Genomic DNA, 56,535 nt, shown 5'->3' on the forward strand with positions numbered 1-56,535 from the left:
CATGATGGGCGGCATGGTCGAGGCGCAACGGCTGCGGGATGCGGCTTTTGCCCGTACGGTCATTGAAGCACTGGACACCCATGGCAGCCCGGTTGTGTTGATCACTGGCAATGGCCATGCGCGGATGGATTGGGGCGTGCCCGTTTACCTGTCGCGCGTGCGGTCGGACCTTGACGTGACCAGCATCGGACAGGGAGAGCGGCAGGAACCGCCCGAGGGTGTTTATTCCTGGACCCTGAACGGCGCTGCCAGCCCTGACCGTGGGGACCCCTGCGCGGTCTTCAATCAATAGCCCCAACCTGTCCGGGGCTCCGCCCATTCGAACCTCAAACACCGCCCCACGGTGTTTACCGCTGACGTGGACGGGTTCGAATTCCTTGTTTCAAAAAAATCCCGGGGGTGAGGCCGCTAGGCCGAGGGGGCTGGCCCCCTTGGGCGCAAGGGCTGGTTCTCGGTGCCACGTCCGCCTATTGTCGCCCTGACCACAGCCAGCCGGACGCGCCAACATGCTGCAAGACAAACGAATTCTGCTGATCCTGACGGGTGGGATCGCTGCCTACAAGGGGCTCGACCTGATCCGGCGCCTGCGGGAACGAGGTGCGGCTGTGACTCCTGTTCTGACCCGCGCGGCAGAGCAGTTTGTGACACCTCTGTCCGTATCCGCACTGGCGGGAGAGAAGGTTTATCGCGACCTTTTTGACCTGACAGATGAGGCGGAGATGGGGCACATCCAGCTCTCCCGGTCCGCCGACCTGATCCTCGTGGCCCCCGCGACCGCGGATATCATCGCAAAGATGGCCCAGGGACGTGCGGATGATCTGGCCTCTACCCTATTGCTGGCGACGGACACGCCGGTGATGATCGCGCCTGCGATGAATGTGCGGATGTGGGATCATCCGGCCTCGCAGCGCAATCTGACACAGATTGCGGAAGACGGCGTTGCCATCGTGGGGCCCAATGATGGCGATATGGCCTGTGGCGAATTCGGGCCGGGGCGCATGTCTGAACCTTTGGAGATTGTGGCGGCAGTCGAGGCGCATTTCGGGCCCAAGCCCCTCTCAGGCAAACATGTTCTTGTGACGTCTGGCCCCACCCATGAGCCGATTGATCCCGTGCGCTATATCGCCAATCGCTCTTCGGGCGCGCAGGGCACAGCCCTGGCGCGCGCCCTCATCGCGGCGGGTGCGCGGGTGACATTTGTAACTGGGCCTGCGGATGCTGCCCCACCTGCCGGTGCTGAAGTGGTACCCGTTCAAACAGCGCAGCAGATGCACGACGCGGTACATGCTGCGCTGCCTGCCGATGCCGCTGTTTTTGCGGCTGCCGTTGCGGACTGGCGGGTGGCATCGGCAAGTGATCGCAAGTTGAAGAAGTCGAAAGACGGTTTGCCCGTGTTGGAATTTGCGGAGAACCCCGACATTCTTGCAGGCGTGGCGCAGATGACGGGTGGTCGTCCCGGCCTTGTGATCGGGTTTGCGGCAGAAACCGATGATGTCGAGGCGCACGCCACGGCCAAGCGCGCGCGCAAGGGCTGTGACTGGATTGTCGCCAATGATGTATCGCCTGAAACCGGTATCATGGGCGGGTCCGAGAATGCGGTGATCCTGATCTCTGACGATGGTGCAGAGCCGTGGCCGCGCATGTCGAAGGACGAGGTGGCAGCGCGCCTTGCTCAGCGGATCGCGGAGGCGCTGACCTGATCGCGTCTGGTCAGGGCGGGATTTGAGTTTATTTGGCAAGGTGAAGATGAGCAGTGTGCCCCTGAAAATCATGCGTGTCGCGGGATCGGATCGCGAGATTGCCTTGCCTGCCTATGAAACCGACGGTGCGGCGGGTGCTGATCTGCGTGCGAATTTTCCGGATCGTGCGGGCATTATTCTTTCGCCTTCCGAACGCGCGTTGATCCCCACAGGTTTCGCCATGGCCATCCCGCAGGGCTTTGAAGTGCAGGTAAGGCCCCGCTCTGGCCTCGCGCTCAAGCATGGCATTGCACTGGTGAACAGCCCCGGCACCATCGACAGCGATTATCGCGGTGAGGTGGGGGTGATTGTGCTGAACACTTCTGGCCAGCCCTTCGAGGTAACGCATGGAATGCGGATCGCCCAGATGGTTCTGGCCCCTGTGGTGCAGGCGACCTTCGACGTGGTCGATATGCTTGATGACACGGCTCGGGGCGCGGGCGGCTTTGGTTCGACGGGGCGCGGCTGATGCTTTTGGTTTTTCTGATGGCCGGTGTGCTTTGGGGTATTGGCGCGATGATGAAGACGCCGCATTCGGCGCGCTGGCTGATGATCGGGCTGCTTTATGTGGTGGTGCTCGCGATCCAGGTGGCGCTGCCTGCGGGCAACCCGTTGCGCATGGCCACTGGGGAAAGCCCGGCCCCGTGGTTGATCCTGGGTGGGTTCGCATTGATCGCAATCGGATACCGCGCCGTCTTGCGCAAGCTGCGTGGCCGCGCGCAAGAGGAAGAGGCCAAGGCCACGCCCGTTGTGGCCCATGAGGGACCGTTCACCGACACGGAGTTGAACCGCTATGCCCGCCACATCGTCCTGCGCGAAGTGGGTGGCCTGGGCCAAAAGCGCCTGAAAGATGGCAAGGTGCTGGTTGTGGGGGCAGGTGGTCTTGGAGCGCCGGTCCTTCAATACCTCGCCGCGGCTGGGGTCGGCACCATTGGCGTCGTTGATGATGACACGGTCGAAAACACCAACCTGCAACGCCAGACCATCCACACAGACGACCGCATCGGCATGCCCAAGGTGTTTTCCGCCAAGGCGGCGATGGAGGCCCAGAACCCCTTTGTCACCGTGCGCCCCTACCAGCGCCGCCTGACGGACGACATCGTGGACGAGTTGGTTGCTGAATATGACGTTATCATCGACGGTACCGACAATTTCGACACGCGGTATCGGGTCAACGCTGCCGCCGTGCGCGCAGGTGTCCCGCTGATCTCGGGTGCGCTGACGCAGTGGGAAGGGCAGGTGAGCGTCTTTGATCCCGCGCAGAACGCCCCCTGCTACCGCTGCATCTTCCCCGAAGCTCCGGCTGCTGAACTGGCTCCGAACTGTGCGGAGGCGGGTGTGATCGGCCCGCTCCCCGGCGTTGTCGGGTCCATGATGGCGGTTGAGGCGGTCAAGCTACTGACGGGGGCCGGCACGCCCCTGCGCGGCGAGATGGTCATTTATGATGCGCTTTACAGCGAAAGCCGCAAGATTGCGCTCGCCCGCCGCCCTGACTGTGAAACCTGCGGTCGGAAGGTGGTGGCGGGCTGACCCCGGCCCTACATTCTAGCCAAAGGAGATTTGTCCATGACCAACGTGCTGCTCGCCGATTGGGACACGCCGTTCCAGATCGCCCCCTTTGATACCATTTCAGACGATGATTTTGCGCCTGCGCTGGACGTCGCCCTCGAAAACCACAAGGCGGAGATTGATGCCATTGCGGGCAGTGCTGACGCGCCCAGCTTTGCCAACACGATCGAAGCACTTGAGGCGTCGGGCAAGGATCTGGACAAGGTGCTTGGCACCTTTTTCACGGTCGTGGGTGCCGACAGCAATCCAAAGCGCGAAGAGTTGCAGCGCGACTTTTCCCCCAAGCTGGCCGCGCATTTTGCAGAAATCTCCAGCAACAAGGCTCTGTTTGCGCGCATCAAGGCCGTTTGGGACGCGCGCGATATGCTGGAGTTGACCGATGAACAGCAGCGCGTCCTGATGCTGACCCATCGCAACTATGTCCGGTCCGGTGCCGCTCTGGATGGCGCGGAAGATGCCCGCATGAAAGAGATCAAGGGGCGGCTAGCCGAGTTGGGCACTGCCTTTACCCAGAACCTACTGGCGGATGAGCGTGATTGGTACGTGAAGCTGAGCGAGAGCGACATGGCGGGGCTGCCCGCCTTTGTCGTGGATGCTGTCCGTGCCGCCGGTGAGGAGAAAGAGGCGGGCAGCCCCGTTGTGACCTTGTCGCGGTCGATCATCGTGCCGTTTTTGCAATTCTCCACCCGGCGGGATCTGCGCAAGAAGGCCTATCGCGCGTGGACGGCGCGGGGTGCCAACGGGGACAAGAACGACAACCGTGCCATCGCTGCCGAAATCCTGAAACTGCGGGAAGAGCGGGCGAAACTGCTTGGCTACCAGAACTTTGCGAACTTCAAGCTGGAAACAGAGATGGCAAAAACGCCTGAGGCGGTGCGCGATTTGCTGATGGCCGTTTGGGAGCCCGCCAAAGGCCAAGCCAATGCCGACGCATGGGTGCTGGAACAGATGCTAAAGGCCGATGGCATCGACTGTCCGCTGGAGCCTTGGGACTGGTGGTTCTATGCCGAACGGCGGCGCAAGGACCTGCACGATCTGGATGAGGCCGAGGTGAAGCCGTATTTCCAGCTCGACCGGATGATTGATGCATCCTTTGACTGTGCAAGCCGGCTGTTTGGGCTTGAATTCACGCCGCTAGACATCCCGCTCTACCACCCTGACTGCCGCGCGTGGGAGGTCACGCGGGGCGGGGCGCATGTCGCGGTGTTCATCGGGGATTACTTCGCCCGCGGATCGAAGCGGTCGGGCGCGTGGTGTTCGGCCATGCGAGCGCAAGCCAAGTTTCCGCAGGCGCAAACCCCCATCGTCATCAATGTCTGCAACTTCGCCAAGGGTGATCCGGCGCTTCTGTCCTATGACGACGCGCGCACGCTGTTTCACGAGTTTGGACACGCGTTGCACCAGATGCTGTCCGATGTGACCTACGAGTCGATCAGTGGCACCTCTGTCGCCCGCGATTTTGTGGAACTGCCCAGCCAGCTTTATGAACACTGGCTTGAGGTGCCGCAGGTGCTGCACGAATTCGCCACCCACGCCGAGACGGGCGAGGCGATGCCGCAGGCGCTGCTCGACAATGTGCTGGCGGCGGCGACCTACAACATGGGGTTCCAGACGGTCGAATATGTCGCCTCTGCCCTCGTTGATCTGGAATTCCACGACGGCCCGGCCCCAGCCGATCCGATGCAGAAACAGGCCGAAGTCCTGGAAGGGCTGGAGATGCCGCACGCCATCGGGATGCGCCACGCCACGCCGCATTTCGCGCATGTGTTTGCCGGTGACGGCTATTCGTCGGGTTATTACAGCTACATGTGGTCCGAGGTGATGGATGCCGACGCATTCGCCGTGTTCGAAGAGGCGGACGGGCCGTTTGATCCGGAAAAGGCGGCAGCACTGGAAGAGCACATTCTCAGCACTGGTGGGTCCGTGGATGCCGCGGAGCTTTACAAGGCGTTCCGTGGTCGCTTGCCCGGTGTCGACGCGCTGCTCAAGGGGCGGGGGCTGGCGGCCTAACCCGTCTTTCGCAAGACGGCTGCAAAGAACGGCCCGCCTGCTGGGCTGATCTTGTCCACTGCCCAGCCACTGGCTGTCGCCATGTGTTCCATCTCATGCGGTTCGGGGTGAAACCATGGGATCCAGTCACCGACGGATCCTTCGTATTCGAACCGCATAGAAATCTCGCCACGCGGGCGGCCTGCGTTGAGATTGCGTTGGTGATAGGCCAGGTGGTGTGGCTGGTCCGTGTTCGCGATGTCCAGCCCGGTGACAAGCAATGTGCCACCCGGTTCCGTGGCCTGCGCCAGATGCCGCAGCAGCGCTTTCGCTCCCTCTTGCGTGCCACCAATGCCGATATTGTTGCCAAAGACTACGATGGTCTTGAAGCGGGCGCGCAGCAGCGGCAGGCCCGCGTCCATGACGTCGCCCAAGGTCACGTTCTGACAGCCCCGTGCGCGCGCAACCTCGACCGCACCGGGCGACAGGTCGATGCCGGCCGCCTCAACCCCCTGCTGCTGCAACCACAGAAGCGTGCGACCGGCGCCGCACCCGACATCAAGCACGGGCCCTTCGACCATCTCAAGCAAGGCAGCTTCGTGGGCAAAGGGGTCCGGCATGAAGTACAGCGCGGGGTCGTGCCGGTCGACGTGGTCGTCGTCCCGCCGGATTGTGAGCATCCGACCGATGTGACCGGCCTGCCTGTCGCACAGCGCGCTGCCAAAGATATCCATGTGCGGAACGTAAGGATGCCGTGCCGCAACGAACAGGTTGCCGGGCAGTTATCCGCAGCAATCCGCCAAGGGGTCAGTACCCAGCGGTACGGTCCACCAGATGCAAGAACGGCTCTCCGGCTTCGCCGCGTCGGATGTTCTCGGCGATGGTCTTGCTGGAATAGGCCGCGCGCGTCTCTGACGCGATATGCGGTGTGACAGTTACGCGCGGGTGGGACCAGTAGGGGTGATCGGACGGCAGGGGTTCGATGCGGAACACGTCGAGCGTCGCGTGGTCAATATGACCGTTGTCGAGCGCGTCCAGCAGTGCCTCGTCATCAACCAGCGGCCCGCGCCCGGGGTTCAGAATACGCGCGCCCTTTGGCATCAGGGCCAGCGCGGGCGCATTCAATGTATTTTCGGTGGCCGGCGTCTTGGGCAACAGCAGCACGCAATAGTCGGCGACGGCCAGCGCATCCTCCAGCCCTGCGTCTCCCGACAGGCAGGTGATGCCCGCGATGTCTTTCGGTGATCTGCTCCATCCCGTGACCTGAAACCCCAGACCAGCAAGCGCGGTCGCGCAGGCAGCGCCAAGTTCACCAAGCCCCAGCACAGTCACGCGCGTGTCAAAGGACAGGGGCGGCGCAACAGGGTCCCATGTTCCCGCAGGGGCGTTGATGTGCGCGTCCATGCCTAGATGCAGGCGCAGGATATGCCCTGTCACCCACTCGACCATCCCTTGCGTCAGCGCAGGGTCCACCATGCGGCACAGCGGCAGATGCAGGGTCGGATTGCCCACGATGGCCTCAACCCCCGCCCAGAGGTTCAGCACCGCCTTGGCGCGGGTGAAGGTGGTGAAATCCTGCACTTCGGAATTGGGCGCGTAGACGATGTAGTCCACCTGATCTGCCGGGATGTCGGTTGCGATGTGGGCCTCTATGCCAAGAGCGGCAATCTCCTTGCGCAAGGGCGGTTCGTACTCCGCCCAACGGCTCTCTGTCGCGGCGAAAAGGACATTGACGGTCATGTGTCAAACGCTCCGCCCAGGTCGGCCATTCCCTTGATCTCAATCGGGTTGCCCGAGGGATCCATGAAGAACATGGTCGATTGCTCGCCCGGTTCGCCCTCGAACCTGATCTGCGGCTCCAGCACAAATTCCACGCCCTCAGCCACCAGCTTGTAGGCCAGCGCCCGCCAGTCCGCCATGGGCAGCATCGCACCAAAGTGGGGCATCGGTACATCGCAATTCCCGACCTTGCCCGTGGGCGCGCTGTCAAAGGGTTTCCCCAGATGGCAACTGAGCTGATGCCCGAAGAAATCGAAGTCCACCCAGGTGTCGGTGCTGCGCCCCTCTGTACAGCCCAGCAGGCCACCATAGAACGCGCGGGTTTCGTCCAGATCAGTCACGTTGAAGGCAAAGTGAAACAAGGCCATGGGGCACCTCCGGTCGTTGTCTGAGGGTGGTGTAGCGCCCCTATCCGCGAATGGGAAACGGCAGATTGTGATGTCATCGACATGGATTGGCGATGGATGTGATCAGGCGTGGTCACCCATGTAGCGCGCCAAACGCGCCTGCACGGTGCCATCGTCACTCAACAAGTTCCGCATCCAACTCTGCGTCTCGTGGATGACGATGTTCATCTCCCATACGCATCCAACGACCTCAGACTTACCGTCGCTGAAATCAGTTGGCCGCTCCCAACGCGCACGCATCTGATGGATGTTCGCCAGCACACTGCCCCATTGCCAGTAAAACACCGGTGAAACGACTGCCGTTTCCGCAAAGTGGACGATTTGAAAGCCAACACCATGGTTGCCATTTTCATCTTCAAGCGCCCCGGGCAGCGGCAGGCGGTGGTGCGCCTCCTTCGCAGCGGCATCCATCACATCCTGCGACAGCGCGCGTCCTTGTGCGAGGATCGCATATCGCTTCAGGCGCCAGCCGTCCCGCTGCATCGCGGGCATAGACAGCACCTCGCGCGCCTCATATTGGGTGAGGTGGGACATCAATACCCCTGCCGCGGCCTGTGCACATGCGCGCTTTGCGCCAGGCCAAAGGCCAGCATAAGCACCAGCATCGCTGACCCGCCAAAGCTGACCAGCGGCAGCGGCACACCCACGACCGGGGCGAGGCCCATCACCATCGACATATTCACTGCAAAGAACAAAAAGAAGTTGAGCGCGATGCCCAGCGTCAGAAGCGACGCAAACCGATCCTTGTTCGCCAGTGCCGACACCACGCAAAACACGATGATCAGCGCATAGAGCGTGAGCAGCGAAAACGCCCCGATGAACCCGAACTCCTCGGCCAGCGTGGTAAAGATGAAGTCGGTGTGCTTTTCGGGCAGGAAGTTTAGACGGCTTTGCGTGCCTTGCATGAACCCGCGCCCCGTCCAGCCGCCCGACCCAAGTGCGATCTTCGATTGCGTAATGTGATAGCCCGCCCCCAGCGGGTCCGAAGCGGGGTCTAGAAACGTGTCGATCCGGCGATACTGGTAGTCCTTGAGCAACTGCCACTCGGTTCCGCGCGACTGGAATACGGCTGTGATCAGGCCGACGCCAGCGCCAATGACTGCCGCGAAGTAGGCCCAGTGCACACCCGCCAGAAACATGATCCCGCCCCCTGCGGCGAGCAGCAGGATCGACGTGCCCAGATCCGGCTGTCGCAGCACCATCGCCACGGGCAACAGGATCAATAGCACCGGGATCAGTACCCAGAACGGGCGCGACTTCTTATGGCTCGGCAACCAGTCGTAATAGGCAGCCAGGATCATCACCAACGTGATCTTGGCCAGTTCGGATGGCTGAAGGCGCATGAAGCCAAGGTCGATCCACCGCTGCGCGCCCTTGCCGACAGAGCCGAAGAATTCCACGCCCAACAGCAACAAAAGCGTCCCGGCAAAGGCGACCCCTGCCATGTTGCGCCAGAACCAGATCGGCACCATGGCGACGATCAGCATCAGGACAAAGCCCATGACAAACCGCTTCATCTGCGGTTCGGCCCACGGGCTGAAAGACCCGCCGGCCACGGAATAGAGCATCAGGAAGCCGACGCAGGCCACAGCCGCCAGCAGCAAGGCAAGCGGCCAGTTCAGATACAGGATCTTGCGCGGTCCCGACGGGACATGTTTGACCGTGTACTCAAGATAACTCATGCTTGATCACGCCCCGCGAAATTGGCGACAGGCTGGATGCCACGCAGCACCTGTTGCTGCTGCTTGATGCGGTCGCGGTCCTTGGTCGGGTAGGCTTCAAGCGGCGGCTCGCCACCGTAAAGCGCTTGCAGGGTCACATCGCGGGCAATGGGGGCGGCTGCCTTGGACCCGCCGCCGCCATGTTCGACGATGACGGCCACCGCGATCTTGGGATCGTCATAAGGCGCGAAGTTAACGAACAGCGCGTGATCCCGACGCTCCCACGGCAAGTCCTCGTTTCGGACCACACCGGCGCGTCGTTCGGCGGCGGTGATGTTGCGGACCTGGCTGGTGCCCGTCTTGCCCGCCATGCGCACGGCATCCTCGATGATACGGCTGCCATAGGCCGTGCCGCGCCGGTCATTGACGGTGGCGTACATGGCCCGGCGCATCTTGCGCAGGTTGTTTTCATTCATACCCAGGCTCGGTCCCGCGCCCGAAGGCTGTTCGATCCCGTCGATGGTCTTGATCAGCCGGGGTTTCACGGCCGTGCCAGACGCCAGCCGCGCCGTCATCACCGCGAGTTGCAGGGGCGAGGACAGCAAGAACCCTTGCCCGATCGAGGCGTTGACCGTGTCGCCCACCACCCAGCTTTGCCCGTGCACCCGGCTTTTCCAGTCCATGGTTGGCATCAGCCCCTGAGCGACCGCAGACATCGGAATGTCGTGCCGTTCGCCCAGGCCAAAACGGCGGGCCATCGCGCTGATCTTTTCGATCCCGACCTTCACGGCCAGATCGTAGTAGTAGATGTCGCAGGACTGCTTGAGCGAGTTTTGCAAATCGACCCAGCCATGGCCTGCGCGTTTCCAGCAGTGGAAGCGACGGCCTGCGACCTCAAGATGGCCGGGGCAATAGACTGTCTCGTCAGGGCCGATCAGCCCTTCTTCCAGGGCGGCCATGGCGGTGACCATCTTGAAGGTTGAGCCGGGGGGATATGTGCCCTGCACCGCCTTGGAGGCGAGCGGGCGGTACTTGTTCTCGGTCAACATGTTGTAATCACGGCTGGAAATGCCGCGCACAAACAGGTTGGGGTCGTATGTGGGCGCCGAACAGATGGACAGAAGGTCGCCGTTTTCCACATCCATGACGATGGCACTGGCGCTTTCGCCATTCAACCGCGCCTGCACATAGCTTTGCAGTTTGCTGTCGATGGTCAGTTGCAGGTCTGACCCCGGCGTGCCCTCCCGCCGATCCAACTCGCGCATGACGCGGCCCGCGGCGTTCACCTCGACCCGGCGGGCACCGGCCTTGCCGCGCAGGTTTTCCTCGATCTTGGCTTCAACCCCCACCTTGCCGATCTGGAAGCGCGGGATGCGCAGCAACTGGTCCGGATCCTCGATCCGCTGCAAATCAAAGTCGCTGACCGGGCCGACATAGCCGAGCACATGGGCATAGTCCGAACCTAAGGGGTAGACGCGGCTCAGGCCCACTTCCGGCGTGACGCCGGGCAGGGCGGGCGCGTTGACCGATACGCGGCTCAGGTCCTCCCAGCTGACTTCTTCCGCGACGGTGATCGGCAGGAAAGGGGCAGAGCGTTTCATTTCGGCGAGGGCGCGCTGCACTTCGTCCGGGTCGAGGGTGACGAGCTTGCCGAGCGCTTCGACAGAAGCTTCAATATCCCCCGCATCCTCGCGCACCATCACGATGCGGTAGCTGGGCACGTTGCGGGCGAGTGCGACACCGTTGCGGTCAAAAATCTCGCCGCGGGCGGGCGGGATCAGGCGGATGTTTATCCGGTTTTCCTCCGCCAGCAGGCGGAACTGGTCTGCCTGATCGACCTGCAGGAACTGCATCCGCGCCCCAAGCGCACCGACAAAGGCGAGTTGCACCCCACCCAAGATCGCGGCGCGGCGGGTGAGCAAACGGTGGTTTGCTTCGACATCAACGCGGGGTCGCTTCATGATCGCACTCCTTTGCCGTCAATATCGCCCGGCGTGGGCTTGCGCACGCCCATCAGTGCGTGGGTGATCACCACGACAAATGGGTAGGCTGCGGCCGTCACCACAATCTGGATCAGTGCCGGGCCAAGCGGCGGAATTTCGACCAGGAGAACGGCGAGGATAATGCGGTAGGCCAGCCCGACGCCCACGATCCACAGCGCCGCCGACATCATCTCGGCCGCGAGGCTGGCGTCGCGGAGCGATCGTGACTGCCCCTTCATCTGCTCGCAGGCGATGAGGGCCAGCAGCGCCCAGAGGCCGGGGGGGCGTTGCAGGAGCAGGTCTGCCATCAGGAATAATATGGCGAGCAGTCCGGCGGGCACGTAATCGGGGCGGCGCACGGACCAGGCGAGAGCGAAGAGCAGCAGGAAATCTGGCCAGATCAGCCCGCCTGTCGCCGTTTGCAGGGGCAAAAGGTGCAGGAATAGGATCAGCAGCACCAGCATCGAGAAAGCGATGCGCATGGTCCAGAGGCGGGTGGAGGGGGCGACGTCGCTCATTCCGGCACTTCCGTATCCAGCAGGAGGGCCGCGCCGCCGGGGGCGAGAATGGTGCTGTCGTCGGTCACGGGCTCGGTGCCGTAGTGGCGTAGGACGCGCAGGAATTCGAGCCGTTCGTAGTCAGCCGCCAGCCGCACCCTAAGCCGCCCGCCCGGGTCGGCGGCGACCTGCCCGATCAGGAGGCCTGCGGGGAATACGCCTCCGTCGCCGGAGCTGATCACCCGGTCGCCGGGGCGCACGAGGTCGGGGTTTTCTAGGAAGTCGATGGGGGGTGCTGCCGAGTTGTCCCCCGCCACGATGGCCCGCTGGCCCGAGGGTTGGATGATCGCAGGCACGCGGCTGGAGGCGTCAGTGACCATGATCACCCGCGCCGTGTTCTGGGCCACGCCCGAGATACGCCCCACAAGGCCGATGCCATCCATGGTGGCCCAGCCTTCGACAATCCCGTCGCGGGCGCCGACATTCAGCAGGACCGACTGGCGGAAGGGGGAGCCTGAATCGGCCAGCACCACGCCGGTGATGTAGGTCAGGCGCGGGTCGAGGCGGACGTTGTTGAGATCGAGGAGGCGCGCGTTTTCCTGTTCGAGTTGGAGGGCTGCTTCCTTCCAGGCCTGCATCTGGCGCAGCTCGCGCCGGAGTTCGGTGTTTTGCTCGGCGATGCGGCGGTAGCTTTGGAAATCGCGGAAGAGATTTATGGTGCCTGTGACCGGTGCCATGGCCCAATCCATGTTGGGGACGATCCGGTCCGTGACCTGCGCCCGGAACCGTTCGACCCTTGGGCTGTCGATGCGCCACAAGAGGAACGTGCCGGCCAGCGCCAGCACCAGGACAGCCAGAATAAGCCGCCGCAGCGGGCCGCCGTAATCTACCTGTCCGCGGTCCTTGGCCAAGGCGGTGTCACCTCAAGATATGGTCCGTTCACTGGATGGTCCGACATTTGCCCCGACAGGGCAAGAGACCTGGTGTCCCACGCTGGGACATTTTGAATATCGCGCCAAAACAGGCCCTTAGCCGGTTACCAGAGTCTTAACGACACCGGTTTAGCTGTCGTAGTCGATGGCGTGGCGCAGTTGTTTTTCGTATTCCAGCGCCTTGCCGGTGCCAAGGGCCACGCAGTTCAAGCTTTCGTCAGCAATCGACACGGCAAGGCCGGTCTGTTCGCGCAGCGCCAGATCGAGATCACCCAGCAGCGCGCCGCCCCCCGTGAGCATCACGCCCCGGTCCACGATGTCCGCCGCCAGATCGGGCGGCGTGGTTTCGAGCGCGGTCATCACCGCCTCGCAGATTTGCTGGACGGGTTCGGCCAGTGCTTCTGCGATCTGGGCCTGCGTCACTTCAATCTCTTTCGGCACGCCGTTCAGCAGGTCGCGGCCCCGGATTTGCATGGAACTGCCGCGTCCGTCGTCGGGCATGCGAGCCGTGCCGATGGAGGTCTTGATCCGCTCTGCCGTCGTCTCGCCCACAAGCAGGTTCTGCTGGCGGCGCAGGTAGGAAATGATCGCCTCGTCCATGCGGTCGCCGCCGACGCGGACGGAGCGGGCGTAGACGATGTCGCCGAGCGACAGCACGGCCACTTCGGTCGTCCCGCCGCCGATGTCCACGACCATGTTGCCGGTGGGATCGGTGATGGGCATGCCTGCGCCGATGGCGGCGGCGATGGGTTCCGCGATCAGGCCCGCGCGGCGTGCCCCTGCGGACAGCACCGATTGGCGGATCGCGCGTTTTTCAACGGGGGTCGCGCCGTGGGGGACGCAGACGATGATCTTGGGCTTCGAGAAGGTCGAGCGTTTGTGCACCTTGCGAATGAAGTGCTTGATCATCTCTTCGGCGGTGTCGAAGTCGGCGATCACACCTTCGCGCATGGGGCGGATGGCCTCGATAGACCCGGGCGTACGGCCCAGCATCAGCTTGGCGTCTTCGCCCACGGCGAGCACCTTTTTCACGCCGTCCTTGACGTGGTAGGCCACGACCGAGGGTTCCGACAGGATCACGCCGCGCCCCTTGACGTAGACCAGCGTGTTGGCGGTGCCGAGGTCGATCGCCATGTCGGACGAAAACAGACCGCCGAGATTTCCGAATACTGACATTTACGTGCCCCAAAAGCTTATTGGCGCCCCGACTCGGGGGCGCGTGCAACCCGGGGACTTATAGGGATGGGCGGGCGTGGATTAAAGGCCGTTTTGGGAGCAGCGCGGGGCGTCAGCGGTTTATGTCCGGTGGTCATGCCGATGGTTCAGAGCGGTCCCGGGCCAATCCTGCCGACGATGACATCCTGTTCGAATCCTGTTCCCTTGAGGTCGGATACCAGCGCTGCGCTGAAAAAGACGGAGTTGATGATCTTGTCGTCCCACCAGACGGCAAGCCCGTCGTCGGGCTGTGTCAGTGGTGTGAGGTCGTGCCACGTCTCTTTCTCGCGGTAGACAGAGAATTCCGGGTATGACGCATAGCGGTTTTTGCTGAGTTTCGATGTCCGGATGTCCAGTGTCGGACGGAATGTGCCGGGGGCGAGCAGATAGGCGCGTGCATCATATGTGTTCAGTCCGTCAACGTCGTAGATGTCGACGGGCAGAAGGGCGGCTTCGCCCAGATTGTGCTGGCGGAAGATGTTCGCGATGTCCTCGCGCACATAGAAGGCGTCCCTCCGCCCGGCGGTGAAGACGGTCGGGATCGGGTCCGGCAAGCGCACGCCAGGCTGGACGTAGAGATTGCGCGGAAGCTGGTCGCGTGCAGTGACATCCCCTTTTCTGAACGCCTTCCAGATTGGTGCAACCCGGTCTACTTCGGCTTTTTGCGCGGCATCCCATGTGCCCCCGACGTTGAACGCCTTGAACTCGTGCAGCGCGTTGAGCCGCGGGTGCGGTGCGTCGAATCCGCGTTCAGTGACGCAGAAAACGCCGGGTGCATCCGGCGCTGCAACCGGGATGTGGTCGCGCGTGGGGTCGGGGATGTGTTTTGGCTTGGGTGGTTTGGGAAACGTCGGCATCGGCTTTTTATTGGCGGGGCGTTTGAAGAAGCCGGTGTTCATTTTGTCATCCCTTCGCATCGCTGAGACCTGCGCTGTTGCGTAGGATAGCTCGCCATTGCGGCGAAAGGATGGCTGTGCGTGCGTCAGCGGTGCTGAAATCCGCGGGATGCGTGGGGATTGGAGCGGCGGGGACACCTCGCAAAGGTGCGCAGTGAATGCGCACCCTACGGTTCCATCGTGTTGGCATTCGTCAGGCGGGCGTGTCGCCCGCCCGACTTTAGCTGACGTCTTTGTAGCTGACCTCGCGCCGGTCCGAGCCTGCCTTTTCCCGCCGCACCAGCAGGCGGTTGAGGGCGTGGACATAGGCCTTGGCCGAGGCGACGACCGTGTCGGTGTCTGCCGACTGGCCGGTGACGATGCGCCCGGCTTCTTCCATACGCACCGATACGGTGGCTTGCGCGTCCGTGCCTTCGGTCACCGCGTGGACCTGGTAGAGTTGCAGGCGCGCCTCGTGCGGGAAGAGCGCCTTGACCGCGTTGAACGTCGCATCGACCGGGCCGTCGCCGGTTTGCGTCGTCATGTGCTGGGTGCCGTCGATGGTCATCACCAGATCGGCCACTTGCGGGCCTTCGGTGCCGCAGCGCACGGCCAGCTTTTCGACTTTCAGCCGTTCGTCTTCGGGGTCGGAGGACGTGCGCATGAGGGCGATCAGGTCGTCGTCGAAGATTTCCTTTTTACGGTCGGCGAGCGCTTTGAACCGGACAAAGACGTCCTTGAGCTGGTTGTCGCCCACCTCGAACCCCAGTTGTTCGAGCTTGTCGCGCAGGGCGGCGCGGCCCGAGTGCTTGCCCATGACGAGGTTGGTTTCGGACAGGCCGACGTCTTCGGGGCGCATGATCTCGAACGTTTCGGCGTTTTTGAGCATGCCGTCCTGGTGGATGCCGGATTCGTGGGCGAAGGCGTTTTTGCCGACGATGGCCTTGTTGAACTGGACGGGGAAGCCCGAGACCGCCGCGACGCGGCGCGAGATGTTCATGATCTTGGTTGAATCGATGCCAGTCTGGAAGGGCATGATGTCGTTGCGGACCTTGAGGGCCATGACCACTTCTTCCAGCGCGGTGTTGCCGGCCCGTTCGCCCAGACCGTTGATCGTGCATTCGATCTGGCGTGCGCCTGCGTCCACGGCCGCCAGCGAGTTGGCTGTCGCCATGCCCAGGTCGTTGTGGCAGTGGGTCGAGAAGGTGATGGTGTCCGCACCGGGCACGTTTTCGATGAGCTTGCGGATCAGGTCGGCGCTTTCGCGCGGGGCGGTGTAGCCGACGGTGTCGGGGATGTTGATCGTCGTGGCGCCCGCCTTGATCGCGATTTCGACGACCCGGTAGAGGTAGTCAAGCTCGGTGCGCGTGGCGTCCATGGGCGACCATTGCACGTTGTCGCAGAGGTTGCGGGCGTGGCTGACCGTTTGTTCGATCCGCTCGGCCATTTCGTCCTGTGTCAGGTTCGGGATGGCGCGGTGCAGGGGCGAGGTGCCGATGAAGGTGTGGATGCGCGGTTTCTGCGCGTGTTTCACCGCTTCCCAGCAGCGGTCGATGTCGGGCAGTTGCGCGCGGGCGAGGCCGCAGATGACCGCGTTTTGGGTCTGTTTGGCGATTTCGGAGACGGCGTTGAAGTCGCCCTCGGACGCGATGGGAAAGCCCGCCTCGATGATGTCGACGCCCATGTCGTCGAGCAGGTTCGCGATCTCCAGCTTTTCGGCGTGGGTCATGGTGGCGCCGGGGGATTGTTCGCCGTCGCGGAGGGTCGTGTCGAAGATGACAACTTTGTCTTGGGTCATTGGTATCTCTTTTCTGTCCTAATCCTCAGGCGCGGGAGGCATCCTCTGAGCGGTCGCGCCGTTGGGCACGCTCAGAGGCGGGTTAGGAGCAGGAGGCCACGCAGAAGCGCGCCGGTGCGGCGTGCGACAGGGATATGCGTGGCGTGTGTCATGCGGGTAGTTATACGCGCTGGGTTTGAAATGGGAAGTGGGGAATTCTGGTGGCGGATCGGCCCTGCGGGGCGAGTTTATTTGGCAAGATGAAGTTGATGGATCGGGTTTGACTGCTAGCTCCTGCGTCCATGGAGAAGGTTTTGATACTTGGTGCGTCTGGTGGGATCGGGTCGGCTTTGGTGGCTGTCTTTGAGGCGCGGGGGGCTGAGGTGGATCGGCTGTCGCGGTCTGTTGATGGGTTTGATGTGACCGATGTTGCATCGGTCGAGTGGCACTTGGCGGGGCGTGGGCCTTATGACCGGGTCGTTGTGGCGACGGGGGCGTTGGAGATTGATGGGGCTGCGCCGGAGAAGACGGTGAAGGGGTTGGACCCGGCGGCCATGATGGACCAGTTTGCGTTGAATGCGGTTGGGCCTGCTTTGGTTTTGTCCCACGCGCATCGCTTGCTGGACCGGGAAGCGCCGGGGGTGTTTGCTGTGCTCTCGGCGCGTGTTGGGTCGATTGGGGACAACCGGATTGGTGGGTGGGTGTCCTATCGCGCCGCCAAGGCCGCGGTGAACCAGGTGGTGCGGACGGCGTCGATTGAGTTGGCGCGGACGCATAAGCGGGCTGCTGTGGTGGCGTTGCATCCGGGGACTGTGGCGACGGCGTTTACCGAGAAGTATCTCGGGCGGCATCCGTCCGTGCCACCCGCGCAGGCGGCTGCTGAGTTGATCGCTGTCATGGACGGGGTGGGGCCGGAGCAGACCGGCAAGTTCTTTGACTATTCAGGGGCGGAGGTGCCGTGGTGAGCCGGTTGATTTTGGTGTTGGGGGATCAATTGTCGGACGGCGTTGCGGCCTTGCGGGAGGCTGACAAGTCGAGCGATGTTGTGGTGATGGCCGAGGTGGCGGATGAGGGGTCTTATGTGCCCCATCACCCCAAGAAGATCGCGCTGATCCTCGCTGCTATGCGCAAGTTTGCGGCGCGCTTGCGGGACGAGGGGTGGACCGTCGACTACTCCGAACTGGACGATACCGAAAACAGCCAGTCGATCACCGGTGAGTTGCTGCGCCGGGCCGAGCAGCGGGGGGCGTCGGAGGTGATTGCGACACGGCCCGGGGAGTATCGGTTGATCGCGGCCCTTGAGGAGTGCCCGCTGAAGGTCACGCTGTTGGAGGATGACCGGTTTATCGCCTCCCATAAGGAGTTCGAGGATTGGGCCGAGGGGCGCAAGGCGCTGCGGATGGAGTATTTCTATCGCGATATGCGCCGCAAGACCGGGCTGATGATGGAGGGCGACCAGCCTGCGGGCGACAAGTGGAACTATGACCACGATAATCGCAAGCCTGCGCCCGATGACGTGGATTTTGGCGGGCCGATGCAGTTTACGCCGGATGATACGGTCGAGGCGGTGCTGGATCTGGTGGAGCGCCGCTTTGGCAACCATTTTGGCGATTTGCGCCCGTTCTGGTTTGCCACCGATCAAGGGCAGGCGCGACAAGCGTTAGCGCATTTTGTGGCTCATGCCTTACCCAAGTTTGGCGATTTTCAGGATGCGATGCTGGCGGAGAACCGATTTCTCTATCACGCGGTTGTGGGCCTTTACATCAACATTGGTCTTTTGGACCCGCTGGAGGTGTGTCAGGCGGTGGAGCAGGCGTGGAAGGATGGCGATGCCCCGATCAATGCGGCAGAGGGCTTCATTCGGCAGATCATCGGCTGGCGGGAATATGTGCGGGGCATCTATTTCCTGCACGGGCCCGACTATCCGCGCCGCAATGGGTTGAACCACCAGCGGAAATTGCCGGAGTTCTACTGGGGTGGCGAGACGCGGATGCGCTGTATCTCGAAAGCCGTCGAGCAGACGGGGGCCGAGGCCTATGCCCACCATATCCAGCGGCTGATGGTGACGGGGAACTTTGCGCTGCTCGCGGGCCTCGATCCGGCAGAGGTGTCGGAATGGTACCTGGCTGTCTACGCAGATGCGTTTGAATGGGTGGAGGCGCCCAATGTCGTGGGTATGTCGCTGTTTGCGGATGGCGGTGTGATCGCGTCGAAGCCCTATGTGTCGTCGGGCGCTTACATCAACCGGATGTCGGATTACTGCAAAGGGTGCCACTACAAGGTGAGCGTCAAGACGGGCGAGGGGGCGTGCCCGTTCAACCTGCTGTACTGGCATTTTCTGGACCGGCATCGGGGCCGGTTTTCGAACAATGCGCGGATGGGCAACATGTACCGGACATGGGATCGGATGGATGAAGATCGGCGTGAGACCGTGCTGAAAGAGGCCGAGGCTTTCTTGGAGCGGATGTCGGCCGGTGAGCTGGTGTAAGCTCTATGCCGGTTTCTGCCAGACGGAGATATGGCTGCGGCTGGTTCGGGTGAACGGTGATCTGGACCAATCGGACCACCGATGTTCGAGTGTGAGCCCGGCAATCCGTGCCATCAGGTCCATTTCGGCGGGCCACGCATAGCGGAACTGGACCGTTAGCATGTCGGTGCCCTGGTCTGTCATCCATACGTGGCGTGAGTTGTAGGTCTGCTGCGCGACGTCGAACACGTCCGTGCCGAAGTGGTCGTCGTCTGCCGCAAAGGCGCGTTTGCATTCGCCGAACGGCAGGTCCTGCAGCGGTGGGATCAGGGTTTCGACCACGAAGCGCCCGCCGGGTTGCAGGTGGGCGGCGGCGTTCTCAAAACAGGCCACCTGAGCGTCCTGTGTTGTCAGATTGTCGATGGTGTTGAAGACCAGTGCCACGAGGGCAAAGGGGCCCGGGACCTCCGCGCGGGTCATATCGCCGATGACCACGGGGATGTCCGCGCCGCCGGGTTTCGCGCGCATCTGGTCGACCATGGCTGCCGACAGTTCGATCCCGGCGACATGGATGCCGCGGGCTGCCAGGGGCAGGGCGATGCGGCCTGTGCCGATTGCGAATTCGAGGATCGCGCCGCCGTCGGCGAGGGCGGCCAATGTGTCCACTGTGGCGTTCAGGGCGTCCGGTGCGGTCGCGCCGTGCCGTTCGTCGTAGGTGCTGGCGACATGTGTGTCGAAGGCGCCGTCTTTGTCCGTCATGTTCCGGCTGTCCCGTCAGTCTGTGCCTTTAGCGACGCAGGCGTCGAAACCGTCGATGTCGCGGTCGGTGCTGATCTTGTCCGAGCAGGCGGTGACCTTTTGCACGCAAGACACATCGAGTTTGGGGAACTGGCAGGTCGTCATCGCGGCGAGCAGGGCCTGGGCGGCGGCCTCTTCCCATTCCTGGCCTGCGGCAGCCCCTTCGATGGTGATGCCGAGCGCGTGGGCAACAGGCGTGCCCGCCCCCTCCATCGACCACGAGGTGCTGTGGGTGGAGCCATCGGAGAGGGTGAATGTGGCCGTGACCTCGGGCGCTTCGATCAGGTCGTGCAGGGTGCCGAAGGCGGGGGCCGTCCCCTCGCCATGCCAGAGCCGGTCGCGCAAGCTGCGCCCTTGGGTCATTGCGTATTCGACCACCCGGCCACGTTCGGCGCGGGCTTCGATGGATTTGGTCTTGAAGCCTTGGGGGGTGAGGGTGGCCACGGCCCCTTCGCCTGCGAAGTCGGCGCTGTCATCGGGCAGGGAAAAGAGCGCGTAGACCCGTCCGGCGGGGTTTCGGTAGAGGTGCAGGGTGGTGCCGTCGGCGGCTTCGGTGACGGCCGCCCGGGTGTCGAAGCCGTTGAACGGGTCGGAAAAGCCCTCAACCGTGCGCCATTCGGCCTGTGCCGTGCTGCCGATGAGGCAGGCCGCTGCTGCGACGGCCCTAGCTGTCTTCATTCAGCGTTCCGCTTTTCCATTCGCCGGTGGTTTCCTCGCCCGTGGCGTAGCGCATTGTGCCGGTGCCCTGGCGTTTGCCGCCCTCGAACATGCCCTCGTAAATGTCGCCGCTGGCATAGGTGGCGATGCCCTGGCCGTTGATTTCACCGTTGCGCCATTCGCCTTCATAGGTAAAGCCGTTGGCCATCACGATTTTGCCGGTGCCGTGGCGCTGGCCGTCCTGGAACGTGCCCGTGTAGACGGACCCGTCGGGGTAGGTGGCCTTGCCCTGGCCCTGGCGTTTGCCATCGATCCAGTTGCCTTCGTAGCGGTAGCCGTCGGCATAGGTCATGACGCCGGTGCCGTGGTTGCGGGCGTTCTTGAAGCTGCCCTCGTAGGTGATGCCGTTGGGGTAGGTGATCTTGCCCTGGCCTTCGATCACGCCCGCGATCCATTCGCCTTCGTAGACGGCGCCGTCGGGATAGGTGATCTTGCCTTTACCTTGGGGCAGGTCGTCGACGAATTCTCCTTCGTAGACGGAGCCATCGGGGTAGGTGACGCGGCCCGTGCCCTCGATCTGGCCCTCGGCCCATTGGCCGATGTAGCGGTAGCCGTCATTGCCGATGAAGGTGCCCTGGCCGTGGCGGCGGTCGTCGGTGAATTGCCCTTCGTAGACGTCGCCATTGGCGTAGGTGACGCGCCCCTGACCCTCGCGTTTGCCGGCGACGAGGTCGCCCTCGTAGACGTCGCCATTGGGTTGGGTGAGTGTGCCGGTGCCGTCGATCTGGCCGCCCGTCCACAGGCCCACATAGACCAGCCCGTCGGGTGTGGTCAGCTTGCCCTCGCCCTGGCGTTTGCCCGCTTCGATCTGGCCGTCATAGACGGAGCCATCGGGGTAGGTGATCACCCCCATCCCCTGCTTGATGCCGTCGATCCAGTCGCCGCGGTATTCGTAGCCGCCGGGCGATTGCATGGTGCCCTTGCCGTGGTGTTTGGCGTTGCGGAACTGGCCCTCGTAGCGGACGCCGTTGGCGTAGATCGCCACCCCTTCGCCCACGATCGCGCCCGATTGCCATTCGCCCTCATATGTGCCGCCATCGGCGAAGGTGATCTTGCCGAAGCCCTCAGGCTTGCCTTTGGAGAACGTGCCTTCGTAGACCGAGCCGTTGGGGAAGCGCGCGGTGCCTTCGCCCTTGATCTCGCCATCGACCCATTCGCCGGAATACTCATAGCCGTTGGGCAGCCGGTAGGTGCCCTGCCCGTGCTGGAGGCCGCCGCGGAAGGTGCCCTCGTAGATGCCGCCATCATCATATTGCTTGGTCAGCACGGCGCCCGATTGCGCCAGTGCGGCACCGGGCAACAGGCATAGGCAGAAGATCAGACCGCGGACGGACATGGCTCACCTCTCAAGATTCGTTGGCTTGCCCCCGTGGGGCAGGCGCGGAAAGGGTAAGGCAGGGGGCGGCGGGGGGCAATGGGGTTGGCGCGGACGTGATCCAAAGGCCGCTGTCGCGACGACATTGTGTGGGGGGCTCTGCCCCCGCCCGTGCCGGGCTCCCCCGAGGTATTTCCGGCCAGAAGAAGGGTGTGTCGTCGCGTTGTCGCGGGTGGGTTTCCTCCGTCCTGCTTTCTGCTACATCACGCGGGACGTTGAAGGAGGGCCTGTCATGGCCGACACATTCCGCATCACCCTGGGCCAGTTGAACCCTGTCGTGGGTGACATTCCCGGCAATGCTGCCAAGGCCAAGGCCGTTTGGGAGGCGGGCCGCGACGCGGGCGCCGATCTGGTGGCGCTGCCGGAGATGTTCATCACCGGCTACAATGCGCAGGATCTGGTGGTGAAGCCCGCCTTTCACACCGCTGCGATGAAGGCGGTGGAGGCGCTGGCCGAGGACTGTGCCGACGGGCCGACGCTGGCCATTGGCTGCCCCTGGACTGAGGGGGCGGAGTTGTTCAACGCCTATCTGATCTGTCGCGGTGGCAAGGTCGTGAGCCGGTTGCTCAAGCACAACCTGCCGAATGAGACCGTCTTTGACGAGGTGCGTATCTTTGATGCGGGGCCTTTGGGTGGCCCCTATTCCGTCGGCAATACCCGCGTTGGCAGCCCGATCTGTGAAGATGCCTGGCACCCGGAGGTGTCGGAGACTTTGCAGGAGACAGGCGCCGAGTTTCTGTTGGTGCCCAATGGATCGCCTTACTATCGCGGCAAGTTCGAGACCCGGTTGAACCATATGGTTGCCCGTGTGATCGAGACGGGCCTGCCGCTGATCTACCTGAACATGGTGGGCGGGCAGGACGATCAGGTCTTTGACGGGGGCAGCTTTGCCTTGAACCCCGGTGGGGCGCTGGCGCTGCAATTGCCTGTTTTTGATGAGATCGTGTCCCATGTCGATCTGGCGCGCGGGTTGGAGGGCTGGCGCGTGGTTGAGGGAGAGAAGGCCGTTCATCCCGACGAATGGGAGCAGGATTACCGGGTCATGGTCACGTCCTTGCGCGACTATTGCGGCAAGACCGGGTTCAAGAAGGTGCTGCTTGGCATGTCGGGAGGTGTCGATTCCGCGCTGGTGGCGACCATTGCCGCCGATGCGCTGGGCCCCGACAATGTGCGCTGTGTCATGCTGCCGTCAGAATACACGTCGCCGCATTCGCTGGAGGATGCCGAGGCGTGTGCCACGGCACTGGGCTGTCACTATGATTACGTGCCGATTGCCGAGACGCGGGCAGCGGTGACGTCGACCCTTGCCCCCTTGTTCGCGGGGACAAACGAAGGGCTGACCGAGGAGAACATCCAGAGCCGCATTCGGGGGCTGTTGCTGATGGCACTGTCCAACAAGTTCGGCGAGATGCTGCTGACCACGGGCAACAAATCCGAGGTGGCCGTGGGCTATGCCACGATCTATGGCGACATGGCGGGCGGCTATAATCCGATCAAGGATCTCTACAAGACCCGCGTGTTCGAGACCTGCCGCTGGCGCAATGCCAATCATCGCGACTGGATGATGGGGAATGCCGGTGAGGTGATTCCGGATCGGATCATCACCAAGCCGCCGAGTGCGGAGTTGCGCGAGGATCAGAAGGACAGTGACAGCCTGCCGGATTATCCCGAGCTGGATGCGCTGCTGGACATTCTGGTGGATCAGGACGGGTCGATTGCGGATTGCGTGGCTGCAGGCTTTGATGCGGATGTGGCACGCAAGGTGGAGCGGTTGATTTACCTGAGCGAATACAAGCGGTTCCAGTCTGCACCGGGTGCACGCCTGACCGCGCGGGCCTTCTGGCTGGACCGGCGCTATCCCATCGTGAACCGGTGGCGCGACCCGAGCTGATTTTCGCTGAATTGTTGCTAAAAAGGGCGGTCGTTTCGGGGCGTGCTTAACAGCGCGTAAGGACGGTGCGGGCATTGCTGTGGGCAAAAGGATGCCCGCGCGATGACACTGACCTTTTATGCGGAAGACAATGAGTTTGGGGTTGCGACCGGGGACAATGTGAACTCGGGCAACGGGACAAGCACGTTCGACTATCCGCCAACCTCTACGTTGGACCTGGTGATCACCTCGCATGAGGATGATGACAATCCGCGCCTGTTTGAAGTCGGTGAAGCCTATTCCCTGTCATTCGAGGGCAATGGCGGCACAACGTTGGAGGATGCGACGGTTATTCGAAGCGATCCGTTTTCCGGCAACAAGGGCGCGGTGGTTTTTGAGGGTACGAACCCGCAAGGCGAGGTGGTGCAGGTTGTCTGGTCGCCGAATTTCGATCTGGAACAGTGGTACTTTGACAATTTTCAGAACGGGCAATCGCCCGGGTTTTACAATTATGATCGGGTGGATCCGGACTATGGCTATGCGTGTTTTGCTGCGGGAACGCTGGTTCGAACGGTGGCGGGGGTGACACCGGTTGAGCGCATTGCGCCGGGTGATCTGGTTCCGACGCTGGATGGTGCTGTTGAGCCGGTGTTGTGGGTGGCGTCGTCGACCGTGCCCGGTTTCGGGCGGGCCGCACCCGTGACCGTGATGCCGGGGATTTTGGGCGCGACCGCGCCGGTCGTTGTGTCGCCGCAGCATCGCATTCTGATCCGTGATGCGAGGTGCGAGGCGCATTTTGGCACGGCGGAGGTGTTTGTGGCTGCGGGCCATCTGGTCGATGGGCATGCCATTCAGCGCAGCTATTGCAAGCGCGTGACGTATCATCATTTGCTGTTTGAACGGCACGAGGTGATTTCGGCCAGCGGCTTGTATAGCGAGAGCCTGCTGTTGGGCGATGATATGCGTGGCGTCATGTCGGAGGCTGCCCATGACCGCTTTGAAGCTGATTTTGGTGGGCGGTTTCCAAAAACGCGGATGCATGTGATGGCCCGCCGCGTGTTGCGTAGGCGCGATGCGCCGTTGGTTCGTTCGTGGCTGGGGCTGAAGGCGGGGGACGACACGCGGCCGCCGCCCAGTTTTCTTTACGCAGCCTGAGGCCGCCCAAGCGCCGTTGTCTGCGCAATCGTCCCGCGGGCTGGTGTAAGGCGGAGGTGTCCTCCGCCTTCGTTGTTCAGAGCATGAGCTGGTAGCTGTGTGCTTCGTAGCGGTAGCCGCCTTCGCCGTTCTTGACCACGTAGCCGATGCCGGGCCACGGCATGTGGTAGCCGATGAAGGCGGTCCGGTCCGTCGCCATCATGTCGAGAAGGCGCTTGCGTGTTGTGGCCGCGGCCTCTTTGTCCATGTCGAAGCGGACTTCCCAATCGGGGTGGGCCAGCGACCAGACATAGTGGTTGGCGAAGTCCGCGCCGATCACCAGTTGGGTGCCGCCATCCTCGACCATGTAGACCATGTGGCCGGGAGTGTGTCCGAAGGCGGCCATGGCCGTGATGCCGGAGGCGGGCGCGCCGCCGTCGTCGAGCATGGTGAACTGTTCGGCCAGAGGCGCGACTTTGGCGTCGAAGTTTTCGTTGCCGGTGCCGGACCATGCGCCGAATTCGGCGGACCCGGTGACATAGGCGGCGTTGGCGAAGGTTGGTGTGCCGTCATCGCCCGTGAGGCCGCCGATATGGTCACCGTGCATGTGCGTGATGATCACCTTGTCCACCTGGTCGGCGGTGTAGCCTGCCGCCTCGATCGCGGCGACGGTGCCTGCGCCCGAGAGGCCAGTGTCGAACAGCACCAGTTCGGCACCGTTGTTCACGAGCGTGGGGGTGAAGAAGAACTGGGCGGCGTCCGTGGACAGGCCAGCTTCTGCCGAGACGCTGTTGAACGTGTCGGCATCGACATTGAGGCCGAAGATTGTCTGTGGCGCTTCGACCGCGCGCGTGCCTGCGAGCAGTGTCGTGACCTCAAACGTGCCGACCTTGACCCGGCGATAGGGGGCCTGGGACACGCCCAGCATGGGGGGTGCGGCCCGCGTCTGGGTCGCCGTTGCGGCCGCCAGCGGCAGGGCGGCTGCGCCCATGAGCGCCGTGCGGCGGTTGAGTTTGGGGGATGTGGACATGGCTGTTATCCTTCCTGTCAGTCACGCCTTACATAGCGCGCGTGGCACACAGTCACGTGAACTTGTGCAAACACAGGTGTTCATTTTTGCGAGAGCGGAGCGGGCGCGCTTGGGAAACTGGACAAGGGACGGCCCCTGTGACAAGGCAGGCGGAAGTTTTGGAGAGGCTCATGACCACCACCCGTTTTGCCCCATCGCCCACCGGTTACCTGCATATCGGCAACCTGCGCACGGCGCTGATGAACTACCTGATCGCGCGCAAGGCGGGCGGGACCTTCATCCTGCGCATCGACGACACCGACCCGGAGCGGTCAAAGGAAGAGTATGTCGACGCTATCAAGCAGGACATGGAGTGGTTGGGCCTGCACTGGGACCGGGTGGAGCGGCAGTCGGAGCGGCTGGATCGCTATGCGGCCGCGGCGGACAAGCTGCGGGAGATTGGTCGATTCTATGAGGCGTTCGAGACGCCGACCGAGCTGGACCTGAAGCGCAAGAAGCAGCTGAACATGGGTAAGCCGCCGGTTTATGACCGGGCGGCGTTGAGTCTCAGCGAAGAGCAGCGCGATGAGCTGCGCGCCGAGCGGGGGCAGGGCGTGTGGCGGTTCAAGCTGGACCACGAACGCATTGAGTGGACCGACGGGATTATCGGCGATGTGAGCATCGACGCGGCCAGCGTGTCCGATCCGGTGCTGATCCGGGGCGATGGTCAGGTGCTTTATACCCTCGCATCTGTCGTGGACGACACCGAGATGGGTGTGACGGATGTGGTGCGCGGGTCGGATCACGTGACCAACACCGCGACCCAGATCCAGATCATCGACGCGCTGGGCGGGTCCGTGCCGCGCTTTGCCCACCACTCGCTGTTGACCGGCCCGCAGGGTGAAGCGTTGTCGAAGCGTCTGGGCACGCTGGCCCTGCGCGATCTGCGCGCCAAGGGCGTGGAGCCGATGGCTGTGCTGAGCCTCCTCGCCCGATTGGGCTCCTCGGACCCTGTGGAGTTGCGGATGGATATGGAGGCTTTGATCGACGGGTTCGATGTGGGCCGTTTTGGCACGACGCCGACCAAGTTCGATGTGGCGGATATTGATCCGCTCACCAGCCGCTACCTGCAGGCCTTGCCTGTCGAGGCGGTGGCTGCAGATCTGGATTCGGCTGGCGTACCCGCGGATCAGCGTGAAGCGTTCTGGTCGGTGATCCGCGAGAACATTGCCACCCGCGCTGACATTGCGACCTGGTGGGCGCTGTGCCGGGATGGGGCCGAGCCGGTGATCGAGGACGACGACAAGGACTTCGTGACCGAGGCCATGGCGATGCTTCCCGAGGGGCCGTTCGATGCCGACACCTGGGGCACCTGGACAGGGGCTGTGAAGGCCGCAACCGGTCGCAAGGGGCGGGGCTTGTTCATGCCCTTGCGTCTGGCGCTGACCGGGCAGCGGCATGGGCCCGATATGGGCTCGCTCATGCCGCTTTTGCAGGTTGTGAAGGCCCGCGCATGATCCCGGCGGGGGGCGCTTTTGGACAGCGGCCCTCCGGGGGGGATTTTTTGGAAACAGGGAAGGGGTGGACCCGTGGCTGAGGGGCAGGCGAAGTTCCTCTCCGGGTCGCTTTTGCGCCATGTGACGGTGATGTCGTTGACCTCGACCGTCGGGTTGATGGCGGTGTTTCTGGTCGACTTTATCGACATGGTGTTCATATCGATGCTGGGCAAGGCGGAGTTGGCCGCTGCCATCGGCTATGCTGGCGCGATCCTGTTTTTCACGACGTCCTTTTCCATCGGGATGGCGATTGCCGTGGGCGCCTTGGTCGCGCGTGATCTGGGGGCGGGAGATACGGATCGGGCGCGGCTGCGCAGTTCGCATGGGCTGGCCTATGGCATCGGGTTCGGTGTGCTGTTTTCCGCCTTTGTATGGTGGAATATTCCGACCTTCGTGCGTTGGATCGGGGCCGAGGGGGAGACGGCGGCGCTGGCCGAGGGGTATCTGGCCATTATCATCCCGTCGCTGCCGTTCCTTGTTGTTGGTATGATGGGCAGCGGTATTCTGCGCGCCCATGGCGATGCGCGCCGCGCCATGATGGCAACGATCTGGGGCGGAGGCGTGAATGCCGTTCTCGATCCCATCCTGATCTTTGGTTTGGGTCTGGATTTGACGGGTGCGGCGCTGGCCTCGGTCGCGGCGCGGGTGGCGATTGCGACCACGGCCATTCTGCCGATCCTGCGCCATCATGGCGGGCTGCCACGTCCTGAGGTGGTTGGAATGCTGCGCGATTTGGGTCCGCTTGTGACCATCGGCTTTCCCGCCATCCTGACGCAATTCGCAACGCCCGTTGGGCAGGCCATCGTCACCCGGTCCATGGCGCAATACGGGTTGGAGGCCGTGGCGGGCATGGCCATCGTGGGCCGTTTGATGCCGGTGGCCTTTGCCGTGATCTTTGCCCTGTCGGGGGCGGTTGGGCCGATACTGGGTCAGAACTTTGGCGCGGGGCGCTATGACCGGGTGCGGGCGGGGTTTGATGCGGCGCTGATCTTTGCGGGGTCGGTGATCTTTGTCATTGCGTGGGCGCTGTTTATCTTGCGCGGGCCGATTGCGGATCTGTTCGATGCGAGCGGCGTGACCCGCGATCTGGTGTTCCTGTTCTGCGGGCCGCTGGCGCTTCTCTTCTTTTTCAACGGGGTGCTGTTTGTCGCCAATGCTGCGTTTAACAATCTGGGGCATCCGTTCTATTCGACATGGATGAATTGGGGCCGCAACACGGTCGCCATGATCCCGCTGGTGTGGGTTGGCGGGCAGCTTTATGGGGCGGAGGGCGTTTTGATCGGTCAGGCGCTGTCGGCTGTGGTCTTTGGCGCGCTTGCCTGGCTCTTGGCCCGGCGCGTCATTGCGGCTGAGGGCGGGGAGGTTCCCCGGGACAGCTTTGCCCGGGAGGGGCGGCTGTTGTCCCTATTGAACCTGCGCAAGTAGGCGGTTGGTGAGCGCCTGTTCCTGGGCCGTCAGGCGCTGGGCGCGGGGGTAGAGCGGGGCGCCGCGGTCGTCGTGGATGGCCGTGTCCCAGCCATCCGTCGTGGCAAAGAAGTGTTCGGCGCCGGCTTGGCCGAACTCGCGCAGGAACCCTTGGACCACGACGTCGAGATAGCTGAGCAGGATGTGGTGATTGCCGTCCGGTTGCTGTGCCTCGGGCGGCACTTGGTAGACGGCGATGTCGGTGGCGTTGGCGTCGTGGGTGATCGCGCGGGTCGCGTCGATGCGGTTGTATCCGGTTTCGCGCAGGTCGAGTGCGGCCCAGTCCGCTTGCGGAACGGAGGCGATCAGGCCGTCGATGCTGTGCCCCGGTGCTTCGTGCACGGACAGGAACACCACGTCGCGCCGTTCGGTCCGCACCCAGGCGCGCCGCCAGCCGTTGAGCGTGGCGCGCTGGGCTTGCGGGTAGTCGTGGGTGGCCCGGTTGACGAGGCTGCCGTAGCCGAAGAACCAGGGTGTCATTCGTCGGACATGAGGTCGGCAAAGTGGGTGGCGAGCGTGTCCCAGACCTCTGGCGAGGAGGCGGTGAGTAGGTAGCCTTCTTTGGTTGCGGCGTTGTAGTCCGAGCCGTCGAGCATCGCCGCCTTGCCGCCTGCCTGCTGGCAAATCAGGACACCTGCGGCGTGGTCCCAGCTGTTGAGTGTGCTGGAGATCAGGAAGTCGACTGCGCCTGTGGCGACCAGCCGGTATTCATGGGCCGAGCAGCGCAGGCTGCCGATGAAGGCGAGTGCGCCCACCTTGGTCCACATCAGCGCCTGATCCGCCGGGGTCATCAGCCGGATGTGGCCGTATCCCGCAAGCTGGTTCAGCGGTTTGGTCTTGGCCGTGTGGATGGGCCGGATGCGCCCGGTTTGCGTGAGCCATTGGGCAGGCGAGGTGTTGTCGGCCATGATCAGGTCGTTGCCCACCGGATCGTAGATCAGGCCGAAGACAGGCACGCCAAACCGGCAGACCGAGACCATCGTTCCGAAGAGGGGCATGTTCTTGGCGAAATTCCAGGTGCCGTCGACCGGGTCGATGATGAAGGCAAGCTCGGCCTCGCCCACGCCGTCGAGCAGTTTGGGGTTGGCCGACACTGCCTCTTCCCCAATCACGAGGGCGTGGGGGAAGGCCATTTGCAGGCCGCGGGTGATCATTGCCTCGGCTGCCGTATCGGCTTGGGTCACAAGGTCCGTCTCGTCGCGCTTGGTGTCGATCTCGCCTGCGTCGAGGCGGCGGAAGCGGGGCATGATTTCGGCCCGGGCGGCGCGGCGGATCAGGTTGATGATCTGGGTCTTTTGCGCCTGTGTCAGGGGGGCGGTGACGGGCATGGGCAATTGATCGGTCATAAAATGGTCCTTGATTCCATGGATCGCCGCAGGTGTGCCATGTCTTGCTGCACCGCCGCAACGTGCCTTATTCGCGGCCCCTGAGCACTTGGGCCGGACGCGCGGCGAGTGGTCCCCATGCGAAGGCGAGACCGGCAAGGAGCGTGGCTGTCACGCCGCCGATGACGATGGCGAGGGCGGAGGACCAGATGACGGTGAAGTCGGTGTCCATGATGTAGTAACTGACCGCCCAACCGCCTGCGATGCCAGCGGCGAGCGCCACCGCGCCTGCGCCGAGGCCAAGGAGGGCGGCGCGGGTGGCGAAGCTGATCAGGATGCGCTGGCGGGTCGCGCCGAGGGTTTTCAGCACAGCCGCTTCGTAGGTGCGCGCTTGGGTGCCTGCGGCTGCCGCGCCGATCAGGACGAGGAAGCCCGTGAGCAGTGTAGCGCCTGCGCCATAGGACGTCGCGGCGGCGAGGCCGGACAGCACCTCGCTCACCCGGTCGATGGCGTCGCGGACTCGGATGGCGGTCACGTTGGGATAGGCATTGGCGATGTCGCGGAGGATCTGGGTTTCCGCGCCGTCCGTCGCATAGACGGTCGAGATGAACGTGTGCGGTGCGCCCTGCAGGGCTGCGGGGTTCATCGACAGGATGAAGCCGATGCCTGCGGTTGAGAAATCCACCTCGCGGAACGAAGTGATCGTGCCGGTGATGTCGCGGCCCAGGATGTTGATGGTCATGCTGTCGCCAAGCGACAGGCCCATCTCTTCGGCCTCTTCTGCGGCAAAGCTGATTTGGGGGGTGCCGGTGTAGTCCTCTGGCCACCATTCACCGGCGGTGATGCGCGTGTTCTCTGTCGGCGTGTCGGAATAGGTGATGCCCCGGTCGCCTTGCAGCACCCAGTGGTCGCCCGCGACGTCCGCGGCGCGCTGTCCGTTGATCTGGGTGATGATGCCGCGCAGCATCGGCGCGCTGTCGATGCGGCTGACGGCAGGGTCATTCTCCAACCGCTCGGTGTAGCCCGCCATCTGGTCGCGCTGGATGTCGACGAAGAAGTAGCTGGGCGCAATCTCGGGCAGATTGCCGGTGATTGCGTTTCGCAGGTTGCCGTCGATTTGGCCCACTGCCGCAAGGACCGACAGGCCGAGGCCGAGCGATAGAACCACCGATGCCGCTCCTTCGCGCGTGCCAGAGATGGCCCCGAGAGCCCACCGCAGGGCGGGCCGCCCTTTGGCCCGTGGGGCGGCGCGTTTGGACAACCAGCGGATCAGCACGGCGGCGAGGGCCAGGAGGCCGAGGGCAAATGCGATGCCGCCCGAGGTCCAGAGCGTCAACCACCATGTGCCCGAGAACAGGCCCGCGAGGCCGATGAGTGCGGCAAGGCCAAGGCCAATCCAGAACAGGTAGCCGGCCCGTGGCAGTAGCCGCGCCTTGTCGAGTGCGTCGCGGAAGAGGGTGGCAGCGCGGACGTCTTCGGCCCGCGCGAGTGGCCAGAGGGTGAAGACAAACGCGGTCAGCAGGCCGTAGATCGCGGCCTCGAACAAGGGGGCGGGGAAGATGGTGAAGCTGGCGGGGATCGGCAGGCGTGCCTCAATGATGGGGGCGAGGAGCAAAGGGACGAGCGCCCCGAACACAAGGCCCATGACGATGCCCAGCAGGGACAGCACGCCGATCTGGATGAAATAGGTTTGAAAGATCGTGCGACGTTCTGCCCCGAGCGTGCGCAGCGTGGCGATCACGGATGTCTTGCCCGCCAGATAGGCGCGCACCGCTGCCGATACGCCGACGCCGCCGACGGCAAGGCCCGACAGACCAACCAGTACAAGGAATGCACCCAGACGGTCCACGAACTCAGAGACACCGGGTGCCCCGTTGCGCGCATCGGTCCAGCGCATCCCCGTGGCCTCGAACTGGTCGCGTGCAGCGTTTTCCAGGGTGGCAAGGTCCGTGCCGTCTGGCAGGTCGAGCCGATATTTCGAGTTGAACAGGGTGCCCGGAGCGAGCAGTTGGGCTTTTTCCAACGCGGTGCGCAATACGATTGTCCGCGGGCCGAGGCCAAAGCCACCCGCAGCGCTGTCCGGCTCGCGCGTGAGCGTCGCCATCAGAACAAAGTCTTGCGTGCCAAGGCGGAACGTGTCGCCCGTGCTGAGCCCCAGCCTGTCGATTAGCGCGCGTTCCATCACGCCCCCGGGAAGGCCGTCGCGCCCTGCGAGTGCGTCGGCCAGTGGCATCGCGGGGTCTAGTTCGACTGCGCCAATCAGGGGGTAGGCCCCGTCGACCGCTTTTATCTGTGTGAGACCGCGTTCTGTTTCGCCAGCACGCTCGACGACGGCCATGGATCGGAAATCGGCGATCTCGGACACCTCGGTCGCCACGTCTTCCATCCACGCGCGCTCGTCCTCGGTGGCAAAGCGGTAGGTGAAATCGAGTTCGGCATCGCCGCCCAGCAGGGCTGCGCCTTCGCGTTCCAGCCCTGCTTCGATGGCGGAGCGGACTGATCCGACAGCGGCGATGGCGGCTACGCCGAGGGCGAGGCAGGCGAGGAAGATGCGGAAGCCGCGCAGGCCCCCACGCAGCTCGCGGCGGGCGAAACGGGCGGAAGTAGCAAGGCTCATTCGGCGGCAGTCCGCGCAGGCGCTTCGATCCGGCCATCGGCCAGACGGATCACCCGGTCGCAGCGCGCGGCCAGATCAGGCGCGTGGGTGACCAGAACCAGCGTGGCCCCGTGTCGGTCGCGCAGGGCAAAGAGCAGGTCCATGATCGCCTGACCGTTTGCGCCGTCGAGGTTGCCGGTGGGCTCATCCGCCAACAATATCTCGGGCCGCGTCACCAGCGCACGGGCCAATGCCACACGCTGTTGTTCACCGCCTGACATCTGGCTTGGGTAGTGCCCGCTGCGGTGGGCAAGACCCACTGCGTCCAGTTCTGCCTCCGCCCGGTCAAAGGCGTCGCGCACGCCCGCCAGTTCCAGCGGCGTCGCCACGTTTTCAAGCGCGGTCATGGTGGGGATGAGGTGAAAGCTCTGGAACACGACGCCCATATGCCCGCGCCGAAAGCGGGCAAGCGCGTCTTCGTTCATTACCGTCAGGTCTTGGCCAAGTGCGGTCACGGTGCCGCCGGTGGCCCGCTCCAGCCCGCCCATGATCATAAGAAGGGATGATTTGCCGGACCCCGAGGGACCCACCAGCCCGACCGTTTCGCCCTTGGCCACGTCCAGCGTGATCCCATGCAGGATATCGACCCGCCCGGCATTGCCATCGAGGCTGAGCGCTGCATTTTTCAGGGAGAGGACTGGATCGGACATCGCAAGCGGCCTTTATTGTCGTGTACGCCGTCATATGGAGATCGGATCAGCATGGGCAAGGTAACAGGTGCAATTGTCATAAGTCTGTGTGCTGGGGTCGCCGTGGCAGAGCCAGTGACGATTGCAGCGTTGGGCGACAGTCTGACGCAAGGGTACGGGCTGCCCATCGAGCAGGGGTTCGTGCCGCAGCTTGAGGCGTGGTTGGCGGAGGCCGGGCACGACGTCAGCGTCATCAATGCGGGTGTGTCGGGCGATACGACGCAAGGCGGGTTGAGCCGGGTGGGCTGGACCCTGACGCCCGAGGTGGATGCGATGATTGTGACACTGGGTGGGAACGATTTGTTGCGGGGTATCGCGCCCGAGGTCAGCCGTGCCAATCTTGAGGGGATCGTGCAGGCGGCGTCGGATGCGGGGGTTGAGGTGTTGTTGGTGGGCATGCAGGCGCCGGGGAATTACGGGCCGGAGTACAAACAGGCCTTTGATGCGATGTATCCTGAGATCGCGGAGGCTTTTGGCACGCTCTACCTCGACAGTTTCTTTGCCGGGCTGGGTGGGCCGGAGACGGACCCTGCCCAGGTGCGGGGGTTCATGCAGGCGGACGGTATTCACCCCAATGCCGACGGTGTGGCGCGGATTGTCGAAGGAGTCGGCCCCAGTGTCGAAGCGCTGATCGCCCGGGTCGAGTGAGATGCCGGGGCGGTTCTTTCTCACTGACCCGGTGTCGGACCTGACCGCCGCACTTGGTGTCCCCGCGGGGGCAGCGGGCAACGAACCGGCCCGCCAGAACATCGCGCCGGGGCAGGAGATTGTCGTCTTTGATGGCGCCCTGACCCGGATGCGCTGGGGTATTGTCCCCGTGGGACGGGTGAATGCGCGGGGCCGCCCTGTGATGGAACAGATCATCAATGCCAGGTCCGAGACGGTGTTCGACAAGACAGCTTTCGATGGCGTGGGCCGGGCGGTGATCCCCGTGAACGGGTGGTACGAGTGGACCGGTGAGAAACGGAAGAAAACTGCGTGGCGGATTGCCCCCAAGGATGGTGGGTTCCTCTACTTCGCGGCGATCACGGATGTCTGGACCGCGCCCGGCGGATTGCAGGTGCCGCAGGTGGCGGCTGTGACTTGCGAGCCGAACGCGGATGTCGCGCCGATCCATCACCGGATGGGCGTGCTGCTGGAGCGCGCGGATCTGGGCGTGTGGATGGGTGATGATCTTGAGGCGGCAAGGGCCTTGATGCAGCCATGGCCTGTTGGTCGTCTGAGCATTGAGGAAGCCACCGATGTGAACTGGGACGGCCCGTGATCAAAAGGCCGCGTGCCGCGACGACATTGTTTATTGGGGCGCTGCCCCAAACCCCGCCGTATTTGGAAAGAGAAGAAGCAAGTGTGTGGCGCTATGGGTCAAGCGCAGCGGGTCCTGTCTTCCCTGTTTCAAAAAATCCCCGCCGGAGGCTCCCGCAGTTTCAAAAGGAAAAGGCGGCGCACCGTGAAGTGCACCGCCCTCAAAACTGTGGCTCGCTGTTGGCTTATGCCAGCGCGATGTTCACAGCGCTTTCGCGGCCGTCACGGCCTGCTTCGAGGTCAAAGGTGACCTTCTGGTTGTCGGCCAGACCGGTGAGGCCCGAGCGTTCGACTGCCGAGATGTGTACGAACACGTCCTTGCCGCCCGATTCCGGGGCGATAAAGCCGTAGCCTTTGGTGGTGTTAAACCATTTGACGGTGCCGTTGGCCATCGTCGTTACTCCTTTGGGTGCTGCCCGCGACATGCGGCAGCCGTGGCGTCGTCAATAGATCGAGTGACTGAGCCGGAAGGAGCAGTGGGTCGATAGATGATGTAGCAAGGCGAGATATGGCACCGTTTCGTGGCATTGCAAGGGCTTGCGACCATGTTGACCGGTTCCGGCGAAGTGCTGCTTCTTTGTGCAGGAGGGTGAAATCTGTGTACCCTCATCTTTTTTACCAGTTGATAAAATTTTTGACCTGTGAGAGCGTTTCAGGTGAACAAATCTTGCATATGGGGTAGCCATGAAGCCATCTCCTTTCTCACCGGGTGTTGCGGCGGGTCGCCTGGACGACGGTGCCTATGCCGAAAACTTTTCTGACCTGCATCCTGCTTTGGACCCGCATGAGGCTTTGGTCGCTGCGGATCGGTGTTACTTCTGCCATGATGCGCCTTGCGTGACCGCGTGTCCGACGGACATCGACATTCCGCTCTTCATTCGCCAGATCGCGACCGGGACGCCAGATGCGGCAGCCAAGACGATCCTGAGCCAGAACATCATGGGTGGCATGTGCGCCCGTGTCTGCCCGACAGAGACGCTGTGCGAAGAGGCTTGTGTGCGTGAGTTGGCCGAGGGCAAGCCAGTCAAGATCGGGCAGCTGCAGCGTTATGCCACGGACCATTTGCAAGAGCAGGGTATTCATCCGTTCTCCCGCGCTGCGGTCACTGGTAAAACAGTGGCCGTGGTGGGTGCGGGGCCTGCAGGACTGTCCTGCGCGCACCGGCTGGCGATGCTGGGTCATGATGTGACCGTTTATGATGCAAAGCCCAAGCCCGGCGGGCTGAATGAATACGGCATTGCTGCTTACAAGACGCCCGAAGGGTTTGCGCAGGCCGAGGTTGATTGGCTGCTGAAGATCGGTGGCATCACCTTGGCGCATGGCCAGGCGTTGGGGGCTGACCTGACGCTGGAGCAGTTGAAGCGTGACTTTGACGCGGTGTTCCTGGGCATGGGCCTTGGAGGTGTGAACGCGCTGGCCGTTGAGGGCGGTGACAAGGATGGTGTTTTGGATGCCGTCGATTTCATCGCTGATTTGCGGCAGGCCAGTGACATGGGTGATTTGCCCGTTGGCCGCGATGTGGTCGTTATTGGTGGCGGTATGACAGCTGTGGATGCCGCCGTGCAGTCCAAGTTGCTTGGCGCGCTGAATGTTACACTGGCCTATCGCCGGGGGCGCGACCGCATGAATGCGAGCGTGTTCGAACAGGACCTCGCCGCATCCAAGGGCGTGCGGATCATGACACATGCCGTGCCGCTTGCGCTGCATGGCAACGGGGCCGTGCGTGAGATCGAGTTTGAGTACGTCAATGACGACATGACCGGCACGGGCGAGACGGTGCGCATCCCAGCCGACCAGGTGCTGCGCGCCATTGGCCAGACTTTGGACGGCGATGCCCTGCCTGATCTGGAGGGCGGCAAGATCGCGGTGACGGGTGCCGGGCGTACGTCGATGGATGGTGTCTGGGCCGGGGGCGATTGTGCCGCTGGTGGTGACGACCTGACCGTGACGGCCGTGGCCGAGGGCCGCGATGCGGCCATGGATATTCACGCAAGTCTGACGGCCTGAGCGGAGGGAGAGAACGATGGCAAACCTGCAAAGTGACTTCGTCGGGATCAAATCCCCCAACCCGTTCTGGCTCGCTTCGGCCCCGCCCACGGACAAGGAATACAACGTGCGCCGCGCCTTCGAGGCGGGGTGGGGCGGTGTCGTCTGGAAAACGCTGGGGTCCGAAGGGCCGCCGGTCGTCAATGTGAACGGGCCGCGGTACGGCGCGATCTATGGTGCGGATCGGCGCCTTTTGGGTCTGAACAACATTGAGCTGATCACGGACCGTGACCTTTACACCAACCTGGAAGAGATCAAGCGTGTGAAAGCCGACTACCCCGACCGGGCTGTCATCGTGTCGATCATGGTGCCGTGTGAGGAGGAGGCGTGGAAAGCGATCCTGCCGCTGGTCGAGGACACGGGCGCAGACGGGATCGAGCTGAACTTTGGCTGCCCGCACGGCATGAGCGAGCGGGGCATGGGGTCTGCCGTGGGGCAGGTGCCCGAATACATCGAAATGGTCACGCGCTGGTGCAAGCAATACTATTCCAAGCCTGTCATCGTGAAGCTGACGCCAAACATCACGGACATCCGCAAACCTGCCGCTGCCGCCAAGGCGGGTGGGGCGGATGCGGTCAGCCTGATCAACACGATCAACTCGATCACGTCCGTGAACCTCGACACTATGTCGCCCGAGCCGTCGATTGATGGGCGGGGTTCGCACGGTGGCTATTGCGGCCCCGCGGTCAAACCCATTGCGATGTCGATGGTGTCCGAGATTGCGCGCAATCCCGAGACCCATGGCCTGCCCATTTCGGGCATTGGTGGCGTTACGACATGGCGGGATGCGGCGGAGTTCATCACCTTGGGTTGCGGCAATGTGCAGGTGTGTACCGCCGCGATGACCTATGGGTTCAAGGTTGTGCAGGAGATGATCAGCGGCCTGTCGGACTGGATGGACGAAAAGGGCCACGCCAGCATCGCCGATTTCAAGGGGGCCGCGGTGCCCAATGTCACCGACTGGCAGTACCTGAACCTGAATTACGTGGCCAAGGCCAAGATCAATCAGGATTTGTGTATCTCGTGCGGGCGGTGTTTTGCGGCCTGCGAGGACACCTCGCACCAGGCGATTTCCATGTCCGAGGACCGTGTGTTCGAGGTGATCGACGAGGAATGCGTGGCCTGCAATCTGTGCGTCAACGTGTGCCCGGTCGAAAACTGCATCACGATGGAGGCCATGGCCCCCGGCGATACCGACCCGCGCACGGGCAAGGTGGTCGAACCGGACTATGCCAACTGGACCACCCACCCGAACAACCCGGCGGCCACAGCCGCAGAATAGGGGCCTGAAGCGGCACGCCGTGCTTGGCGGCGTGCCTGCCCCACAGCTGCTGGTCTACTGACCCTTTGCGGGCGTCAGCAGCTTGCTGAACAGATCGCGTAAGAAGGCGTCGGCGCCGGGTGCCGCCACGTCCGTGCGCATCAGCACGCCGATCTGGACGGCGAAATCGGCATAGTGCTGGGTTGTCGACCAGATGGAAAAGACCAGGTGTCGCGGGTCGACCGGGGCGAGCTTGCCCTCATCAACCCATGTCTGGATCACGGCGCATTTTTCGTCAAAGAGCGGTTTCAGGTCTGCCTCAAGGTGCGGCAGCATACGGGGCGCGCCCTGGATGATCTCGCCTGCGAAGAGGCGGCTTTCGCGGGGCAGTTCGCGGGCCATGTCGAGCTTGCGTTGGACATAGGCCAGCAACTCTTCAAGCGGGTCACCGCTGGCATCCATTTCGACCAGCGGGTCCAGCCAGGTTTCCATCAGCTGGTTGAGCAGGGTGACATGGATGTCTTCCTTGCCAGCGAAATAGTAGAGGATGTTGGGTTTCGACAGGCCCGAGGCCTCGGAGATCTGGTCAAGCGTCGCGCCGCGGTAGCCATGGGCCGAGAAGACGTCGAGTGCCGCATCCAGGATCAGGCTGCGGTTGCGCAACTGGATGCGGCTGGGTTTCTTTTCGGCGCCGTCGGGCATGCGGGCTTTCCTCGTGATCTGCTGCAAGTCTAGGCAGATGCGTGTCGGTTGGGCAATTCTGTTCAAAGCAGTTCTTGACAGAAAAGGGCTGGCTGGCAATCGTGGCTTTACCAATTGGTCAAAAAGTTACCGACCATCGGCAAAAGGGGACATCACATGGCGGCACCGGGCGAAAATCTGCGGATCAACGGTGAGCGGCTGTGGGACAGCCTGATGGAGATGGCCAAGATCGGCCCCGGCGTGGCCGGTGGGAACAATCGCCAGACATTGACCGATGAGGATGCCGAGGGGCGTGCGCTGTTTCAGGAATGGTGCGAGGCCGCGGGCTGTTCCATGGGTCTCGACCAGATGGGCAATATGTTTGCGATGCGTCCAGGCGCTGACCCGGATGCGCTGCCGGTCTATGTGGGCTCGCATCTCGATACGCAGCCGACTGGCGGGAAGTATGACGGGGTGCTGGGCGTGCTTGGGGGACTTGAGATCATCCGCACCCTGAACGATCTGGATGTGAAGACTAAGCATCCCATCGTGGTGACCAACTTCACCAATGAAGAGGGGACACGCTATGCCCCTGCGATGCTGTCGTCGGGCGTGTTCGCGGGCATTCATACGCAGGACTGGGCCTATGGCCGCGTCGATGCTGAAGGCAAGACGTTTGGAGATGAGCTGACGCGCATTGGGTGGCGTGGCGATGAGGAAGTTGGCGCGCGCAAGATGCACGCCTTCTTTGAGCTGCACATCGAACAGGGGCCGATCCTTGAGGCCGACGGCAAGGATATTGGCGTTGTCACGCACGGGCAGGGGCTGTCCTGGACGCAGGTGACGATAGAGGGCAAGGACAGCCACACCGGCTCGACCCCCATGCCGATGCGCAAGAATGCCGGGTTGGGCATGGCGCGGGTGCTGGAAAAGGTGGACGAGATTGCGTGGTCTCATGCGCCCCATGCGGTGGGTGCGGCGGGGCATATCGACGTCTATCCGAACTCGCGCAACGTGATCCCAGGCAAGGTGGTTTTTACCGTTGATTTCCGGTCACCCGAGTTGAGCGTGATCGAGGATATGGAGGCGCGGCTGCGCGCTGAAGGTCAGAAGATCGCAGACGAGATGGGGCTGAGCATTTCATTCGAGAAGGTTGGTGGGTTTGATCCGGTGGCCTTTGACGAGGGCTGCGTCACCGCTGTGCGGTCAGCGGCGGAGCGATTGGGGTATTCGCATCAGAACATCATCTCGGGCGCCGGGCATGATGCCTGCTGGATCAACCAGGTGGCGCCGACGGCGATGGTGATGTGCCCGTGTGTCGATGGGCTAAGCCACAATGAGGCGGAAGAAATCTCGAAAGAGTGGGCCGCTGCCGGGGCGGATGTGCTCATGCATGCGGTTGTGGAAACGGCGGAGATCGTAGCGTGACGTCGCCGTTTTCCGACACGGAAAACGGACCGGAATTTTTCAAAAATTCCGGCGTGGGGTGGCGGGCGTGATTGATCCTGATCTGAGCCTTACCGACCGCATCGCGGATCTGGTCGCGGCCGAAGCGCTGGATGCGCCGCGCGGGACTGCAGCCGAACGGGCGATCGTGCAGGCGTTCGAGGATGCGCTGGTGCAGCCGTTTGAATGCACGGTGAATTTCAGCGGCGGCATCACGCAGCGCTGCTGGACCGTCACCCGCAGCGATGGTGCTTACCGCGTGGTATACTTGCCGCGCGCGGGTTACTTTTCGTTGTGTGTGGAGAGTGATTTCGGGCCCTTGGACATTGGGGTGCATGGGCCGGCGCTGGGGTGTTTTGCGAGCGTGTGACTGGGGCTCTGCTCCAGACCCCGTCGTATTTTTCGTCAGAAGAAACAGCTGACAGAGGAGAGATGACATGACCAAGGTGATCAAGGGTGGGATGGTTTGTACGGCAGACCGGACCTGGAAGGCCGATGTGCTGGTCGAGGGCGAGACGATCAAGCAGATTGGTGAAGACCTGGTGGGTGACGAGTATATCGACGCCGAGGGGGCTTATGTCATCCCGGGTGGCATCGACCCGCACACCCATCTTGAGATGCCGTTTATGGGCACGACCGCTGCCGAGACGTTCGAGTCTGGCACATGGGCGGCTGCCGTAGGTGGGACAACGATGATCGTGGATTTCTGTCTGCCGGGGGCTGACGGGTCGATCAAGAACGCGATCAACGAGTGGCACCGCAAATCAGCGCCGCAGATTTGTTCCGACGTTGGCTATCACATGGCGATCACGGGCTGGGACGAGAGCATCTTTAACGAGATGAAGGATGCTGTCGAAATGGGCGTGAACTCGTTCAAGCACTTCATGGCGTACAAGGGTGCGCTGATGATCGAGGATGACGAGATGTTCGCATCCTTCAAGCGCTGTGCAGAATTGGGTGCCCTGCCTATGGTCCATGCCGAGAATGGCGATCTGGTGGCCGAGATGCAGCAGAAGTATTTCGATCAGGGGATTACGGGGCCAGAAGGCCATGCCTATTCCCGCCCGCCGGAGTTTGAAGGCGAGGCTGCGAACCGCGCTATTACCATCGCCGACGCGGCAGGCGTCCCGCTGTATATTGTGCATGTGTCCTGTGAGCAGGCGCATGAAGCGATCCGGCGGGCGCGGCAGAAGGGGATGCGGGTCTATGGCGAGCCGCTGATCCAGTTCCTGACGCTGGATGAGAGCGAGTACTTCAACAAGGATTGGGACCATGCGGCCCGCCGCGTGATGTCGCCGCCCTTCCGGTCGAAGGATCATCAGGACTCGCTTTGGGCGGGCCTTCAGGCCGGGTCGCTGCAGGTGGTGGCGACGGACCATGCGGCCTTTAATACCGAGCAGAAGCGGGCAGGGCGTGATGATTTCCGGATCATTCCCAACGGCTCGAACGGGTTGGAGGAGCGGCTGGCTGTGCTCTGGACCGAAGGGGTGGAGACCGGGAGGCTGACGCCCAATGAGTTCGTGGCCTGTACGTCGACCAATGTGGCCAAAATCCTGAACATCTATCCCAAGAAGGGCGCGCTGGTTGAAGGGGCGGATGCGGATATCGTGGTGTGGGATCCGAAGATCACCAAGACGATTTCGCCTGCCAATCACCACTCGGTGCTGGATTACAATGTGTTCGAAGGGTTCGAAGTCAAGGCGCAGTCGCGGTATACGCTGAGCCGGGGCGAGGTGATCTGGGCCTGGGGCCAGAATTCGCAACCGCAGCCCGGTCGGGGCAAGTTCGTGCCGCGCCCGGCCTTCCCGTCTGCGTCGGTGGCGCTGTCCAAGTGGAAGGCGCTGACGGCGCCCAAGATGATCAAGCGCGATCCGTTGAACATTCCGGCGGGGATTTGATGAGCGTGGATTGGACCATGCATTTTGCGGACGCCCGTGGGCGGCTCAAACCCTGGCGCGGCGCGATCGAGGCGGCAATTGCACGCACGCATCAGCGGGTGAGAGACCGTGTTGTCATCGAGCAGTTGGACATCATGGTGCAGGACAGCCCGCGAGTCATACGCGAGCGCGGGCATGTGGGTTTTGCTCCGAATGGGTGGATGGTCTATCTATCCTTTGATCCCGAGGCGGAGGCATTCGAGAGCAATCTGGACGCGCCTTTGGAGCGGACCCTGGCGCATGAGATCAACCATATCTTGCGCTGGCGTGAGCCGGGATACGGCGCGACATTGGGCGAAGCCTTGATCAGTGAGGGACTGGCCGGGGTCTTTGTGCGCGACCTCTACGCCTGCCCGCCGGAGCCATGGGAAAGGGCCTTGGAGGATACCGCGGCTTTGGCCGATCAGGTTATCGCTGAGTGGGATCGGGCGTATGACCATGCGGAGTGGTTCTTTGGCGCGGGGCAACATCCGGTTTGGGCGGGTTACACCATCGGTTACCGGATCGTGGCTCATCATGCGGACAGCGCGATGGATGATATTGTTGCGCTGACCACGCGCCCCGCATCGGATTTCAAGACATCGGCAAGACTGGCCCTGCAGTGACGACACAGAACGTAATTCAAGCCAAATCGCTAGATTTGACGTTTCAAACCAATGACGGCCCTGTCCATGCGCTTAAGGGGGTGTCACTAGACATTGCCAAGGGCGATTTCGTGTCCTTCATCGGACCCTCGGGCTGCGGCAAGACGACCTTTCTGCGTTGCATGGCGGATCTGGAGCAGCCCACTGGCGGCACCATCACCGTGAACGGAACCACGCCAGAGGAGGCCCGGAAGTCTCGCGCTTATGGTTACGTGTTTCAGGCGGCGGGGCTTTATCCCTGGCGGACGATTGGACGCAATATCTCGCTGCCATTGGAGATCATGGGGTATTCCAAAGCGGAGCAGGCCGAGCGAGTGGCGCGGACGCTGGAACTGGTGGAACTGTCGGGCTTTGAAAGGAAATTCCCTTGGCAACTCTCCGGCGGGATGCAGCAGCGCGCGTCGATTGCACGCGCGCTGGCTTTTGATGCGGACATTCTGCTGATGGATGAACCCTTTGGTGCGCTCGACGAGATTGTGCGCGATCACCTGAACGAGCAGCTTTTGCAGCTTTGGGCGCAGACGGAGAAGACCATCGCCTTTGTCACGCACTCGATCCCCGAGGCGGTGTATCTGTCCACCAAGATCGTTGTTATGTCACCCCGTCCCGGGCGGATCACGGATGTGATTGAAAGCAGCCTGCCGCGGGAGCGGCCTTTGGATATTCGGGAAAGCCCCGAGTTCTTGGAGATTGCGCACCGGGTGCGGGACGGGTTGCGGGCGGGGCATGCCTATGACTGAGGGTGCTTGTGCGGCAGATCGGCCCTCCGGGGGGAGTTTATTTGGCAAGATGAAGCAGGGGAGCGTCTGATGCGAGCTCTGCTTCCTGTTGTGACCGTTTTGGCCGTGATTGTCGGGATCTGGTATCTGGCTGTGGCACCGATGAACGTCCGGGTGGCGCTTGATCAGGCGGAGCGGGCGGGAGAGGTTGTTTTGCCGGAAGGGTCTGTGCCCCGGCGCGAGGTGTCAGTGTGGCGGCTGATGTTGGACAATTCCGAGCATGTGAGGCTGGGCTATACCCTGGAGCGGCCGCGCCTGCCGACGCCTGCGCAGGTGGGGCAGGAGTTTTGGAAAACGACCGGGGAGATGGTCGCCAAGGGGCGGCCCTGGTCGAAGCGGGGGCTGATCTATCACGGGTGGATCACGCTGCAATCGACGCTTTGGGGGTTTGCCCTGGGAACCTTGTTGGGGATCGTCGGGGCGGTGGCGATTGTCTATTCCCGCACCGCGCAGTTGAGCCTGATGCCCTGGGCCATCATCAGCCAGACCATTCCCATTGTGGCGCTGGCGCCGATGATTATCGTTTTGTCTTCGCAAGTTGGCATCGAAGGACGCGGAGTACCAAAGGCTATTATCTCGGCCTACCTGTGTTTTTTCCCGGTGCTGGTCGGCATGGTGAAGGGTCTGCGAGCGCCGGACACGTCGCAGCTTGATCTGCTCAGGACCTATAACGCCAGCGGGATGCAGAGTTTCTTGCGGCTGCGCCTGCCTGCGTCGGTGCCCTATCTGTTTACGTCGCTCAAGGTCGGGATTGCGGCTGCACTTGTTGGGACCATTGTGGGTGAGTTGCCCACGGGGGCGATTTCTGGCCTTGGCGCGCGCATCTTGATTGGGGACCAATTCGGTACACCGCTGGCCATCTGGTCGGCGCTGTTTGCTGCGGCGGTACTTGCGGGGGCACTGGTGACGTTGCTTGATCTGATCCAGCGGGTGACGCTGAAGCGCATGGGGATGGCGACATGATGTGGCTGGTCCTTGCGCTTGTGGCCTGGTTGGGCGGGTGGGCTTGGAACGCCTGGCTCGCGCGCCGGGGCGAGGTCCGCGCTGTACGGATTGCTGTGCCCGTGATCTTTGGCCTGACGCTGCTGGTCATCTGGGAGGGGCTGGTGCGTGGCTTCGGCGTCTCACCCGTGATCCTGCCCGCGCCGTCGACCGTGGCGCAGACCTTTGCCGCCTCGACCGACATACTGTGGATCGACTTCCAACAGACCGTGCTTAAGGGTGCGCTGCGGGGCTTTGCCATCGGGGCCATCGCCGCCTTTGTCGCAGCCATCGCCATCGACCGGTCGGCGTTCCTGACCCGCGGCCTTCTGCCCATCGGCAACTTCGTCGCCGCCCTGCCCATCGTCGGCATCGCGCCGATCATGGTGAACTGGTTTGGGTTTGACTGGCAGTCCAAGGCGGCGGTGGTTGTGGTGATGGTCTTCTTCCCCATCCTCGTGAACACGGTGCAGGGCCTGAACGAGGCGAGTGCCATGCAGCGCGACCTGATGCGCACCTATGCGGCAGGCTACTGGCAAACACTGCTCCGCCTGCGCCTGCCCGCCGCCATGCCGTTCATCTTCAACGGCCTGAAAATCGCTACGACACTGGCGCTCATCGGGGCCATCGTTGCCGAATATTTCGGCTCCCCTACGCGCGGCATGGGATTTCGCATCTCGACCGGCGTCGGCAGCTTGAGCATCGACCTTGTCTGGGCTGAAATCGCCGTCGCAGCTTTGGCAGGTACGGCGCTTTATGGCATCGTGGCCTGGATCGAAAAGCGGGTGACCTTCTGGCACCCGTCACAACGCGGATAACAAAACCAACCTCGGAGGGTATCATGAAAATCAAAGCAACTCTGGCAGCGCTGTCGCTGACAGCTACGGGTGCATGGGCGGCGGATGACGTCACCTTGCAACTGAAATGGGTCACGCAGGCCCAGTTCGCAGGCTACTACGTGGCGCTGGAAAAGGGCTTTTATGATGAAGAGGACCTGAACGTCACCATCAAGCCCGGTGGCCCCGACATCGCGCCCACGCAGGTGCTGGCCGGTGGCGGTGCCGACGTCACGGTCGAGTGGATGCCAGCCGCCCTGGCCGCCCGCGAAAAGGGCCTGCCGATGGTCAACATCGCGCAGCCGTTCAAATCGTCGGGTATGATGCTGACCTGCCGCAAGGATGCGGGGGTCGAGACCACCGCTGACTTCCCCGGCAAGACGCTGGGCGTCTGGTTCTTTGGCAACGAATTCCCGTTCCTGTCGTGGATGAGCCAGCTTGAAATCCCGACCGACGGCTCTGACGCTGGGGTCGAAGTGCTGAAGCAGGGCTTTAACGTCGATCCGATCCTGAACGGGCAGGCGGCGTGCGTGTCGACCATGACCTACAACGAATACTGGCAGGTCATTGATGCGGGCCTGACGCCCGAGGAACTGACAGTCTTCAAATATGAGGACAACGGCGTCGCCACGCTCGAAGACGGGCTTTATGTGCTCGAAGAAAACCTCACGGACCCGGCGTTCGAGGACAAGATGGTCCGCTTCGTCCGCGCCTCCATGAAAGGCTGGAAGTATGCCGAGGAGAACCCGGACGAGGCCGCGATGATCGTGCTGGAATACGACGAGACCGGCGCCCAGACCGAAAAGCACCAGAAGCGGATGATGGGCGAGGTGGCCAAGCTGACCGCTGGGTCCAACGGTGCGCTGGTGCCAGCCGATTACGAACGTACGGTTGAATCGCTGCTGGCAGGCGGGTCGGACCCCGTGATCACCGCCGCTCCAGAGGGCGCATGGACACACCAGATCTCGGATAAAGCGCTGAACTAAAAGCGGTTTTTACCGTATCGGCAAAGGCCAGCCTTCGGGCTGGCCTTTTTCGTTGGCAAAACTGGACGTGCGCGGGTTTTGACCCATGTAGTTGCCCAACAAAGGAGTGCGCACCACATGACACGTATGGAAGATTTGCAACCAAACCTCGATGAGCAACAGCGCATGGACGCGCGGTACCAGGCGGCGATGGCCTCGATCAACCGGTCCAAGATGGAGCGGGAGAAGAGCGGCTATGTGGTGATGTCAGCGGCGATGAACTACGGCGAGGGTGCGCTGGGTGACGGGCTGTTCGGCAAGGTGAGCCACGCGGCGAAGCTGTTTATGATCGCGTTTGCGTTCGGGCTACCGGTGGTGCTGGTTTGGGCTTACTTGTTGTAGAGCAGCCGCCCATCATGAACTGACAGTGTGGTCGTACCTTGGGCGGCCTTTTTCGTAGGGTGCGCATTCACTGCGCACCTTTCGCCATTCACGGTGCGCGATAAACGCACACCCTACGTTAACCGTCATCTGTCTAGCGTTTGGGGTATGTCGAATTATCTCAGGCCACGCGTTACGGGTGCTTCCATCTTCTTCACGGTGCGCCTCGCACCGACGACGGAACCCATCCTCACGGATCATATCGATCATTTGCGGACCGCGGTGCGCCTCACGCTGGTGGATCATCCTTTTGCCATCGACGCGTGGGTTGTGTTGCCTGATCACATCCACGCCGTCTGGACGCTGCCAGAGGATGATTGCGAATATTCAAAACGGTGGAGCGTGATCAAGGCCCGATTTTCGCGACGGGTAGCGGCGGGGCATCGTCGGGCCAGCCATATTCTCAGGCGCGAGCGCGGGATATGGCAGCGCAGGTTCTGGGAACACCATCTGCGGACTGAGGCGGACAGAGCCAATGCGATCCGGTATTGTCTCACCAATCCAGTGAAACATGGGTTGGTCGCAGCTGCGAGCGATTGGCCATATTCGTCCGTTCATCGGGACATCAGGAACGGTCAGTGGGCCGAGTAGGGCGCGCATTTACTGCGCACTAATGTTCGGTTTGGTTTTAGGGATCGGTGCGCATTAAATGCGCACCCTACGGACCCAACGAATGATACAATCGTTTTAGCGCCAGCTTCGGTGCCCCCAACTCCAACCGAGTGCCGCTACGCGCGTTTGCTGCGCAAACACTCTTTCGCGCACGCCTTGAACCCAAACGTAAACCCAAACAGTCCGTCCGCTTAGCGGACGAACTTTTTGTGTTTCAGTCGTTTGGGTTCAAGGGCATCCGGCCCCAACCGGCGCTTCTTGTCTTCCTCGTAGTCCTCGAAGTTCCCCTCGAACCACTCCACATGCGCGTCGCCTTCGAACGCCAGGATATGCGTACAAATCCGGTCGAGGAAGAACCGGTCGTGCGAGATCACGACCGCACACCCAGCGAAATCCACCAATGCATCTTCCAGCGCCCGCAGCGTCTCCACGTCCAGGTCGTTGGTTGGCTCGTCGAGCAGCAGCACGTTGCCGCCCTCTTTCAGCAACCGCGCCATGTGAACGCGGTTGCGTTCGCCGCCTGACAGCAGCGACACCTTTTTTTGCTGGTCGCCGCCTTTGAAGTTGAAGGACGAGCAGTACGCGCGGGAGTTCACCTGCGCATCCCCAAGCTCAATCACCTCGGCTCCGCCGGAAATCGCTTCCCACACCGTGTCCCCATCGGCCAGATCGTCGCGCGACTGGTCGACATAGGACAGTTGCACCGTGTCACCCAGTTCGATGGTCCCGGCATCAGGCGTTTCCTGCCCGGTCAGCATCTTGAACAGCGTCGACTTGCCCGCGCCGTTGGGGCCGATGACCCCGACAATCGCGCCGGGGGGCAGGGAGAAGTCGAGCCCCTCAACCAGCAATTTGTCCCCCATTGCTTTGGACAAACCGGCCACATCGATCACCTTGGACCCCAGCCGCTGCCCGTTCGGGATGACGATCTGAGCGCGCGTCAGCTTTTCGCGCTCGGATTGCTCGGCCATCTCGTTATAGGCGTTGATCCGGGCCTTGGACTTGGCCTGCCGCGCCTTGGCGCCCTGCCGCATCCATTCCAGTTCGCGCTCCAGCGTCTTCTGGCGGCTCTTGTCCTCGCGCGCTTCCTGTTCCAGCCGCTTGGCCTTCTGTTCCAGCCAGGCGGAGTAGTTGCCCTCGTATGGAATGCCGCGCCCACGATCCAACTCAAGGATCCACCCGGTGATGTCATCCAGGAAATAGCGATCATGGGTGACGATCAGGATCGTGCCCTTGTAGTCGATCAGGTGTTGTTGCAGCCACGCGATGGTCTCGGCATCGAGGTGGTTGGTCGGTTCATCGAGCAGCAGCATGTCGGGCGCTTCCAGCAGCAGCTTGCACAAAGCCACCCGGCGCGCCTCACCACCCGAGAGCGTCGTCACATCCGCATCATCGGGCGGACAGCGCAGCGCCTCCATCGACACATCGATCTGGCTGTCGAGATCCCACAGGTTCTCCGCATCAATCTGGTCCTGCAAGGCAGCCATCTCATCCGCCGTCTCGTCGGAATAGTTCATGGCCAGATCGTTGTAGCGGTCCAGAACCGCCTTCTTCTCGGCAACGCCCAACATGACATTCTCGCGCACGCTCAGCGTCGGATCCAGCTGCGGCTCCTGCGGCAGATAGCCGACCTTGGCACCCTCGGCGGCCCAGGCCTCACCGGTGAAATCTTTGTCCATCCCCGCCATGATCTTCATCAGCGTGGACTTACCGGCACCGTTCACGCCCACAACACCGATCTTCACGCCGGGCAGGAAGTTCAGGTGGATGTTCTCAAAGCATTTCTTACCGCCGGGATAGGTCTTGGACACACCCGACATGTGGTAGACATATTGATAGGCCGCCATGGTACTCTCCCGGTCAAAACTGTGCAGAACCGTCTACCGCCCGCAGGGGCAAAGGGCAATGCACCGCCAGCGCCGGAATTGTCATTTGGTGATGGGCGAGGACTCATGTTAGCGGTGACGTGCAAAACCTACGGAAGTGTCTGACATGCGGCGGTTTATCCTGCTGGCAGCCCTGTTCATCCTTGGTGGATGCGCGGTCGGGATCAGCCTCGCACCGCCGCCCAACCTGTACCGCACGGGGGCCAACTACCCCGATGACCTCGTGCCAGAGGTCTGGCGCACGGCCGAGCCCAAGATCTTCTACATGACCAACCGCCAACCTGACGGGGCAAGCTACGGTGCCAGCCGGTCGGATTCGATGGCGTTCGGCGCGGCCACGGTCAAATTCGGTCGTGATCTGGGGTGGGAAGAGCTGCTTGAACGCACCCGCGCGGATTCAGATCAGCGGGTGTCCACCCTCTGGGTGCCCGAACTTGAGGAGGTGGTGAGGTTCGAGGCCACACCGCTGCCCTACGCTCGCAACGATGGGCGGCTGACGCATCTGCAAACGTCCCTTGATGCCTACAATGCACAGGCCGCGCGGTTTCAGGCGGTGATTGCCGACGAAATCCGGCAGACGGGGAACCGCAGTCTGTTGGTCTACGTGCACGGCTTCAATAGTGAGTTCGAGGACAGCCTGACGACGCTGGCCAACATGTGGCACTTCGCGGGGCGCGAATCCGTCCCGATCTCGTTTACCTGGCCCGCGGGCAATGGGTTCGGACCGCTAGGGTACTTCCGTGACCGGGACGCCGGCGTATTCTCAGTCCACCATACCAAGGAATTCCTGCGCATGCTCGCCGACATGCCCGAGGTGGACAGCATTGACATCATTGCCCACTCACGCGGCACGGATGTGGTGACAACAGCGCTGCGCGAGTTGATGATCGAAGCGCGGGGGGCGGGGGTTCACCCCAAGGAGATGCTGAAAACCGGCACGCTCATCATGGCGGCGCCTGACTTGGATGTCGGCATTGTGCGGCAGCGGCTGCAGGCCGAACGGTTTTCGGAGGCCTTTGAACAGGTCAACCTTTATATCAATCCCGATGATGCGGCGCTGCGCATTTCTGCTCTGCTCACCCGGTCCACCCGGCTGGGCGCGCTCCGGAACGAGGATTTCGCAGAGGGTGAGCTTGAGCTGCTGCGCGACCAGGCGCTTGTGCATTTCATTCGCGTGGAAAACGTACGCGGTGGGTTCGGGCACTCTTATTTCCGGGAAAATCCTGCCGTCCTCTCGGATGTGGTGCTGGCGCTGCGCACACGCACTTTTCCTGGCGGCTCGCTACGCCCGCTGGACCAGGACGAGGATGGCATTTGGGTGCTGCACCCGAACTACCCCCTTGAACGCCTGCCCGATCTTGTTGGGCTTGAGGCGCGCGCTGCCCGTCGCGAAGAACGGTGAGCGACCTGCATGCGATGATCGCGCGTTGGGCGCAGCCCGGGCGTGTGGACTGGATCGGCGTGCGGCCGGCGCGTATGGCCGACATGCAGGTGCTGGACCGCGTGAACATCACCGAAAGCGGGCTGGAGGGTGACCGGGGCCGGGCAGGCAAGCGCGCCGTTACGCTGATGCAGGCAGAACATGTGCCCGTCATCGCAGCATGCCTCGGGCGCGCCGAGCTCGGTCCGGAGATGTTTCGCCGCAACATTTTGGTGAGCGGCCTGAACCTCAACGGGCTCAAGGGGCGCGAGGTGCAAATTGGTGAGGCTATCCTGCGGATAACCACGATCTGCGCGCCATGCAGCCTGATGGAGCGGCTCTTGGACCACGGCGGCTACGCCGCAATGCGCGGTCACGGCGGCTGGTGTGCCGAGGTGGTGAGACCGGGTATGGTGATCTGCGGTGATACTGTCGCGCCGGTTGGCGCGGGCGCGCCGACCTAGATGTCGAACTCGTCAATCATTTGGTCGATCAGGGCGGGGTTGTCGAAGGTGATACCCTCCTCACGTATGCGGCGCAGCACCCGTGGTGCCGCATTGTTCCCAGCTTCTACACCTGCGATCTGGCCACGCCGTGCCCCATCAGCCATCAAAGACGGCGTTGCTGCAACCATGGCTTGACCAGACGGCGTGCGCAGGAAGGCCGCGATGTCCGTTATCTCCTGTTCGGAAAAGGTCTCCTTATACATTGAACGGGCCTCGTCCTGCATCGTTTCGGTGAACTCGTCGATGAACTCCTCCATGAAGATGTCGAGGAAGCGTTCAATGTCCGAAACACTCATGCCGCGCTTGCGCAACTCGTTCTCGATCGCGCCCACCAGAAGTGGCCTCTGCGCAATCAGCGCCCCTTCGAACATGGTTCGGTTGACCTGCTGAGAGATCAAGTAATCCAGGTCTGCTTCCACATCGGCGGTGGCTTGGGTCGCGAGTGTCGCGGCGAATGCGACTGCGCAAATGATCGACTTCATGCGGTTGCCCCTTTTTGCAAAATGGCGTTGACAAGGCACGAGTGTAAGCGTTGACAACAGTGGCGCAACCGCTTGATAACGCGCGCGTTGCGAAGAAAGGCAAACCATGCGGCGCATACCGTATGCCCGTCCGGGACAGATCATCGGCCTGCTTGGCGGCTCGTTCGACCCGGCCCATGCCGGTCACGTGCATATCACGCGCGAGGCGATGAAACGGTTTGGGTTGACCCACGTGTGGTGGCTGGTCTCACCTGGCAATCCGCTGAAAACGCAAGGCCCCGCACCGCTGCACAGCCGTATGGAGCGCGCGCGCCAGATCATGCAACACCCCCGCGTGACCGTCACGGATGTCGAGGCGCGGCTGGGCACGCGCTATACCGCCGAAACCATTGCCGCACTTCAGGCGCGCTGTCCCGGCGTGCGGTTTGTCTGGTTGATGGGCGCGGACAATCTTGCGCAGTTTCATCTGTGGCAGGACTGGACGTGGATCATGGAACACGTGCCGGTGGGTGTGCTGGCCCGTCCCGGCGACCGGATTTCGGCCCGGATGAGCCCGGCGGCGCGGCTCTATCGGCACCGCCGTATTTCGGGGCGCGCCAGCCAGCTTTTGGGCCGCGCAGATGCGCCTGCGTGGTGTTTCGTGAACGTGGCGATGACCGCGCAATCGTCAACTGCGATCCGGGCGCAAGGGGGCTGGGCAGGCTCTTCGGATTTGTGATCCGAACGTTCTTGTTTGCGGCGCAAAGCTGCGTTTACATGCGCCCATGTTGCGTAGATTTTCGAGACGTTTCTTTTTAGCTGCTCTGGCCGGGTCCACGGCCACGACCGCGCTTTCTGCTCCACCCACCTCATCGCTCAGACCGAGTGCGCGGGGGGGCGATCACTTCAAGAAGGCGATTGCCGATCCACAAGCCATCATCGCCGACGCACGGCTGGGTGGCCGCGTGTGCTATGCGGTTGCGGACGCAAGAACGGGCGCAAAGCTCGAAGGCGAGAATGCCAAGATAGGGACACCGCCTGCGTCGGTGGCCAAGGCGATCACGGCGCTCTATGCCCTGTCCGTGCTGGGGGCGACGCACCGGTTCACGACGCGTGTCGTGGCAACGGGGGGCGTGTCCGGCGGCGTGGTGCAGGGTGATCTTGTTTTGGTCGGCGGTGGCGATCCAACGCTCGACACCAACGGTCTCGCGTCACTGGCCGCGGCCCTCAAGGCCCAGGGCATCCGAGAGGTGCGGGGCGATTTCAAGGTGGCCGACGGGATGTTCCCGCAAGAGCCCACGATTGATAAGGGCCAGCCCGATCACGTGGGCTACAACCCCGCGCTGTCGGGGATCGCGCTGAATTTCAACCGGGTGCATTTCGAATGGCGGCGGCAAGGTGGGCAATACACCGTGTCCATGGACGCGCGGTCCGACAGGTATCGCCCTGATGTGGCCATGGCGCGCATGGCTTTGAGCGAGCGGCGCGCACCTGTCTACACCTATGTCGATGGCGGGCGCACGGACAATTGGACCGTGGCGCGCGGGGCTTTGGGCAGTGGTGGCGCGCGGTGGCTGCCGGTGCGCAAGCCCGCGCTTTATGCAGGTGACGTGTTCCAGACGCTTGCCCGTTCGCAGGGCATCGTGCTGAAGAACCCGCAGGTCGTGACGCGCACGCCGCAGGGCACCACGCTCGCCTCACATCAAAGCGGTGATCTACGCACGATCCTGCGCGACATGTTGCGCTTTTCCACCAATATCACGGCGGAAATGGTGGGCATGGCCGCCACTGTCAAACGCAGCGGCAAGCCCGCGAGCCTGCGCGCGTCGGCGACCGAGATGAACCGCTGGGCCAATGCAGCGCTTGGCACATCAAGCATGCGCCTTGTCGATCACTCCGGCCTTGGGGATGCCAGCAAGATGACCGCTGACGACATGGTGCTTGCGCTGGTGCGGGCGCGCCAGAACAACGTGCTGCGCCCGATCCTGAAGCCCATCCCCATGCTCGATGCGCAGCGCCGCGCGATCAAGAACCACCCGATCGAGGTTCACGCCAAGACCGGCACGCTGAACTTCGTGTCGGGGCTGGCCGGGTACATGACCGCGCGGGATGGTACGGAAATGGCCTTTGCCATCTTCGCCGCCGATGAAGCGACCCGGGCCGGTATCCCGCGTGCTGAACGTGAACGCCCGCAAGGGGCGCGCAGCTGGAACCGTCGGGCCAAGATCATGCAGCAAAAGCTGATCGAACGCTGGGGCGCTGTCTACGGTAGCTAGGTGTTTCGCCGCGCGTGCCTCGCGGCGACCGGCTGGGGGGCCAGCCCCCCAGACCCCCCGAAGTATTTCCGGCCAGAAGAAAGGCTATTTCAAGCTGCGTTCTTCATCCGGCTTGTGTCGATAATGTCGGCCGTCGCCTGCGCCGTTGCGGCTGACAATGTCCAGCCCAGATGCCCGTGCCCGGTGTTGTAGTAGACCCCGGGCTTCTTGCCCGGCCCCACCTTCGGCATCATCGACGGCAGCATGGGGCGCAGCCCCGCCCACGGCACGCAATGCTCAGTCGAGACGTCGGGAAAGAACGTCTCGCACCACTCCCGCAGGGGCCGGATGCGGTCGTTGCGGATGTCGAGGTTGTAGCCGTTGAACTCAGCCGTCCCGGCGATGCGGAACCGCTTGCGGCCCAGGCGCGAGGTCACGATCTTGGCCTCGTCATCCAGCAGGCTGACCCAGGGGGCCGCCGCCTGGCTTTCCACGTCATCGAGGTTCACGGTGATCGAGTACCCTTTGACGGGATAGATATTGACCCGGTCGCCCAGCTCGGCCGCGATGGCGCGGCTGCCGACCCCGGCGCAAACCACGATCCCGTCGAACCCTTCGGTCTGAACCGCACCGGCGTCGTCCCATGTCAGACGGACGCTTGCGCCGCTATGGGTTACTTCGGTCACCTTACACTTGTAGTGGAACGTAACGCCCATCTTCTCGCACGCATCGCTGAGCGCGCGGGTGTAGCGGTGGATGTCGCCGGTAAAATCGCTCTCTGTATAGAACCCGCCCAGCGTCTCGGCCTGCAGCGCGGGTTCCAGTCGCTGCACTTCGGCGGCTGACACCTCGCGCCGTTCCAGCCCCGCCTTCTCCAGCAGGTCATTCACCCGCCGTGCGTGATCGAACTCGGACGGCTTGCGGTAAACGTGCAGGATCCCCCGCTGCTCCATATCGAAATCAGCGCACACCTCCTTGGCAAAGGCCAAAAGATGCTCGCGCGCCGCAATCGCCAGCCGCGCGGTTTCCACGGTGTTACGCTCGTAATCGGGGATGTTGCCCATGAACTCGGCCATCCAGCTCAGCTTGTGCCAGCTTGGCGTCGGGTTCACGAGCAGGGGTGCATCGGATTTCATCATCCATTTCAACCCTTTGAAGATCGTGCCCCAGCGCGTCCACACCTCGGCATTGCTGGCCGACAACTGCCCGCCATTGGCAAAGGATGTCTCCATTGCCGCATAGCGGTTGCGGTCGAAGACGCTGACGTCATAGCCCCGGCGGGCCAGGGCGTAAGCTGTTGTAATTCCGGTTATTCCGGCGCCAATCACGGCAATATGGGTCATCTTGGGAACCTCCCGATGTCACGGCGATGGCACGGATGCAGGACCCGGCACCGCGCCGACCCACATCCCCATCTGTCGCGAGACCTGAGAGCTTGACGGCAAGCACCTGATCAGGTGCCGGACGGGCCGCTTTCTCCTTCGGTGGGCCGGATGCCATGAGGTCCGACCACTCTCCAGATCGTCGCATTTACCGTCCTGACAGGTGTCAGGTTGGGCGCGGCCGGCACGGTTCTGGTGCCTGAGAGTTTCCGGGGCGTTGCTCCTTCGGCGGCAGCAGCAGCTGCACTCTCCCATGTCGACCTCTGCGACTGTGTTTCGTATAGGAAACTCGATTGAGTCGCGCAAAACAATTCTCACGCACAGTGCCTGACATCGGCGCGATTGCGCAAAAGCGCCCAGATCGCAGGCATCAGCCCCCGTTCAGTGCCAGTGGCTCGGTCTTGCCGCTCACCTCAAGGTCCCAGATCGCATGCCAGTCATCACCGGTGCGGGTCACAACCAGAGTGTTGCGCTCGGCCACGTAGCGGCCCATCTGCCCCGGCAATCGACGGATCGTGATTGGTGCGCCATCCAGGGGGTCCTCTCCCAACGCGGCGAGCGACCCTAGTACCTTCGCCCAGGCTTTGGGCGGCGGACGATGCGCCACGCCAGAGGCGATCAGCTGGTGCAAGGTACAATGCTCGCCCAGTGGCATCGTCGCGCGCGCTGCCAGATGGATTTCTCCCGACAGCGCCGTCACACGCGCGCCCGTGCCCGTCGCAATATCGGTCAGCAATTGCAGCATCCGCCGCCATTCCTTGCGATGGGCGCGGCTTTGCCACTGGTCGCGCAGGTCATCTTCGTATTCCTGCATCTTGGGGGTCACAACCATCGCGGCCTCAAGCACCGACAGGCGCGGGCCCAGCAAGGGGACCGAGGACACAAACAGGATCTGCCGGGTCGGGGGCATGGCGGCCACAGCCTCCATCATCGACCAACCCACATCGCCCATCACCTGCCGCCGTGTGCGTTCGGCGCGCAGATCCGGCGCGACGATCCGCAGATCCGGCAGGTCGATCCACCAGTCCAGGCTCAGACCGGTCTTGTCGTGAAACCGCCCTGGCATGTCGTCGAGGGTACAGGCATGCCGAAAGATCAGCGTCGCCTCGCGCGCCACCTCGTACAGCGTTTGGCCCACGGGCGAATAGGTGCGCGACCGGGGCAGAGAGCCCCAGCCGTCGCAGATATCGTGGTCGTCCCACTGGCACAGCG

General features: G+C 62.8%; 54 protein-coding genes and 2 riboswitches (2 of these 56 only partly in view). Of the genes, 29 read left to right on the plus strand and 25 right to left on the minus strand.

What is annotated here, in order from left to right:
* From RA29_RS10860 to RA29_RS10880, 5 genes are all read left to right on the plus strand, one after another.
* On the plus strand, positions 1-292 hold the 3' end of the coding sequence (locus RA29_RS10860) for a ChaN family lipoprotein (RefSeq protein ID WP_082029515.1). It extends 497 nt beyond the left edge of the window; only the last 292 of its 789 coding nucleotides appear in the window; its start codon lies off the left edge, out of view; it ends in the stop codon at positions 290-292.
* Between the two features lie 214 nt (positions 293-506).
* Positions 507-1,700 (plus strand): bifunctional phosphopantothenoylcysteine decarboxylase/phosphopantothenate--cysteine ligase CoaBC, encoded by a 1,194-nt coding sequence (gene coaBC / locus RA29_RS10865; protein WP_039685671.1) that lies wholly within the window; start codon positions 507-509, stop codon positions 1,698-1,700.
* Positions 1,701-1,746: 46 nt separating this feature from the next.
* Entirely contained in the window at positions 1,747-2,208 is a 462-nt protein-coding gene (dut, locus tag RA29_RS10870) for a dUTP diphosphatase (protein ID WP_039685673.1), read from the plus strand.
* Positions 2,208-3,269, plus strand: a complete 1,062-nt coding sequence (moeB, locus tag RA29_RS10875; protein WP_039685675.1) for a molybdopterin-synthase adenylyltransferase MoeB — start codon at positions 2,208-2,210, stop codon at positions 3,267-3,269. Before dut ends, moeB begins: the two co-directional genes overlap by 1 nt.
* A gap of 36 nt (positions 3,270-3,305) precedes the next feature.
* Complete coding sequence (locus tag RA29_RS10880) at positions 3,306-5,318, plus strand: M3 family metallopeptidase (RefSeq protein WP_039685677.1); 2,013 nt, start codon at positions 3,306-3,308, stop codon at positions 5,316-5,318.
* Here the strand turns inward: RA29_RS10880 and RA29_RS21895 are convergent.
* The 11 genes from RA29_RS21895 to RA29_RS10935 all read right to left on the minus strand — a co-directional run bounded on the left by RA29_RS21895 (position 5,315) and on the right by RA29_RS10935 (position 16,443).
* A complete protein-coding gene (locus RA29_RS21895; RefSeq protein ID WP_052249598.1) occupies positions 5,315-6,031 on the minus strand; it encodes a class I SAM-dependent methyltransferase in 717 nt (238 codons plus the stop codon). The two genes, RA29_RS10880 and RA29_RS21895, sit on opposite strands and share 4 nt — an antisense overlap.
* Before the next feature lie 73 nt (positions 6,032-6,104).
* Positions 6,105-7,037 carry a glyoxylate/hydroxypyruvate reductase A gene (locus tag RA29_RS10890; RefSeq protein ID WP_039685679.1) on the minus strand — a complete coding sequence of 311 codons (933 nt, stop codon included), beginning with the start codon at positions 7,035-7,037 and terminating at the stop codon, positions 6,105-6,107.
* Positions 7,034-7,444 carry a VOC family protein gene (locus RA29_RS10895; protein WP_039685681.1) on the minus strand — a complete coding sequence of 137 codons (411 nt, stop codon included), beginning with the start codon at positions 7,442-7,444 and terminating at the stop codon, positions 7,034-7,036. Before RA29_RS10895 ends, RA29_RS10890 begins: the two co-directional genes overlap by 4 nt.
* A gap of 102 nt (positions 7,445-7,546) precedes the next feature.
* Positions 7,547-8,017 carry a hypothetical protein gene (locus RA29_RS10900; RefSeq protein ID WP_039685683.1) on the minus strand — a complete coding sequence of 157 codons (471 nt, stop codon included), beginning with the start codon at positions 8,015-8,017 and terminating at the stop codon, positions 7,547-7,549.
* Positions 8,017-9,165 (minus strand): rod shape-determining protein RodA, encoded by a 1,149-nt coding sequence (rodA, locus tag RA29_RS10905; RefSeq protein WP_039685685.1) that lies wholly within the window; start codon positions 9,163-9,165, stop codon positions 8,017-8,019. The genes RA29_RS10900 and rodA overlap by 1 nt, the downstream gene beginning before the upstream one ends.
* Entirely contained in the window at positions 9,162-11,105 is a 1,944-nt protein-coding gene (gene mrdA, locus RA29_RS10910; protein ID WP_039685687.1) for a penicillin-binding protein 2, read from the minus strand. The genes rodA and mrdA overlap by 4 nt, the downstream gene beginning before the upstream one ends.
* Entirely contained in the window at positions 11,102-11,644 is a 543-nt protein-coding gene (locus RA29_RS10915) for a hypothetical protein (protein WP_039685688.1), read from the minus strand. Before RA29_RS10915 ends, mrdA begins: the two co-directional genes overlap by 4 nt.
* Positions 11,641-12,534, minus strand: coding sequence for a rod shape-determining protein MreC (gene mreC, locus RA29_RS10920; RefSeq protein WP_039685690.1), 894 nt, complete (start codon positions 12,532-12,534; stop codon positions 11,641-11,643). The genes RA29_RS10915 and mreC overlap by 4 nt, the downstream gene beginning before the upstream one ends.
* A 150-nt stretch (positions 12,535-12,684) precedes the next feature.
* On the minus strand, positions 12,685-13,731 hold the full coding sequence (locus RA29_RS10925; RefSeq protein ID WP_039685692.1) for a rod shape-determining protein: 1,047 nt from the start codon (positions 13,729-13,731) through the stop codon (positions 12,685-12,687).
* Between the two features lie 146 nt (positions 13,732-13,877).
* A complete protein-coding gene (locus tag RA29_RS10930) occupies positions 13,878-14,669 on the minus strand; it encodes a hypothetical protein (RefSeq protein ID WP_039685694.1) in 792 nt (263 codons plus the stop codon).
* A gap of 217 nt (positions 14,670-14,886) precedes the next feature.
* Positions 14,887-16,443: a 2-isopropylmalate synthase gene (locus tag RA29_RS10935; protein WP_039685696.1), complete on the minus strand. Its 1,557-nt coding sequence runs from the start codon at positions 16,441-16,443 to the stop codon at positions 14,887-14,889.
* A 281-nt stretch (positions 16,444-16,724) separates the two neighbouring features.
* On the opposite strand from RA29_RS10935, the gene RA29_RS10940 reads away from it, so the two are divergent.
* Together RA29_RS10940 and RA29_RS10945 are read left to right on the plus strand one after the other, a co-directional pair.
* Positions 16,725-17,387 (plus strand): SDR family NAD(P)-dependent oxidoreductase, encoded by a 663-nt coding sequence (locus RA29_RS10940; protein ID WP_039685698.1) that lies wholly within the window; start codon positions 16,725-16,727, stop codon positions 17,385-17,387.
* The gene (locus RA29_RS10945) at positions 17,384-18,910 is read left to right on the plus strand and encodes a cryptochrome/photolyase family protein (protein ID WP_193743514.1); all 1,527 of its coding nucleotides are present in this window, start codon (positions 17,384-17,386) and stop codon (positions 18,908-18,910) included. Before RA29_RS10940 ends, RA29_RS10945 begins: the two co-directional genes overlap by 4 nt.
* Before the next feature lie 3 nt (positions 18,911-18,913).
* Here the strand turns inward: RA29_RS10945 and RA29_RS10950 are convergent, their stop codons facing one another.
* From RA29_RS10950 to RA29_RS10960, 3 genes are read right to left on the minus strand one after another with little or no spacing between them, the layout of a single operon-like run.
* Positions 18,914-19,648, minus strand: a complete 735-nt coding sequence (locus RA29_RS10950; protein WP_039685702.1) for a class I SAM-dependent methyltransferase — start codon at positions 19,646-19,648, stop codon at positions 18,914-18,916.
* Positions 19,649-19,663: 15 nt separating this feature from the next.
* On the minus strand, positions 19,664-20,365 hold the full coding sequence (locus RA29_RS10955) for a hypothetical protein (RefSeq protein WP_039685704.1): 702 nt from the start codon (positions 20,363-20,365) through the stop codon (positions 19,664-19,666).
* Entirely contained in the window at positions 20,352-21,740 is a 1,389-nt protein-coding gene (locus tag RA29_RS10960; protein WP_039685706.1) for a 2-isopropylmalate synthase, read from the minus strand. Before RA29_RS10960 ends, RA29_RS10955 begins: the two co-directional genes overlap by 14 nt.
* Positions 21,741-22,011: 271 nt before the next feature.
* On the opposite strand from RA29_RS10960, the gene RA29_RS10965 reads away from it, so the two are divergent.
* The gene (locus RA29_RS10965) at positions 22,012-23,670 is read left to right on the plus strand and encodes an NAD+ synthase (RefSeq protein ID WP_039685708.1); all 1,659 of its coding nucleotides are present in this window, start codon (positions 22,012-22,014) and stop codon (positions 23,668-23,670) included.
* A 102-nt stretch (positions 23,671-23,772) separates the two neighbouring features.
* Positions 23,773-24,804, plus strand: a complete 1,032-nt coding sequence (locus RA29_RS21900; protein ID WP_052249599.1) for a Hint domain-containing protein — start codon at positions 23,773-23,775, stop codon at positions 24,802-24,804.
* Positions 24,805-24,880: 76 nt separating this feature from the next.
* Here the strand turns inward: RA29_RS21900 and RA29_RS10975 are convergent, their stop codons facing one another.
* Positions 24,881-25,813: an MBL fold metallo-hydrolase gene (locus RA29_RS10975; protein ID WP_039685710.1), complete on the minus strand. Its 933-nt coding sequence runs from the start codon at positions 25,811-25,813 to the stop codon at positions 24,881-24,883.
* A gap of 170 nt (positions 25,814-25,983) precedes the next feature.
* Here RA29_RS10975 and gltX point away from each other — a divergent pair, with 170 nt between their 5' ends.
* Together gltX and RA29_RS10985 are read left to right on the plus strand one after the other, a co-directional pair.
* A complete protein-coding gene (gene gltX / locus RA29_RS10980; protein ID WP_039685712.1) occupies positions 25,984-27,309 on the plus strand; it encodes a glutamate--tRNA ligase in 1,326 nt (441 codons plus the stop codon).
* 72 nt (positions 27,310-27,381) lie between these two features.
* Complete coding sequence (locus tag RA29_RS10985) at positions 27,382-28,773, plus strand: MATE family efflux transporter (protein ID WP_039685714.1); 1,392 nt, start codon at positions 27,382-27,384, stop codon at positions 28,771-28,773.
* Here the strand turns inward: RA29_RS10985 and RA29_RS10990 are convergent.
* From RA29_RS10990 to RA29_RS11005, 4 genes are all read right to left on the minus strand, one after another.
* A complete protein-coding gene (locus RA29_RS10990) occupies positions 28,753-29,292 on the minus strand; it encodes a gamma-glutamylcyclotransferase family protein (RefSeq protein WP_039685716.1) in 540 nt (179 codons plus the stop codon). The genes RA29_RS10985 and RA29_RS10990 overlap by 21 nt on opposite strands.
* Positions 29,289-30,158: an inositol monophosphatase gene (locus tag RA29_RS10995; protein WP_039685718.1), complete on the minus strand. Its 870-nt coding sequence runs from the start codon at positions 30,156-30,158 to the stop codon at positions 29,289-29,291. The genes RA29_RS10990 and RA29_RS10995 overlap by 4 nt, the downstream gene beginning before the upstream one ends.
* 67 nt (positions 30,159-30,225) lie before the next feature.
* On the minus strand, positions 30,226-32,754 hold the full coding sequence (locus tag RA29_RS11000; protein ID WP_039685720.1) for an FtsX-like permease family protein: 2,529 nt from the start codon (positions 32,752-32,754) through the stop codon (positions 30,226-30,228).
* Positions 32,751-33,443, minus strand: a complete 693-nt coding sequence (locus tag RA29_RS11005; protein WP_039685722.1) for an ABC transporter ATP-binding protein — start codon at positions 33,441-33,443, stop codon at positions 32,751-32,753. Before RA29_RS11005 ends, RA29_RS11000 begins: the two co-directional genes overlap by 4 nt.
* 51 nt (positions 33,444-33,494) lie before the next feature.
* On the opposite strand from RA29_RS11005, the gene RA29_RS11010 reads away from it, so the two are divergent.
* Together RA29_RS11010 and RA29_RS11015 are read left to right on the plus strand one after the other, a co-directional pair.
* A complete protein-coding gene (locus RA29_RS11010) occupies positions 33,495-34,130 on the plus strand; it encodes an arylesterase (protein ID WP_039685724.1) in 636 nt (211 codons plus the stop codon).
* A gap of 1 nt (position 34,131) precedes the next feature.
* The gene (locus tag RA29_RS11015; RefSeq protein WP_039685725.1) at positions 34,132-34,746 is read left to right on the plus strand and encodes an SOS response-associated peptidase; all 615 of its coding nucleotides are present in this window, start codon (positions 34,132-34,134) and stop codon (positions 34,744-34,746) included.
* A 223-nt stretch (positions 34,747-34,969) separates the two neighbouring features.
* Here the strand turns inward: RA29_RS11015 and RA29_RS11020 are convergent, their stop codons facing one another.
* Positions 34,970-35,176, minus strand: a complete 207-nt coding sequence (locus tag RA29_RS11020; protein WP_039685727.1) for a cold-shock protein — start codon at positions 35,174-35,176, stop codon at positions 34,970-34,972.
* 292 nt (positions 35,177-35,468) lie between these two features.
* On the opposite strand from RA29_RS11020, the gene RA29_RS11025 reads away from it, so the two are divergent.
* Both RA29_RS11025 and preA read left to right on the plus strand, forming a co-directional pair.
* Positions 35,469-36,791, plus strand: a complete 1,323-nt coding sequence (locus tag RA29_RS11025; protein WP_039685730.1) for an NAD(P)-dependent oxidoreductase — start codon at positions 35,469-35,471, stop codon at positions 36,789-36,791.
* A 16-nt stretch (positions 36,792-36,807) separates the two neighbouring features.
* Positions 36,808-38,112, plus strand: a complete 1,305-nt coding sequence (gene preA, locus RA29_RS11030) for an NAD-dependent dihydropyrimidine dehydrogenase subunit PreA (RefSeq protein ID WP_039685731.1) — start codon at positions 36,808-36,810, stop codon at positions 38,110-38,112.
* Positions 38,113-38,166: 54 nt separating this feature from the next.
* Here the strand turns inward: preA and RA29_RS11035 are convergent, their stop codons facing one another.
* Positions 38,167-38,793: a TetR family transcriptional regulator C-terminal domain-containing protein gene (locus RA29_RS11035; protein WP_039685733.1), complete on the minus strand. Its 627-nt coding sequence runs from the start codon at positions 38,791-38,793 to the stop codon at positions 38,167-38,169.
* Positions 38,794-38,949: 156 nt separating this feature from the next.
* Here RA29_RS11035 and RA29_RS11040 point away from each other — a divergent pair, with 156 nt between their 5' ends.
* From RA29_RS11040 to RA29_RS11085, 10 genes are all read left to right on the plus strand, one after another.
* On the plus strand, positions 38,950-40,200 hold the full coding sequence (locus RA29_RS11040; RefSeq protein ID WP_039685735.1) for a Zn-dependent hydrolase: 1,251 nt from the start codon (positions 38,950-38,952) through the stop codon (positions 40,198-40,200).
* A gap of 67 nt (positions 40,201-40,267) precedes the next feature.
* Positions 40,268-40,588 carry a hypothetical protein gene (locus RA29_RS11045; RefSeq protein ID WP_152612988.1) on the plus strand — a complete coding sequence of 107 codons (321 nt, stop codon included), beginning with the start codon at positions 40,268-40,270 and terminating at the stop codon, positions 40,586-40,588.
* 67 nt (positions 40,589-40,655) lie between these two features.
* The gene (hydA, locus tag RA29_RS11050) at positions 40,656-42,116 is read left to right on the plus strand and encodes a dihydropyrimidinase (protein ID WP_039685739.1); all 1,461 of its coding nucleotides are present in this window, start codon (positions 40,656-40,658) and stop codon (positions 42,114-42,116) included.
* Positions 42,117-42,133: 17 nt separating this feature from the next.
* A complete protein-coding gene (locus RA29_RS11055) occupies positions 42,134-42,760 on the plus strand; it encodes a DUF2268 domain-containing putative Zn-dependent protease (RefSeq protein ID WP_193743515.1) in 627 nt (208 codons plus the stop codon).
* Positions 42,757-43,539, plus strand: coding sequence for an ABC transporter ATP-binding protein (locus tag RA29_RS11060; RefSeq protein ID WP_039685741.1), 783 nt, complete (start codon positions 42,757-42,759; stop codon positions 43,537-43,539). The genes RA29_RS11055 and RA29_RS11060 overlap by 4 nt, the downstream gene beginning before the upstream one ends.
* Before the next feature lie 69 nt (positions 43,540-43,608).
* Positions 43,609-44,541, plus strand: coding sequence for an ABC transporter permease subunit (locus tag RA29_RS11065; RefSeq protein WP_039685743.1), 933 nt, complete (start codon positions 43,609-43,611; stop codon positions 44,539-44,541).
* The gene (locus RA29_RS11070) at positions 44,538-45,377 is read left to right on the plus strand and encodes an ABC transporter permease (protein WP_039685745.1); all 840 of its coding nucleotides are present in this window, start codon (positions 44,538-44,540) and stop codon (positions 45,375-45,377) included. Before RA29_RS11065 ends, RA29_RS11070 begins: the two co-directional genes overlap by 4 nt.
* Positions 45,378-45,400: 23 nt before the next feature.
* Entirely contained in the window at positions 45,401-46,381 is a 981-nt protein-coding gene (locus RA29_RS11075; RefSeq protein ID WP_039685747.1) for an ABC transporter substrate-binding protein, read from the plus strand.
* A gap of 117 nt (positions 46,382-46,498) precedes the next feature.
* Complete coding sequence (locus RA29_RS11080) at positions 46,499-46,762, plus strand: hypothetical protein (RefSeq protein WP_039685749.1); 264 nt, start codon at positions 46,499-46,501, stop codon at positions 46,760-46,762.
* A gap of 147 nt (positions 46,763-46,909) precedes the next feature.
* Positions 46,910-47,392 (plus strand): transposase, encoded by a 483-nt coding sequence (locus RA29_RS11085; protein ID WP_039685751.1) that lies wholly within the window; start codon positions 46,910-46,912, stop codon positions 47,390-47,392.
* Positions 47,393-47,604: 212 nt separating this feature from the next.
* Here the strand turns inward: RA29_RS11085 and ettA are convergent, their stop codons facing one another.
* Positions 47,605-49,260, minus strand: coding sequence for an energy-dependent translational throttle protein EttA (gene ettA, locus RA29_RS11090; RefSeq protein WP_039685753.1), 1,656 nt, complete (start codon positions 49,258-49,260; stop codon positions 47,605-47,607).
* A gap of 145 nt (positions 49,261-49,405) precedes the next feature.
* On the opposite strand from ettA, the gene RA29_RS11095 reads away from it, so the two are divergent.
* Both RA29_RS11095 and RA29_RS11100 read left to right on the plus strand, forming a co-directional pair.
* Positions 49,406-50,701 (plus strand): alpha/beta hydrolase, encoded by a 1,296-nt coding sequence (locus tag RA29_RS11095; protein ID WP_052249619.1) that lies wholly within the window; start codon positions 49,406-49,408, stop codon positions 50,699-50,701.
* Positions 50,698-51,183, plus strand: coding sequence for an MOSC domain-containing protein (locus RA29_RS11100; RefSeq protein WP_241462580.1), 486 nt, complete (start codon positions 50,698-50,700; stop codon positions 51,181-51,183). Before RA29_RS11095 ends, RA29_RS11100 begins: the two co-directional genes overlap by 4 nt.
* On the opposite strand, the gene RA29_RS11105 is transcribed toward RA29_RS11100, so the two are convergent.
* Positions 51,180-51,707, minus strand: a complete 528-nt coding sequence (locus RA29_RS11105; RefSeq protein ID WP_039685755.1) for a DUF2059 domain-containing protein — start codon at positions 51,705-51,707, stop codon at positions 51,180-51,182. The two genes, RA29_RS11100 and RA29_RS11105, sit on opposite strands and share 4 nt — an antisense overlap.
* A gap of 106 nt (positions 51,708-51,813) precedes the next feature.
* On the opposite strand from RA29_RS11105, the gene RA29_RS11110 reads away from it, so the two are divergent.
* Both RA29_RS11110 and dacB read left to right on the plus strand, forming a co-directional pair.
* On the plus strand, positions 51,814-52,425 hold the full coding sequence (locus tag RA29_RS11110) for a nicotinate-nucleotide adenylyltransferase (RefSeq protein ID WP_039685757.1): 612 nt from the start codon (positions 51,814-51,816) through the stop codon (positions 52,423-52,425).
* Between the two features lie 46 nt (positions 52,426-52,471).
* Positions 52,472-53,962, plus strand: coding sequence for a D-alanyl-D-alanine carboxypeptidase/D-alanyl-D-alanine-endopeptidase (dacB, locus tag RA29_RS11115; RefSeq protein WP_039685758.1), 1,491 nt, complete (start codon positions 52,472-52,474; stop codon positions 53,960-53,962).
* A gap of 89 nt (positions 53,963-54,051) precedes the next feature.
* Here the strand turns inward: dacB and RA29_RS11120 are convergent, their stop codons facing one another.
* A complete protein-coding gene (locus RA29_RS11120) occupies positions 54,052-55,284 on the minus strand; it encodes a D-amino acid dehydrogenase (protein ID WP_039685760.1) in 1,233 nt (410 codons plus the stop codon).
* Between the two features lie 62 nt (positions 55,285-55,346).
* A riboswitch (glycine riboswitch) is annotated at positions 55,347-55,471 on the minus strand.
* A gap of 29 nt (positions 55,472-55,500) precedes the next feature.
* Positions 55,501-55,587: riboswitch (glycine riboswitch) on the minus strand.
* Positions 55,588-55,693: 106 nt separating this feature from the next.
* A protein-coding gene (locus tag RA29_RS11125; protein ID WP_039685762.1) for an alkaline phosphatase D family protein crosses the window boundary here: on the minus strand, positions 55,694-56,535 show its 3' portion. 619 nt of this gene lie beyond the right edge of the window; the window shows 842 of its 1,461 coding nt (coding positions 620-1,461); its start codon lies off the right edge, out of view; its stop codon occupies positions 55,694-55,696.

Source organism: Tateyamaria sp. ANG-S1 (assembly GCF_000814025.1).
GTDB lineage: Bacteria > Pseudomonadota > Alphaproteobacteria > Rhodobacterales > Rhodobacteraceae > Tateyamaria.

Coding starts and splice junctions, on each gene's coding strand:
- RA29_RS11010 (WP_039685724.1), top strand. CDS start 33,495: ATGGGCAAGGTAACAGGTGCAATTGTCATAAGTCTGTGTGCTGGGGTC.
- RA29_RS10890 (WP_039685679.1), bottom strand. CDS start 7,037: ATGACCGTCAATGTCCTTTTCGCCGCGACAGAGAGCCGTTGGGCGGAG.
- RA29_RS11005 (WP_039685722.1), bottom strand. CDS start 33,443: ATGTCCGATCCAGTCCTCTCCCTGAAAAATGCAGCGCTCAGCCTCGAT.
- RA29_RS11085 (WP_039685751.1), top strand. CDS start 46,910: ATGTCGAATTATCTCAGGCCACGCGTTACGGGTGCTTCCATCTTCTTC.
- RA29_RS10975 (WP_039685710.1), bottom strand. CDS start 25,813: ATGTCCACATCCCCCAAACTCAACCGCCGCACGGCGCTCATGGGCGCA.
- RA29_RS11035 (WP_039685733.1), bottom strand. CDS start 38,793: ATGCCCGACGGCGCCGAAAAGAAACCCAGCCGCATCCAGTTGCGCAAC.
- ettA (WP_039685753.1), bottom strand. CDS start 49,260: ATGGCGGCCTATCAATATGTCTACCACATGTCGGGTGTGTCCAAGACC.
- RA29_RS10880 (WP_039685677.1), top strand. CDS start 3,306: ATGACCAACGTGCTGCTCGCCGATTGGGACACGCCGTTCCAGATCGCC.
- RA29_RS11025 (WP_039685730.1), top strand. CDS start 35,469: ATGAAGCCATCTCCTTTCTCACCGGGTGTTGCGGCGGGTCGCCTGGAC.
- RA29_RS21895 (WP_052249598.1), bottom strand. CDS start 6,031: ATGGATATCTTTGGCAGCGCGCTGTGCGACAGGCAGGCCGGTCACATC.
- RA29_RS11020 (WP_039685727.1), bottom strand. CDS start 35,176: ATGGCCAACGGCACCGTCAAATGGTTTAACACCACCAAAGGCTACGGC.
- RA29_RS11120 (WP_039685760.1), bottom strand. CDS start 55,284: ATGACCCATATTGCCGTGATTGGCGCCGGAATAACCGGAATTACAACA.
- RA29_RS10955 (WP_039685704.1), bottom strand. CDS start 20,365: ATGAAGACAGCTAGGGCCGTCGCAGCAGCGGCCTGCCTCATCGGCAGC.
- RA29_RS11015 (WP_039685725.1), top strand. CDS start 34,132: ATGCCGGGGCGGTTCTTTCTCACTGACCCGGTGTCGGACCTGACCGCC.
- RA29_RS11075 (WP_039685747.1), top strand. CDS start 45,401: ATGAAAATCAAAGCAACTCTGGCAGCGCTGTCGCTGACAGCTACGGGT.
- RA29_RS11065 (WP_039685743.1), top strand. CDS start 43,609: ATGCGAGCTCTGCTTCCTGTTGTGACCGTTTTGGCCGTGATTGTCGGG.
- RA29_RS10960 (WP_039685706.1), bottom strand. CDS start 21,740: ATGTCCGTCCGCGGTCTGATCTTCTGCCTATGCCTGTTGCCCGGTGCC.
- RA29_RS10950 (WP_039685702.1), bottom strand. CDS start 19,648: ATGACGGACAAAGACGGCGCCTTCGACACACATGTCGCCAGCACCTAC.
- RA29_RS10930 (WP_039685694.1), bottom strand. CDS start 14,669: ATGAACACCGGCTTCTTCAAACGCCCCGCCAATAAAAAGCCGATGCCG.
- RA29_RS11080 (WP_039685749.1), top strand. CDS start 46,499: ATGACACGTATGGAAGATTTGCAACCAAACCTCGATGAGCAACAGCGC.
- RA29_RS11105 (WP_039685755.1), bottom strand. CDS start 51,707: ATGAAGTCGATCATTTGCGCAGTCGCATTCGCCGCGACACTCGCGACC.
- rodA (WP_039685685.1), bottom strand. CDS start 9,165: ATGAGTTATCTTGAGTACACGGTCAAACATGTCCCGTCGGGACCGCGC.
- RA29_RS10900 (WP_039685683.1), bottom strand. CDS start 8,017: ATGTCCCACCTCACCCAATATGAGGCGCGCGAGGTGCTGTCTATGCCC.
- gltX (WP_039685712.1), top strand. CDS start 25,984: ATGACCACCACCCGTTTTGCCCCATCGCCCACCGGTTACCTGCATATC.
- RA29_RS10965 (WP_039685708.1), top strand. CDS start 22,012: ATGGCCGACACATTCCGCATCACCCTGGGCCAGTTGAACCCTGTCGTG.
- coaBC (WP_039685671.1), top strand. CDS start 507: ATGCTGCAAGACAAACGAATTCTGCTGATCCTGACGGGTGGGATCGCT.
- RA29_RS10940 (WP_039685698.1), top strand. CDS start 16,725: ATGGAGAAGGTTTTGATACTTGGTGCGTCTGGTGGGATCGGGTCGGCT.
- dut (WP_039685673.1), top strand. CDS start 1,747: ATGAGCAGTGTGCCCCTGAAAATCATGCGTGTCGCGGGATCGGATCGC.
- RA29_RS21900 (WP_052249599.1), top strand. CDS start 23,773: ATGACACTGACCTTTTATGCGGAAGACAATGAGTTTGGGGTTGCGACC.
- RA29_RS10925 (WP_039685692.1), bottom strand. CDS start 13,731: ATGTCAGTATTCGGAAATCTCGGCGGTCTGTTTTCGTCCGACATGGCG.
- mrdA (WP_039685687.1), bottom strand. CDS start 11,105: ATGAAGCGACCCCGCGTTGATGTCGAAGCAAACCACCGTTTGCTCACC.
- RA29_RS11110 (WP_039685757.1), top strand. CDS start 51,814: ATGCGGCGCATACCGTATGCCCGTCCGGGACAGATCATCGGCCTGCTT.
- RA29_RS11095 (WP_052249619.1), top strand. CDS start 49,406: ATGCGGCGGTTTATCCTGCTGGCAGCCCTGTTCATCCTTGGTGGATGC.
- RA29_RS11055 (WP_193743515.1), top strand. CDS start 42,134: ATGCATTTTGCGGACGCCCGTGGGCGGCTCAAACCCTGGCGCGGCGCG.
- RA29_RS11000 (WP_039685720.1), bottom strand. CDS start 32,754: ATGAGCCTTGCTACTTCCGCCCGTTTCGCCCGCCGCGAGCTGCGTGGG.
- dacB (WP_039685758.1), top strand. CDS start 52,472: ATGTTGCGTAGATTTTCGAGACGTTTCTTTTTAGCTGCTCTGGCCGGG.
- preA (WP_039685731.1), top strand. CDS start 36,808: ATGGCAAACCTGCAAAGTGACTTCGTCGGGATCAAATCCCCCAACCCG.
- RA29_RS11070 (WP_039685745.1), top strand. CDS start 44,538: ATGATGTGGCTGGTCCTTGCGCTTGTGGCCTGGTTGGGCGGGTGGGCT.
- moeB (WP_039685675.1), top strand. CDS start 2,208: ATGCTTTTGGTTTTTCTGATGGCCGGTGTGCTTTGGGGTATTGGCGCG.
- RA29_RS10895 (WP_039685681.1), bottom strand. CDS start 7,444: ATGGCCTTGTTTCACTTTGCCTTCAACGTGACTGATCTGGACGAAACC.
- RA29_RS11040 (WP_039685735.1), top strand. CDS start 38,950: ATGGCGGCACCGGGCGAAAATCTGCGGATCAACGGTGAGCGGCTGTGG.
- RA29_RS10995 (WP_039685718.1), bottom strand. CDS start 30,158: ATGACCGATCAATTGCCCATGCCCGTCACCGCCCCCCTGACACAGGCG.
- hydA (WP_039685739.1), top strand. CDS start 40,656: ATGACCAAGGTGATCAAGGGTGGGATGGTTTGTACGGCAGACCGGACC.
- RA29_RS10915 (WP_039685688.1), bottom strand. CDS start 11,644: ATGAGCGACGTCGCCCCCTCCACCCGCCTCTGGACCATGCGCATCGCT.
- RA29_RS10935 (WP_039685696.1), bottom strand. CDS start 16,443: ATGACCCAAGACAAAGTTGTCATCTTCGACACGACCCTCCGCGACGGC.
- RA29_RS10990 (WP_039685716.1), bottom strand. CDS start 29,292: ATGACACCCTGGTTCTTCGGCTACGGCAGCCTCGTCAACCGGGCCACC.